Source organism: Micromonospora parva (genome assembly GCF_040649675.1).
GTDB classification, from domain to species: Bacteria; Actinomycetota; Actinomycetes; order Mycobacteriales; family Micromonosporaceae; genus Micromonospora; species Micromonospora parva.
This window is the reverse complement of record NZ_JBEZFX010000010.1, coordinates 1-57,671: the sequence shown is the minus strand read 5'-3', so window position 1 is coordinate 57,671 and position 57,671 is coordinate 1. Positions and strand designations below refer to the sequence as shown.

Here is a 57,671-nt window from a genome sequence, read left to right as displayed (position 1 = left end):
GACTGGTGAGCGGCGCGGCGCCCGGCCCACCCGGCACGTCGTGGTGATGGGCGTCTCCGGGGCCGGCAAGACCACCGTGGCACGCGGGATCAGCGCGGCGACCGGGTTGACGTTCGCCGAGGCGGACGAGTTCCACTCCCCGGAGAACGTGGCGCGGATGCGGTCCGGCGTACCGCTGGACGATGCCACCCGGGCGCCTTGGCTGCGGGACATCGCCGCGTGGATCGCCGACCGTGGCGCGGAGGGCCGTTCGACGGTGCTCGCCTGCTCGGCGTTGAAGCGGTCGTACCGCGACGTGCTCCGTCGGGGCCCGCTCCCTGTGGACTTCGTGCACCTGGACGGGCCGGCGGAGGTCATCCGGGCGCGACTGGCAAAGCGCGAGGGGCACTACATGCCGGCCAGTCTGCTGGAGTCGCAGCTGGCCACGTTGGAACCGGCCGGGCCGGACGAGTCGGTGCTCGTCCTCGATCTCTCGTCGGCCCCGGAGGTCCTGGTCGCGGCGGCCGTCAAGGGTCTCGGCCTGCCCGGTTCGGTGTCGGGTGGGTGAGCACCGGGCCCGCACCTCCGACCCCACCACTGAGATGTTAGGTTAGCCTTCCCTAATCATCAGTGGAGTCCGCCGCCGTGCCCTCATCGATTCGCACATGACAGTCGCCGAGACCACCGGCGGTGCCGTGCTGCGTCGCGCGCTGCGTCGACAGCGCGCCCGGGTGGCAGCGGGCATCGCGCTGCTCTGCACCCACCAGGCCACCGAAGCTCTCGTCCCGGTGGCCGTCGGCGTGGTCATCGACCGCGCGGTGGCCACCGGGGACGTCCGCGCCCTGCTGCTCTCGCTGGCCGGGCTGGCCGCCCTGTTCACGGTGCTCGCCTTCGCCTACCGGGCCGGCGCGCGACTGGCGTTCGCCGCCGTGGAACACGAGGCGCACACCACCCGGGTCGAGATCGTCCGCAGCGCCCTCGACCCGCGGGGACGCCGCTCGGGTCTGCGCGACGGCGAACTGCTGTCCGTGACGGCCTCCGACGCCGAGCTCTCCGCGCTCGTCGTGCGCGTCGCCGGACTCACCGCCGCCGCGCTCACCGCCATCGTGGTCGCCGCCGTCGCCCTGCTCGTCGTCGACATTCCCCTCGGGCTCGGGGTGCTCATCGGCGTACCCCTGCTTGTCGTCGCCCTGCAGCGGATGGCGCCGCTGCTCACCCGGCGCAGCACGTCGCAGCAGGAGGCGCTCGCCGCCACCACCGCCCTCGCCGTCGACCTCGTCACCGGCCTGCGCGTGCTGCGCGGCATCGGCGCACAGGACCACGCCGCCCGCCGGTACGCGGGGGCCAGCCGCCACGCGCTCGACGTCACCCTGCGCGCCGCCACCACCAAGGGCCTGCACCTCGGGCTCACCACCACCGTCAACGGCCTCTTCCTCGCGACGGTCGCCGGATTCGCCGGTTGGCTCGCGTTGCAGGGCCGACTCACCATCGGCGAGCTGGTGGCGGTGGTCGGGCTGGCCCAGTTCATCGCCGAGCCGGTGCAGACGCTCGGGTACTGCGTCCAGCTGTTCGCCATGGCCCGCGCCTCCGCGGGGCGGGTCGCCCGGGTCCTCGGTGCCGCGCCGGTCGTCCAGCCGGGTGACGCCGGGCCGCCCGCCCCGGGCCCGTCACGGCTCGCCCTCGACGGGGTCAGCTACGCGGGCCTCGACGACGTCAACCTGCGCGTCGGGGCCGGTGAGATCCTGGGCGTTCTCGCCTACGACCCGAGCGACGCCGAGGCGCTGGTCGCGTTGCTGGCCGGCCGGGTGCCCCGCGCGGAGCACCGGGGGACGCTCCGCGTCGACGGCGTACCCGCCGACGAGCTGCACATTGACGCCGCGCGCGCCACGATCCTCGTCGAGCAGCACGACGTGGCGCTGTTCGAGGGGACGCTGCGCAACAATCTGTGCGCCGGGACCTCCGTCGACGACGAGGTCCTGTGTGCCGCCGTCCGCGCCGCCGCCGCCGAGGACGTGCTCGCCGCGCACCCGCACGGACTGGACCGCCTGCTCACCGAACGCGGCGCGAACCTCTCCGGCGGGCAGCGGCAGCGGATCGGGCTGGCCCGGGCGCTCGTCGCCGACCCGCCGGTGCTGGTGCTGCACAACCCCACCACGGCGGTCGACTCGGTGACCGAAGGGCTGCTCGCCGCGCGACTGGCCACGGCTCGGGGGACGGGAACCCGGGGCACGGTGCTGATCACCACCAGTCCGGCGCTGCTGCGGATCACCGACCGGGTCGCGGTGATCGACCGGGGACGGGTCGTCGCCGAGGGCCCGCACGAGCTGTTGCTCGCCAGCGACGCCCGCTACCGCGAGGAGACCCTGCGATGACGGCCGAGCCGATCAGCCGGCACCTGCTGCCGACGGCCACCGGCCGGGAGACCTGGGCCGCCCTGCGCACCGAGCTGGCCCTCCTGCCGGGGCTCAGCGCCGTCGCCGGCACGTTGCTGGTCGCCGCGGCCGCGACCGGGCTGGTCGCTCCCTGGGTGCTCGGCCGCCTCGTCGACGACGTCATCGCCGGCACCGACACACCGACGGTGCTGGGCTGGGCCGGTGTGATCGCGGGCGCCGCCGTGCTCGCGGGGCTCCTCACCGCGGCCGGCGCCGCGGTCGCCGCGCGCCTCGGCGAGACCGTGCTGGCCCGACTCCGGGAACGGGTCCTCGACCGCGCCCTGCACCTGCCGTCGGCCACCCTGGAGCGGGCCGGCACCGGGGACCTGGTGGCCCGCGCCGGCGACGACGTGGCAGTGGTGACGAACGTGATCGCCACCAGCGGCCCCGCCTTCCTCGGCGCGCTGCTGTCCGTGGTGCTGACCGCGGCCGGGCTCTTCGCCCTCGACTGGCGGCTCGGCATCGCCGGATTGGTCGCGGCCCCGGCGTACGCGCTGGCGCTGCGCTGGTACCTCCGGCGATCCGTGCCGTACTACGCCCGGGAGCGGGTGGCGACGGGCGAGCGGGCGCAGGCGACCGCCGAGGCGCTGCGGGGCGCGGCGACAGTGCGCGCCTACCGGATGGAGGACGCCCACGTCGCCCGGATCGCGGATCGCTCCGGCGTCGCCCGCGACCTGTCCCTGGAGATCTTCGGCCTCTACACCCGCTTCGGGTTGCGCATCAACCGCTCGGAGTTCGTGGGGCTCGCCGCCGTGCTGCTCGCCGGCTTCCTGCTGGTCCGCGGCGACCTGGCCACCGTCGGTGCCGCCACCACCGCCGCGCTCTACTTCCACCGCCTCTTCAACCCCATCGGCCTGCTGCTGTTCGAGTCGGACTCGGTGTTGCAGGCCGGGGCCAGCCTGGCCCGACTCGTCGGGGTCACCACCCTGCCGGACACCGCGGCCCCCAGCGACGCCGAGCCCACCCGCCGCGATCGGGCCGAACCGGCCGCACTGGAGGTGACCGTCGCGGAGCACCGCTACGACGACGGGCCGGTCGTGCTGCGCGACATCACCCTGCGGCTCAACCCCGGGGAGCGCGTCGCTCTCGTCGGCGCGAGCGGCGCGGGCAAGAGCACCCTGGCCGGCATCATCGCCGGCATCATCGCGCCCACCCACGGTGCGGTCACCCTGCGCGGCGTGCCGCTGGCCCAGCTCGACGAGCACCGCCTCCGTCGCGAGATCGCCCTGATCAGCCAGGAGGTGCACGTCTTCGCCGGGCCGCTCGCCGACGACCTGCGCCTGGCCGCCCCGGACGCCACCGACGCCGAGATCACCACCGCCCTCGACCGGGTCGGCGCCACCGAGTGGGTGCGGGGACTGCCGGACGGCCTCAACACCCCGGTGGGGGAGGGCGGTCGGCAGCTCACCTCGGCCCAGGCCCAGCAGCTCGCGCTGGCCCGCCTCGTCCTCGCCGATCCGGCGGTGGCGGTCCTCGACGAGGCCACCGCCGAGGCGGGCAGCGCGGGCGCCCGGGACCTCGACCGCGCCGCGGTGGCCGCCACCGAGGGCCGTACGACGCTGGTCGTCGCCCACCGTCTCAGCCAGGCGGCCACCGCGGACCGCATCGTCGTCCTGGACCACGGGCGCGTCGCCGAGCACGGGACGCACGCCGAGCTGCTCAGCGCCGGGGGCGGATACAGCCAGCTGTGGCGGTGGTGGCGCATGCCCGACCTCGCGGTGCCGAGAGAACGCGAGAGCGCGGACCAACCCGTCCCGCGCTGAGCGGCCCGCTGGCGCTCGCGTCGGACATCCGCCAGACCAGTCGAAGGTGGGACGCCCGGGAACTTTTCCGGCTCCGGCGGCGACCACCAGAGTGCGCGGCCGATCGGCGGCGTTCCGACGACGGCATCTCGGCATGAAGGAGCGCCCGGTGGCACACAGGACGGTGGTCGGTGCGCAACGGTGTCGTTGACGACGACCAGGTGACCCGGTGGGCGCGGCAGGCGGGTCAGGGTGACGGGCAGGCCGCCACGGCGTTCATCCGGGCACTGCAGGACCAGGTCTGGCGGTTCCTGTCGCACCTGGCCGGGCCGGGGGAGGCCGACGACCTGACCCAGGAGACGTTCCTGCGGGCATTTCGCAACCTGCCCGGCTTCGCCGGCCGCTCGTCGGCCCGCACCTGGGTGTTCACCATCGCCCGGCGCGTCGCCGTGGATCACGTCCGGACGGCGGTGGCCCGACCGAGGACGGCGTCGGTGCCGGACTGGCAGGCGGCGGCCGAGGCCGCCGGTGCGATCACCACCGACGCCGACGAGGAAGTGACGCTGCACCAGCTGATCGCCGGCCTGACCCGGGAGCGGCGTGAGGCGTTCGTCGCCACCCAGGTGCTCGGCCTGTCCTACGCCGAGGCGGCGGACGTCTGCCAGTGCCCGGTCGGCACGATCCGCTCCCGGGTCGCCCGGGCGCGCGAGGATCTCGCTGCCGCCTGGCGCGCCGACACCGACCCGGGCCACGAGCGACGAACCGGCTGAGGGTGGATACTGCCGCAATGACTGTGCGGCGTTCCCTGTTCCTGCACTCGGAGCTGCGCCGTCGGCCGCACGACCTCCTGCGGTCGATGCTGGCCCAGGTCGACCCGGCCACGCCGCCGAACGGACCGGACGGGCCGGTGGCCGCCCTCGAACGGCGGGTGGCCTCCCTGCTCGGCACCGACGAAGCGCTGTTCTTCCCCACCGGGACGATGGCCCAGCAGGTGGCCCTGCGCATCCACGCCGACCGGCGCGGCAGGCGGGCCGCCTTCGCCGCCCACCCGCAGTGTCACCTGGAGGTCTGGGAACAGCAGGGGTACGCCGTCGTGCACGGGCTGCGCTTCCAGCCTGTCGGCGACCGCAACCGACTGATGACACTGGCCGATCTCACCGCCGTCGCCGAACCACTCGCGGCGGTGCTCTGGGAGCTGCCGCAACGCGACATCGGCGGACTGCTGCCGCAGTGGGACGACCTCGTCGCGCAGACCGAGGCGATGCGTGAGCGCGGCGCCGCCATCCACCTCGACGGCGCCCGCCTCTGGGAGGCGCAGACGTACTACCAGCGGCCGTTCGCCGAGATCGCCGCGCTGTTCGACAGCGGTTACGTCTCGTTCTACAAGGGACTGCAGGGCGTCGGCGGTGCCGCGCTCGCCGGGGACACCGCACTGGTGGCCGAGGCCCGGGTGTGGCGTCGTCGGCTCGGCGGCGACGTCTACGACGCGTGGCCGTTGGCCCTCACCGCGCTGCACGGCCTGGACACCCTGCTGCCCCGGCTACCGGCGCACCGGGAGCACGCGGTGGCGATCGCGGCGGCCATCAACGCCGACGGGGTGGCCCGCGCCTACCCGGACCCACCGCAGACGCCCCTGTTCCACGTCCACCTCCCGGTCGGCCCGGACGCCGCGACGCGGGCCGCCGACGCGCTGCTCGCCGCCGACGGGGTGGAGTTGTTCGGCCGCGTACGCTCGGCGCCGGCACCGGACCGATGCTCGTTCGAGGTCAGCGTCGGCGAGAACGCCATGGACCTCAGCCCCGACGAGGTCGTCGGGTTCCTTCACGAACTGCTGCGCCACGCCACCTGAAACGGGGCGGGCCCGGTTCCTGGTCGTCCAGGAACCGAGCCCACCCCGCCCGGTCTCGGTGGGTCACCCCAGGCGGGCCTCGATGGCCTCGATGATGCGTGGACGCAGCTCGGCGGCGCGGATGACGGCGTCCACCGAGCCGACCTCGACGGCGCGGTGGATGTTGTGCACCCGATCGAACTCGGCGGCCACCTCGCTGAGCTTCTCCGCGCGCACCGACGAACGCAGCTCGTCGAGCTCCGCCGTCAGCGCGGCGCGTTCGGTGCCGGCCGCGGCGGCGGCGCGGGCCTCCAGGTCCCGCACCCGCGGGTCGGCCGACGTACGGGCGTTGACGTCGGCGGAGAACACCACAGCGGCGGCGGGTGCGCCACCGAGCACCGAGGCGAACGAACCCTCCAGCGCCAGCACCGTCATGTTCGGGTTCAGCGCCTTCGAGAACACCACGAACGCACCGCCGTGGTAGCGCGAGATCACGCAGAAGACGATGGGACCCCGGAAGTTCACGATCGCCCGGCCGATCTCAGCGCCGTACTCCAGTTGCAGCTTGCGCATCGACTCCGGTGAGCCGTCGAAGCCGGACAGGTTCGCCAGCACCACGAGCGGCCGATTGCCGCTGGCCGCGTTGATCGCCCGCGCGGCCTTCTTCGACGAGCGGGGGAAGAGCGTGCCCGCCGTGTAGGTGTCCGGACCGTCGGTGGGCGGGAAGCCGTGCCGCGGCACCGACCGGGACTCGATGCCGAGCAGGCAGACCGGGATACCACCGAGGTGGACGTCCTGCACGACGGCGGTGTCCGCGTCCGCCATGCCGGCCCAGCGCTCCAGCACCGGGTGGTCCTGGTCGGAGAGGGCCCGCATCACCGTCCGGATGTCGAACGGCTTCTTGCGGTCCGGGTTGGACTCGGCCGAGAAGATCTCCCCGACGGTGGCGAAGGCACTGCCCGCCACGTCGTGCGGGAAGTCGGAGATGTCCCGGTCGGTCGGGTCGGCGGTGACCGCCCGTCGGGGCGCGTCCTCCCCGGGCGCGACGTACGTGTGGTCGTAGTGGGCCATCACCACGTCGCGGGCGGCGGTCAGGTTCGGCGCCCAGTACTGCGCCTGCCCGTTCGGCCCCATCACCCGGTCGTAGCCGCCGATGCCGAAGTTGTCCTCGGCCGACACGCCGCCGGAGAAGTCGAGCGACTGCTTACCGGTGAGCACCATCGCCGAGTCCGGCGTCATCACCAGGATGCCCTTGGTGTGCATGAGCATTGTCGCCTCGGCGTTCCAGTACGGCTGAGCGCCGACGTTGATGCCCGCGACCACGATGTTGATCTCACCGCCGGCCTGGGTGAACTCGACGATCCGCTTGAGCGCCGCGGCCACCCAGTCCATGTTCTCCGTGCCGGAGGTCATCGAGATCCGCGCCCCGGCGGACAGCGCCCACCACTCCAGCGGCACCTGCATCCGCTCGGCCAGGTCCAGTGCGGCGATCACGCGCCGGCACTCCGGCTCCGACAGAGCGCCCAGCGACTTCGTCGGGTCGCCCAGCAGCACCACCCGGGTGACGCCCTGCGGGTGCCGCTCGGTCGGCGTGGTGACCACCCCGGCCACGATGGCAGCGGCGTTGCGGCCCTTCGGCCGGTCCACCGGCGTCAGCACGTGGTCGTCGTCGAGGTCGTGCTCGACGAAGTCACCGAGCCGGCCGGTCAGCTCGTACGGGTACACGGTGTTGCGGCTGCTGGCCCGCAGCACCTTGAGCCTGTACTCGTCGAGTGGCTCGATCGGCTCGACCGGCGGTTCCCCGATGGTCAGGTCGGCGCCGCCCGCGGCGTCGAACGAGATCCGTACGGCGATCCTGGTCAGCTCACCGGTGCGGCGGTCGCGCTGCCGCGCGATGAACAGGATCTCCTCCAGGCCGGCGCCCGCTGTCGTCGGGCGCACCCGCCCGGCGATCATCTTCATCTCCTCGCGGGTCAGCTCGCTCGGCGGCCACACGTAGACCACGATCCGGTTGGTGTTGAAGCGCGTCTTCGACGGCCGCCGCGACTGGGCGCGGCGGATCGAGTCGAGGCAGGCGGCGATGGCGTCCTCGGTGGTCGGCAGCGCGACCAGGCGGCCGTCCTGCTCCCGCAGTTCGGTGAGGTCGCGCACCTGCGCGAACGCGACGAGGCGCTCGTCGGCCCGGTTCTCCCGGGCGACGCACTGGAAGAGGTAGACCTCCTCGTCCGACGACGGCAGCCGGGTCAGGTCGAACTTGTGCAGCCGCTCCAGCTGCATCCGCTGCGCGATGTACGGGTGCAGCCCACGGATCAGCCGGTCCTCGGTCAACTGGTCGCCCGACGGACGGAAGGTGAAGTGGTGGTGCATCACCGCACCGCCGCGACCCGCGACGGTGGTGGTCACCCGCCGGACCTCAGGTGGCAGCGGGTGCGCGGCGATGACCTCGGCCAGCGCCGCCGCCATCGCGTCGAAGTCCTCCGGCTGGTTCTCCCAGCCGAGGTAGATGTCGGCGTCCACGGCGTCCTCGCCGGCGGCCAGCTCGGCCAGCCCGCGCAGGGCGCTGCCCAGCGCGTCGAAGCGCACCGCGGCGGATACCACGCTCGAGTCGGCGCGTTCGGCGACCACGAAGGTGCAGTCCGCGACCGCGCGGGTACGCACGCTGGTGAGCGACCGGTTGCCGTAGTACCGCCGGGTCAGCACCTCCAACATGACCGCGTTGTCGAGGTGGTCCCGAACGAGCCGCTGGCCGAGCAGCCGGACCAGCGGCTCGGTGCTGCGTACCATCTCGGCGATGCGCTCGGCGCGGTCCGGCGCGTCCGGCTGCGCGTCCAGGTGCCGCAGGTGGCCACGGACCTCGGCGTAGACGCGGGCGCGGTTGCGGCGCAGCAGCGGCTGGGCGAACCAGGCGAACACCACGCCACGGGCGAGGTCCGCGACCACGGGGAAACGGACCTGCGTCGCGGCGATCAGCCGCTCCAGGGCGAGGCCGGCCGGCTCGCGCAGCGTCTCGTCCGGCGGGGTCTCCCGCAGCCAGGCGCGCAGCAGTGCCGCGATGACCTGCGCGTCCGCGGACGCGCGTTGTTGGGCGAGGAAGATCCGGAAGACGGCGGCCTCAAGGGCGGGGGTGCGGTCCAGGTCGGTGACGCCGTAGCGGCTGAGCGCCTTGCCGAGCCTGGTCTGGAAGGCGTCCGGCAGCCCGGCCCGCTCGACGTCGAGGCTCTGCAGGTAGGTGTGGAAGTACTCCCGGGCGCTGTGGACGTGCGCGGCGCCGCCGTCCTCGCCCGTCGGCCGGTTGCGGCTCAGCTCGGCGAGATCGGCGAACACCTCGATGAGGTCGAGTTCGGCGGCCAACGTGGACTGGCCGGCCTCGATGGCCGCCCGCCGCGCGGTGAGGTAGCCGTCGAGCACCCGGCTGTCGTCGTGCGGGTCGACGTCGAAGCCGAGCAGCAGACCGCGCAGGTCCTCCTGACCGCGCCTGCTGCGTTCGGACGCCGGGACGTCCGTGGCGGCGCTGGGCAGGTCCAGTTCGACGGTGTCGGCGGTCGGGTCGCCGGCGGTCTCCTCGGCGTCGTCCGCGAGCGGCTCCAGGCGCAGCAGCGGCGCGCCCGCCTCCACCTGGCTGCCCACCGAGACGGCGCACTCCTTCAGCCGCGCCTTGAACGGCGCCCGCAGCACCGTCTCCATCTTCATCGCTTCCAGCACCAGCACCGGCGCGCCCGCCTCGACCTCGGCGCCGATCTCCAGTGGCGTGGCGACGACCAGCGCGGGCATCGGAGAGCGCAGGACACCGCCCTCATCCCGGCTGACCCGGTGCGTCACGCCGTCCACCTCGACCAGGTGGGTCGGCCCGTACGTGCCGGTGAGCAGCCGGTATCGGACGCCGTTGACGACGATCTGACCGGTGTGCCGGTCGAAGCGGTCGAGTTCGACGTCGGCGGTGCGCACGACCGGACCGGTCTCGATGCCGACCCGGAAGCGGTGCGCGCCGACCCGGGCCACCCGGGTGCGGTACCCGACGCCGCGCAGCTTGAGGTCCAACGGCCGGCCGCTGGCGTGCTGCACCTGGGGGCGTCCGCCGGCTGCCGTCGACAGCAGCCGCTGCCGCTCGACGCGCTCCTCCTCCTCGTACGCCTCGATGGCGGCGGCCGCCAGGGCGACAGCGGAGTGGCGGTGCGTGACGAGCCGGCCCTCGCCGCGGACGCGGTCGATCCAGCCGGTGTCCGCGCTGGCGTCGATCACCTCGGGCTGGTCGAGCAGGTCGAGCACGAAGCTCTTGTTCGTCGCCCCACCCTCGATGATCACCGTGGTGTTCGCCATGGCCCGGCGCAGCTTGCCGAGCGCCTCGTCACGGTCGCGGCCGTACGCGATGATCTTCGCGATCATCGAGTCGAAGTCGGCCGGGATGGTGTCGCCCTCGCTGACGCCGGTGTCCACCCGGATGCCGGGACCGCTGGGCAGGTCCAACCGGGCGATGCGGCCGGGCGACGGCGCGAAGTCACGGTCGGGGTCCTCGGCGTTGAGCCGCGCCTCGATGGCGTGCCCGCGCTCGGCCGGCGGCGCACCGACGAGGCGTCCACCGGAGGCGACGTGCAGCTGTGCCTTGACCAGGTCGAACCCGGTGGTCAGCTCGGTGATCGGGTGTTCGACCTGCAGGCGGGTGTTGACCTCGAGGAACGCGAACAACCGGTCACCGGGGTGGTAGAGGAACTCGACGGTCGCCGCGCCGCGGTAACCGACCGCCACGGCCAGCCGCTCGGCCGACGTCTTCAGCTCGGCGGCCTGCGCCGGGTCGAGCACCGGCGACGCCGACTCCTCGATGACCTTCTGGTTGCGTCGCTGCACCGAGCAGTCGCGGACACCGAGCGCCCACGCGGTGCCCTGCCCGTCGGCGATCACCTGGACCTCGACGTGCCGGGCCCCGGTGACCAGGCGCTCCAGGAAGACGATGCCGCTGCCGAACGCCCGTGCCGCCTCCTGGCTGGTGCGCTCGTAGGCGTCGACCAGCTCGGCCTCGTTCCTGATCACGCGGATGCCGCGTCCGCCACCCCCGGCGGTCGCCTTCAGCATCAGCGGGTAGCCGATCTCGGCTGCCGCGGACCGGGCGGCGGCGAGGGTCTCGACAGCGCCACGGCTCCAGGGCGCGACCGGCACGCCGACCTTCTCGGCGATCAGCTTCGAGCCGATCTTGTCGCCGAGCTGGCGCATGGCGTCCGCGCTCGGCCCGACGAAGGTGACGCCGATCTTCTCGCACAGCTCGGCGAACGCCGGGTCCTCGGCGACGAAGCCCCAGCCGACCCAGGCGGCGTCGGCCCCGGTCTCGGTCAGTGCGCGCTCCAGCACCGCCAGGTTGAGGTAGGGGCGCGCCGACGCCGGGCCGAGATCGTAGGCGATGTCCGCTTCGCGGACGAATGTGGCGTTGCGGTCGACGTCGGTGTAGAGAGCCACCGTTTCGAGCTGGATGCCGGTCTCCGCGGCCAACTCGCGGACCGCGTGGATGAGCCGCATGGCGGCTTCACCACGGTTGACGATGGCGACACGGTTGAACACCCGAAAGACCCCTTAGCTAGACCTCGACCTGCATGCCGCGAGACGACGGCTCCCCGCAGTGATCACCTTTCCGCGTGGCGGCGGCCAGCGCTATGGCGCAACCACCGAACCAACAGTCGCTCAGTTGTAGGAAGTGCACAAAACTTTTTGGCGTCCCCGGGGAGGGCGTCGACCTCCACCGACCCACCCCGGCCGGGACCGCCACGGTACCCGCCACGTGCGCAGCGGCGGCCACGCGCCGGCGGCGCACCCGCAACTGTCACCCCCGGTCGGACAATCAGGTCGACCGAAGGGACCCGATGACAGTTCTCGACACCCGGGCGCTCAACCGCGCGACGCTCGCCCGGCAGCTGCTGCTCGACCGCGCCGACCTGCCCGCGCTCGACGCCGTCGCCCACCTCGGTGGCCTCCAGGCCCAGGAGCCGCAGGAGCCGTTCATCGGGCTCTGGTCGCGGCTGCGCGCGTTCGATCCGACGGTGCTGTCGACGTTGCTGATCGAGCGACACGTGGTGCGGACGCACCTCATGCGCCGCACCGTCCACCTGCTCGCCGCCGACGACGCCGTGGCCTGGCGCCCCCGCCACGACGCCATGCTGCGACAGCGGGTGCTCGGGGTCTACCGCGGCGAGCTCGACGGGGTGGATCTCGACGACCTCACCGCTGCTGCCCGGGCGTTGATGGCCGACGGCGAGCCGCGTTCGATGCCGGAGATCGGGCGGGCGCTCGGCGAGCACTGGCCGACGTCGGAGCCACGGGCGTTGGGCGAGATGGCTGTCGCACTGCTCCCGATGGCGCAGTTGCCGCCGCGCGGGGTGTGGCGGGCGAAGGCGGGCGTGCGCTACGTCCTGCTCGCCGCGTGGCTCGACCGGGAGCTCGAACCGTCGAGCGCGCAGAGCGCCGATCCGGTCGGTCAGGTGCTCGTACGCCGCTATCTGGCCGCCTTCGGCCCGGCTGCCTCGGCCGACCTGCGGGCCTGGTGCGGCCTCGCCGGGTTGCCGGCTTCGGTGACTGCGATGCGCGACGAGCTGGTCACCTTCCGCGACGAGCGCGGCCGGAAGCTGATCGACCTCCCCGACGCGCCGCGCCCCGACCCGGACACGCCCGCCCCGGTGCGGTTCCTGCCGGCGTTCGACAACGCGATCCTCGGCTACGACGACCGCAGCCGGATCATCGACGACGCGCACCGTCTCCTCTCGGTGGCCGGCGAGCGCGTGGTGCTCGTCGACGGTCGGGTCGCGGCGACCTGGACCGTCGAGTCGGGCACGGTGACCGTCAGCCCACTGCGAGGGCTCTCCCGGGCCGAACGGGAGGCCGTGGGGGAGCAGGGGCAGGCACTCGCGTCCTTCCTCTCCGACCACGAGAGCGACCGGGTGCGGGTCGACCCGTCTCCCTGACGACGGACGATGGGATCGTGTTGTATCGATTCCTGTCGACTGCCATGCTGTGGTTCGGTAGTGCGCGGGGAGCCAGCGCGCACCAGTTCTCCTCCGGTCCACAGGGCGCACGAGGTGGCCACGTCACCCGTGCCGGGCAGCCTCGTCGGCGACCGGAAACCGAGCGCGGCACCGGCCACCCCCTCGGTCATCGGTGCCCGGCAACCACGGAGGTACCGATGCTTCGCATGTTCCTCGCTGTCACGACCATGGCGCTGGCCGCCTGGGCCGGGACGACCACCGCCGCCGAGGCGACGCCCACGCCGTCTTCCACCCCGACACCGACGCCGACACCGACGCCGACCTGCCCGCCGGCGTTGCCGATCAGCGCGAGCGTGGCCGGGGCCACCACCACGAGCCTGACCATCTCGTACTCCATCTTCTTCCGCCCGCCCTGCGGCTACGACCCGCCGATGACCGTCAGCCTCTTCACCAGCCGCGAGGACGCCCAACAGTGGCGGGCCGTCGTCGCCGAGGGTGTCTCCGGGCCGGAGCGCAACGGCTCGGTGACCATCGACCGGCTGACGCCCGGCACCGAGTACTGGTACCGGTTCACCGACGTGGAGGGCCGGCGGGACCCGTACGTGATCGCCTCGGGGCGCACCGCCCCGCTGACCTCGTGCCGTGCGACGGCCACGATCGACACCCACTGGGGCGGCGGCTTCGTCGCGACGGTCACCGTCCGCAACACCGGGACGCTGCCGCTGGACCGGTGGCGCGTCTCCTGGCGGTGGTCCGGTGACGAGCGGGTCCAGGCGGCCTGGGGCGGGGTGGCCGAGACGACCGGCACCGACGTCACGGTGCGCAACGCGTCGTACAACGGGGCGCTGGCGCTGGACACGGCGACGACCTTCGGTCTGCTCGTGGCGACCAGTGCGGTGCCCGACGGCCTGACCCTGACGTGTGAGCGGTGAACGACGTCCGCCCCGCTCCGGCGCGACGGCGGGAGCGGGGCGGACGTCGTGCCGGTCAGGGCTTGCGGGCCACCGCGCCGTAGGCGTCGATCCCCACGGCGTCGGGAGTCTCCGGTCGCCACAGCGGGATCGGCACCAGGCCCGGCTCCACCATCATCAACCCGTCGAAGCAGCTTTCGAGCTCCTCCGGGCTGCGCAGGATGTACGGGACGCCGCCGCTCTGCGCCAGCCGCTCGGCTCCGGAGACCACCGCCGGGCTGGTGTTGGTGCCGTCCCAGAGCACCAGGTGCGACCCGGACGGCACCGCGTCCATCGTCCGCCCGACGATCGAGCGCACCACGTCCAGGTCGGGCTCGTAGCCCATCACGCCCATGTACATCACGGCGATGGGCTGGTCGAAGTCGAGCGTCTGCGCCGCCTCGGCGAGGATCTTCTCCGGGTCGTGGTAGTCGGCCGGGACGTAGGTGGTGACCCCTTCCGAGGTCGTGCTGGCCAGCAGCGCCCGCGCGTGCACCAGCACCATCGGGTCGTTGTCCACGTAGACGATGCGCGAGTCGGGCGCGACGGCCTGGGCGACCGCGTGCGTGTTCTGCATGGTGGGCAGGCCGGTGCCGATGTCCAGGAACTGCCGGATGCCCGCCTCGGCCGCGAGGTGGTGGACCGCCCGCACCAGGAACACGCGGGACTGCTGTGCCATGAGGACGATCTCCGGGTAGACCTCGGCGACGGCGTCGCCGGCTGCCCGGTCGGACTGGAAGTTGTCCTTGCCACCCATCCAGTAGTTCCAGATCCGTGCCGCGTGCGGCACGTCGGGCTGAAGTTTCGCGGCGAGTTCGGGGTCCGGGCCGGCCATGCCTGGCTCCTATCGAGGGGTCGTCAGCTGGAGGTCACCACGGCGGTACGACCGGGATCGTACTCCGCGGGTGTCCACACTCGACCGGGGGAGGACGCGCCGTCGGCCTGCGGATCGGCCGCTGTCACCGGTGGGCAACCCCGTTCTGGTACGCCCACACGACGGTCTGCAGCCGGTCCCGGGCGCCGATCTTCGCCATCGCCCGCCCGAGGTGCGACTTGACCGTGCTGGTCTCGATGAAGAGCTGCTCGGCGATCTCGACGTTCGACAGGCCCTGGGCGAGCAACTCCACGATCTCGGTCTCCCGCGCGGTCAACTGGTGCGCCGCCGCGGCGTCCGATCGGGGAGCGGGCGTACGCCTGGCGAACTCCGAGATCACCCGGCGGGTGACGGCCTGGTCGACGAGCCCGTAGCCGCTGGCCAGGCGACGGATCGCCTCGATCAGGTCCTCGGGCTCACAGTCCTTGAGGATGAACCCGCTGGCACCGGACTCCAACGCGCCGAAGACGTACTCGTCGAGGTCGAAGGTCGTCACGACGAGTACCGCCGGTGGCGTCCCGGTCGCCTCGGCGACGATCCGCCGGGTAGCGGTGAGCCCGTCGCCGTGCGGCATCCGGACGTCCATGCAGATGACGTCCGGTTGCAGCCGGCGGGCCAGTTCCACAGCTGCGGACCCGCTCGACGCCTCCGCCACGACCTCGATCTCACCGTCCTGTTCCAGGATGACGCGGAAGCCGGCGCGGACCACGGCCTGGTCGTCGACGAGCATCACTCTGATCATGCTGGGGCCTCTTCCTTCGGCCGTGAGGTGGCGGGACCGTTCGTCGGAAGTGTCGCGGTGACCGACCAGCCACCGGCAGCCGTCGGCCCGGCGGCGAACGTCGCCCCGATCAGCTGGGCGCGCTCGCGCATGCCCACCAGGCCGACACCACCGGTTCGCGCCGCCGGCACGCGCCGCGGCGCGGCCGGGTCGTTCACCACCTCCAGCGACACCGAGCGGGGCGCGAAGCGGAGCACCACCCGTGCCGCGGCGCCCGGGGCGTGCTGGCGGGCGTTGCTGAGCGACTCCTGCGCGATCCGGTAGAGCGCGACGTCGGCGATCGGCGGCACCTCGCGTTGTTCGCCCTCCCGGACGAACTCCACCGGGCCGGCGAGGCTGCCCGCGGTGCGCACCAGGTCGTCGAGCATGCCCAGACCCGGGACCGGGGCGGCACCGTCGCCGCCCTCGTGCCCCGGTCTGCCGCGCAGCACACCGACGACCAGCCGCAGGTTGTCCAGGGTCTCCTTGCCCTGACTGCGGATCCAGGCCACGCCGGCCTTCGCGGCCGCCGGGTCCCGGTCGATCAGCCGCTCGACCGCGGCGGCCTGCACGACCATGCCGGAGAGGTGGTGGGCCGCCACGTCGTGCAACTCGCGGGCCATCCGGGATCGCTCCGCACCGATCGCCGCCTGGACCTTCGTGTGCTGCTCCCGGATCGCCTCGTCCGCGCGGACCCGGACCAACTCGACGTAGCGGCGGTGGGTGGCCACGTAACCGCCGACGAAGGTCGCGCTGGCGTAGGTCAGGGCGCTCGCCGAGACGTACGCGAGTGCCGCCAGCACGTCCGGGATCACCACGACGGCCACCCCGATCGACTCGACCGCCACGGCCACCCCGACGGCCAGCAGCGCACGCCGAACCGGCAGCAACGACCCGACGGTGTACGCCGCGATGAACGGGGCGATGCCCCGGATCGTCGCCTCCTCGGGCAGGGAGACGCCGATGATGGGCAGCTGAAGGCCGACGATGAGCGCGAGGCAGAGCAGTGGCCGGACCCGACGCAGGCACAGCAGCATCGCCTGCGCGCTGCACACGGCGATGAGCAGCCCGGCCCGCGCCGGGTCGAACGTCACCCCCTCCGCCGGTGCCACGAACCGGAACAGCACCGTCAGCAGGACGAACGTCGAGACGGTCAGCGTCGCAGCCAGCAGGCAGTCGCGGGGGAACACTCCGGTCAACCCGAGCCGGGTGAGCCGTCCGTCGAGCCACTTCGTCAGTCGGTGGGTGCCGGGTTCGGTGTCGGTGTGATCCCTCATGCGGTGCGCATCCTTGCTCCGGATCGTCCCGGGTCGGGCGGGTCAGTAGGAGATGCTAGGCGCGAGCAGCTGGAACTCCACGGCGAACCAGCCCGCGGCGGCGAGCGCGAGCACTGTCAGCCCGCTGCCGGCGATCCGCCGCCAGCCGACGTGGCGTCGCACGTCGTCGACCAGCCGGACCGTGGCGGGCAGCACCCCGAGCAGGCCGATCAGCTGCAGCACCTGGATGGTGCGCAGGGCGCCATCGGGAACGTCCTGCAGGCTCATGATGCTGATGATGCTCAGCACCCAACCGGCGAACGCGAGCAGCGTGCCGGCGACGGCGAGGCGGCTCAGGATCCGCGCGGTACGCCCCGCCCGGTCCCGGGGCGCGCGACGCAGTCGACGGCGGACGATCGCGCCGACCGGCCAGGACAGCACGGTGAGCAGCAGCACGACTGTCGACACGGCCAGCACCGGGACAGCCAACGCGGAGGCGCGGGCGGGCTCGACGGGCAGCAACGTGAACGCGGAGTCGAAACTGATCGCCTCGACCCGGTCGTCGCCCGCCCGCATGGCGATCGTGCGCTGCCCGCCGACCTCACGCCAGACCCAGGGCGCCACCTCCTCGTAGCGGGCGGGGGAGTCGGAGAGCGGACCCGGCACCATCAGCAACCGGTTACCGTCGGTGACGCTGACGGTGGTCCGACCGACCAGGCCGATCGCCGTCAGGAAGTTGCTCCGGATCGCGCGTGAGGACTCGTACGTGCCGGCCGCCAGCGCGGCGTGCGTGGCGGTGGTCTCCGGGTCCACAGTGGTTCCCGGCTGGTCGTCACCGGCGGGGAAGTAGCGGTCGGCGAAGCCGTTCACGATCGACTCGCGAAGCTCCTGGCTGTCGAGCGCGCCGGAGCCGTTGCTGTTGAGGGAGAGGAAGATGCCGGCCCGGTCGTCGGGGTAGATCTGCAGGTGGGAGTGGAAGTACTTGGTGTCGCCGCCGTGGCCGAGGATCCGGTGGCCGTTACGGTCCTCGGTGAAGAAGCCGAGGGTCATCCGGGGTCCGTCGGCCAGCGTGCCCAGCGCCGTCGAGTCGAGCGCCGGCCGCTGCATCAGGTCGCGGGTGGGTTTGTCCAGCAGGGGCGCGAAGCCCACCGGCTCGCCGAGCTGGGCGATCATGAATCGCGCCATGTCCGTCGCCGGGGCGCTCAACGCACCGGGCGGGGGCGTGCCGACGATCTCGAACGGCGCGGCGGGCCCGGCGGAGGTGTCGTACCCGTTGGACATCCGGTCGCGCAGCGCCGCCGGGAGGGGCTGCTCGAAGGTCGACGACGGCATGCCCGCGCGGTCCAGGATGTTGCGCTGGACGTACTCCTCGAAGCGCGTCCCGCTGACCCGTTCGACGATGTACCCGGCGAGGGCGTTGCTGTAGTTGGAGTAGGCGGGGACGGTGCCAGGCTCGTAGATCTGCTCGGGCGGGTCGGTCGCCAGGGCCTTGCGCAGGTCGACGGTGCCGCCCTCGGTGCCGATGAGGCCGGCGATCCGCTCCTCGAAGCCGGCGGTGTGCGTCAGCAGGTGCCGCAGGGTGACGGCCCGCTCGTAGTGGCGCGGCAGGTCGAAATCGAGGTACGTCTCGACGTCGGCGTCGAGGTCGAGCTTCCCGCTCTGTACGAGTTGCAGCACGGCGGTGGCGGTGACCAGCTTCGACACCGATCCCATCCGGAACAGGTGCCGGTCCGGGTCGACCGGCACGGCCGGGTCACCGTCGGCACCGGTGTCGGCGTACCCGTACCCCCGGGTTGTGACGATCTTGCCGTCGTGCACGACGGCGATCGTGGCGCCGGCGATGCCGGTGCGGTCCAGCGCCGCCGGCAGCAGGCCGTCGAGCCAGGCGTTGACGTCGGTGTCGGTCAGAGCCGAACCCGCCCCGCCGCTGGCCGCGGGTGCCGCCGGAGCGGCGATGGGCGGTGCGGGATTGTGCTGCGGTGCGCCGCAGCCGGCGACGCTCACGGCGATGACGACGGTGGCCGCCACCACCGCGCCGAGCCGGACGAAAGGTCGCCCCGACCGGGGTGAGCCGGGGGCGGGAAGAGGACGTGATCGCATCGTCTGCCAGTGCCTTTCCTGGCTAACGGGTGTCCGGAGCAGGTCCGTACGGCGTCACCCGAAGCCATGGAACAAGCCTGTTCGAGGGATCGGCCCCAACCATCTGGCGCAGGACGGCACTGCGCCTACGACCTGAGGAGGAGGGGCGGCTGCGCCGATGGTGGGGCGGCACCGCCCTCGTTGCCGCTCCGGTCGCCCCGATCTGCGGGTTTGCCCTCGATCGAGAGACATCGTTTGACTTGGGCGCCAAGCACATCTTTGATAGTCAATGTGTCTGTTCGGCGTGGTCGGGCGCCTGGTCGCCTGGGTGGGCCGGTCGATGCCCTGACCCTGGAGGCCTGATGCGAGTCATCGCGTGGAGAACCCCGAGCCGCCCACGACGGCGGCTGTTGCCGGTGGCGATGGCGGCGGTAACGCTGCTGAACCTGGCCGTTGGTGTGCCGGCGGCCGCCGCGGCGCCGTCGACCGTCGTCGGTGTGGCCAGCGGTCGGTGCCTGGACGTGGTCGGCAACGTCAGAACAGCCGGGGCCGGCATCAACATCTACGACTGCAATGGTCAGGCCAACCAGGCGTGGACCTTCACCTCAAGCGGCGAGCTGCGGGTCTACGACGAGACGATGTGCCTGGACGTCGTCGGCCAGGACACCACCGCACCGGCCGCGCTGCAGATCAACAGCTGCACCGGAGGGGCCAACCAACGCTGGCGGATCAACACCTCCGGGACCATCGTCGGCGTCCAGTCCGGCCTGTGCCTGGACGTGACCGGCGCGGGCACCGCCAACAGCACCACCGTCGGCCTCTGGACCTGCAACGGCCAGTCCAACCAGCGGTGGACGACGTCTCTCGGCAGCGCCGACGCCCAGCCGCCGACGGCGCCAGGCAGCCCACGGGTGAGCGGCCTGACCTGCAACTCGGTGACGTTCGCCTGGAACGCCTCGACGGACAACGTCGCGGTGGCCTTCTACGACGTCTACCACGACGGCCAGCTGATGACGTCGGTGAGTGGCACGACGCTCTCCACCAATCTGACGGTGGTCGCCGGGGCGACCTGGGGCCTGTACGTCAACGCCCGCGATGCCGCCGGCAACGTGTCGCAGGCCAGTGCCACGGTGTCGATCACTCCGCCGCCCTGTCAGGCCGACAGCCAGCCGCCGACGGCGCCGCAACAGCTCACCGGCACCGCGTCGGGCACCACGGTGACGCTGCGCTGGACAGCGTCGACCGACAACATCGGGGTTCGGGCGTACGACATCTACCGGGCTGGCGTGAAGGTGGGAACGGTCACCGGCACGCCGCCGGCGACCACGTTCACCGACAGTGGTCTGACGGCGAACACCTCCTACCAGTACTACGTGGTGGCTCGGGACGCACAGGACAACGCCTCGTCGCGTAGCGGCACCGCTACGGTGACCACCGGTGCGGCGTGCGCCAACCCGGTGTGCGGGGTGCGGCAGGTCAGCACCGACACCGACATCCCGTGGGGTCTGGTGACGTTGCCGGACGGCAGCGTCCTCTACAACCGGCGCGACGCGCACGACATCATCCAGCTCAACCCGACCACCGGGGCCAAGACCAACCTGGGCACGGTGCCGAACGTGCAGAGCACCGACGGTGAGGGTGGCCTGCTAGGGCTCGCCATCTCGGCCAGCTACTCCAGCGACCGTTGGCTGTACATCATGCACACCTCGCCGAGCGACAACCGCATCGTCCGGATCAGGTTGGAGAACGGGCGCCTCAACACCGCGAGCGAGCAGGTGCTCCTCACCGGTATTCGGCGTAACAAGTACCACAACGGTGGTCGGCTGCGGTTCGGCCCGGACGGCAAGCTGTACGCCAGCACCGGCGACGCACAGAACGGCAACTACGCCCAGGACCGGTCCAGCCTCGAAGGCAAGATCCTGCGGCTCAACCCGGACGGCACCGTTCCCTCGGACAACCCGTTCGGCAACTATGTGTGGAGCTACGGCCACCGCAACCCCCAGGGGCTGGCGTTCGACTCGCAGGGCCGGCTGTGGGAGCAGGAGTTCGGCAACTCGATCATGGACGAGACCAACCTGATCACCAAGGGCGGGAACTACGGCTGGCCGGCGTGTGAGGGCACCAGTGGCTCCTGCGGTACGGCCGGGTTCATCGCACCGGCGCGCACCTACCCGACTGCCGAAGGGTCCTGCTCCGGCATCACGATCGTGCGCGACGCGCTCTACGTGGCCTGTGCCCGAGGTGCTCGGATGTACCGCGCGGTGATCAGCGGCAGCAACCTGACGAACGTGCAGACGTACTTCAGCGGTACCTACGGTCGGTTGCGGACGGTGGAGCCGGCCCCCGACGGGGGACTGTGGCTGACCACCACCAACGTCGGTGACAAGGACAGCACCCCGAACAACAGCAACGAGAAGATCATGCACGTCACGCTGGGCGGCTAGGTTCGACGGCTCCGCAGACGCGATCGTGGTGCACCGAGCGACATCGGTCAGGTGATGTGGCGGAAGAGCGCCATACCACTGAGGCATGCATATGCCTCAGTGGTATGGCCGCCGTAACCGAAACTGCCCCGGACGCCCCCCGAAAACCGCGCTGGCCGGCTGCCCTCAGCCGCTGCTCAGGAGCACGAGTTGCTGCGTGGCCCGGGTCATCGCGACGTACCTGTCGACGGCCCCTTCGATGCCGGCGCCGAACGTCTCCGGGTCGATGAGAACGACCAGGTCGAACTCCAGCCCCTTGGCCTGCTCCGGGCTCAGTGACCGGACCCGGTCCGTGGGCGGGAAGGTCGGGTCACCGATGACGCAGGCGATCCCCTCGGCGTGCGCGGCGAGCCAGCTGTCGAGGATCGACAGCAGGTCGGCGACGGACCCGTGGACGACGGGCAGCCCGTTGCCCCGGATGGAGGTCGGCACGTTCGCGTCCGGGAGCACGGCCCGGATGACCGGCTCGGCCTGCGCCATGACCTCCGCCGGGGTGCGGTAGTTGACGTTCAGCGAGGTCACCGTGATCCGGTCGAACCCGACCCGCTTGAGGCGTTCCTGCCACGACTCGGTGAACCCGTGCCGGGCCTGGGCGCGGTCGCCCACGATGGTGAAGCTGCGCGACGGGCACCGCGCCAGCAGCATCTGCCACTGGGCGTCGGTCAGCTCCTGTGCCTCGTCGACGACGATGTGCGCGAACGGGCCGGCCAGCAGGTCCGGTTCAGCGTCCGGCAGGCCGGAGTCGTCGACCAGGACCTCGCGCAGGTCGGGTTGGCGCAGCATCGTCAGCAGGCCCTCGCCGTCGTCGTAGGTGTCGGCGGCGAGCAGTTCGTCGACGACCCGGGCCATGTGGTCGCGTTCGACGGCTGCCGCCGGGTCGTGCCGACGGGTGCGCCCCGACCTCTCCGCGTCACCGAGCCGCTGCCGTGCCGCGTCCAGCAGCGGCAGGTCGGACACGGTCCACGCCCGGGGTTCGTCGCGTTGCAGCTTGCGGACCTCCGCCGGGCTGAGCCACGGCGCGCATGTGCGCAGGTACGCGGGAACCGACCACAGATCACTCACGAGATCGGCCGCGTGGAGCAGCGGCCAGGCGCGGTTGACGGTCGCCCGCAGGTCCCGGTTGCGCAGCAGCGAGTCGCGCAGCACGTCGTCCGGTTCGTCGCCGTCGTACCTGTCGGTGAGGATGGCGAGCAGTTCCTCCCAGATCTCTTCGCGCGCCTCGTTGTGCGGGGTGCCCAGGCCCGGCGCCCGGAACGCGTCGGCCCAGTCGTCGGCGCTCAGCCGGAGGTCGGAGTCGCCGACAGTGATCGTCATCGGGGTGACCGGCGGGTCCTCGTAGAACCGGACGGCCGCGTCGATCGCCCGGACCAGCTCGGCCGAGGACTTCAGCCGGGCCACCTCCGGGTCGGCCTCGACGGTTGCCGTCGCCCCCTCGGGGACCAGGTCGCGCAGCGTGCAGGTCTGCACGTCCTCCTCACCCAGGCTGGGCAGAACGTCGCCGACGTACGCCAGGTAGGGCTGGTGCGGCCCGACGAAGAGCACCCCACCCCGGCGCTGACCGAGGCGCGGGTCGGAGTAGAGCAGGTACGCGGTCCGGTGCAGGGCCACGACGGTCTTCCCGGTGCCCGGACCGCCGTCGACCACGAGGGCCCCGGCCGACCCGGCCCGGATGATGGCGTCCTGGTCGGCCTGGATCGTGCTGAGCACGTCACGCATCCGGGCCGATCGGGCGCTGCCCAGGCTCGCGATGAACGCGGACTGGTCGTCGAGCGCGGCGGCGTGGCCCACCAACCCGTCCGGGGTGAACACCTCGTCCCAGTAGTCGCTGATCCGGCCGCGGGTCCAGCGGTACCGGCGGCGGCTCGCCAGGCCCATCGGGTTGGCGTGGGTCGCGCCGAAGAACGGCTCGGCGGCGGGTGAGCGCCAGTCGAGCAGCAGCCGTCGACCGGTGCTGTCGGTGAGGCCGCGACGTCCGACATAGACCGGCTCGGGACTGTCCGCCTCGACCAGGTGACCGAGGCACAGGTCCAGCCCGTAGCGGCTCAGTGAGCGCAGACGGGCGGTCAGCCGACGAACCTCCTCGTCCCGGTCGACGGCCTGGCGGCCCTTGCCGCCGGGTGCCCGGCGCGCGGCGTCCAGGCGGTCGGACAGCTCGGCGGTCAGCTGCGCGAGGTTGCGCGCCATGGCCGCGAAGTGCCGCTCGTCCTGGGCGATGAGCGCCGGGTCGGCCTTGGGGGCGAGGTGACCGGGTAGTGCGAACACGGAGGTAGGCAAGGAATTCATGTCATGACGTCCATTTCGGCAGATTCAAGCCTCGGCCGACGATTCTGCGTCATAAACGGGGTCTTGCCGCAAGCCCCCCAGTGCGCTATAAGTTAGAAGTGGCGGGAGACCCGGGGTCTCCCGTTTTTCGTTGCCGACCGACGCGCAGTGCCGTCACGGGGCGTCGACGACCTCGCGGCCGAGCGGCCAGAACGCGGCCGGAACGAGCTTGAAGTTGGCGATGCCGAACGGAATCCCGATGATCGTGACGCAGAGGGCGATGCCGGCGAGGATGTGGGAGAGCGCGAGCCACCACCCGGCCAGCACCACCCACAGGATGTTCGCCAGGCCGGAGCCGACGCCCGCGCCCGGCTTGGGCACCAGGGTGCGTCCGAAGGGCCACAGCGAGTAGACCGCGAGGCGCAGCGACGCGACGCCGAACGGGATGGTGATGACCAGGACGAAGCAGATCAGCGCGGCGATGCCGTAGCCGGCCGCCAGCACGATGCCACCGCCGAAGACGAGCCACAGCACATTCAGTACGAATCGAATCACCACTCCAGCATGAAGCATGCTCACCACCCGGGCGCCCGGTAAGGTACCCGCAACCCCTGCACGGCGTGCGGTAGCCCGGTTCTGCGAAGCTCAGGAGGATCGTGTGTCGCCCGATGACGGTTGGCTGCTCGACACCCCGATCGCACACCGCGGGCTGACCGGCCACAATCGACCGGCGAACTCCCTCGCGGCGTTCGAGGCGGCCGCCGACGCCGGCTACGCCTGCGAACTGGACGTGCAGCTCACCCGCGCGGGCGAACTCGTCGTCGTCCACGACTACGACCTGGCGGCGCTCACCGGTGCGGAGATCGCCACCGCCGAGTTGACCCCGGCCGACCGGCAGCGACTCCGGTTGCAGGGCACGGACCAGCGCATCCCCACGCTGTCGGAGGTGCTGGAACGGGTCGCCGGACGGGTGCCCCTGCTGATCGAGCTGAAACGGCCGGCGCTCACCCTCAACTTCGATCTCGTCGAGGAGGTGCTGCGGCAGACGACCGACTATCCCGGACGGTACGCTGTCGAATCCTTCGATCCGCTGCTCGTGGCGGCGCTGCGGGTCGCGGTGCGCAAACTGCCGCCGCGCCAGCGGGTGCCGGTGGGGCGCATCGGCGGGCTACTGCGTACCGCCGGGCCACTGACCCGGATGGTGGGTCGCAGCATGGTCAGCAATCTGGTCACCCGACCCGATTTCCTGGCCTACGAGGTGGACGCATTTCCGTCCGGTCTGACGGCGTGGTGGCGTCGACGTGGTGTTCCGGTGATTGCCTGGCCGGTCGCATCACCGGAACGGGAGATGTTTGCCCGTCAATACTCCGACAACATCGTATTCTCGGGCTATAGACCGTCGCATGGCCAGCGTCTAGCATCGTGACGTGTCTGTTGACCAAGGACAGAGCGGGTTGCTCGCCAAGTCGCAGAACGGGGCCCCCGGCGATCCGTTGCAGGTCTACCGCGCGTTGGCGGAAGACAGCATCAACAAGCTCAGGGACCAATACGACTGGCGGGCCAAATGGCACCGGCGACTGTTCCGATTCACCGGCATCCTGGTCATCGTCATCAGTGCGTCGCTGCCACTGCTCGCCGGCTTCAGCTACCCCGGTAAGAACCTGGTAATTGCGGTGTCGGGTGTGGTCATCGCGGTGGCCACCGCGTTACGCACCTTTTATCAGTGGGATCAGATGTGGGCGCTGCTGCGACGTACCCATTTCGCGCTCATCGAGGCGAGCAACCACTGGCGGCTCGCGTTCGGTCGCGCCGAGGCGACAGCTGATCCGGCCGAGCGGGAGCAGCGCGCCTACGCGGCGACAGAGGAACTGCTGGCGAAGATCGAAAGCATTCGCGGTGCCGAGACGGAGAAGTTCTTCAGCTCGTTGGCCTTCCCGGATGAATCCGCGCTGACGGGCAAGCCGTTCGGCCCCTGACCACGGCTCGGTGAAACACCTGATACGACATCCAGGGCCAACCGGGGGACGTACCCGGAGGTCGCCAGGCGTCGGCGGTCACATGATGGCTGGCATGAAACGCGCAGCGCTCTTCGTGATCGCCGGACCGGTCGGCATCGCCACCTACGGCCTGGTTCGTCTGTGGGGAAGATCCGACGGGGTGTACGGCCCCGGGTTCGACTGGCAGGCCGCCCACCTGGTCGCCCTCGCCGGCATGGTGTGCTTCGTTCCGGGTGTGCTCGCGCTGTCGCACCTGCTGCCCCGCTCCGCGTGGCGCACCGGGGTGGTGGCCGGCACACTGGTCGGCCTCGTCGCGACGATGGTGCAGTTCGGCGCGGACATCGTGGAGGGGTTGCTGGCCGACGACCGGGCGGAGATGTCCCGGCTCGGCGCGAGCTTCAAGGACATCCCCGGCGTGGAGGTGGCCTTCTACGACGTCGTACCCCAGCTCTTCTTCCTCGGCCTGCTCGTTCTCGTGGGCATGCTCGCCGCCCGACGCCGGCTGCCGTGGTGGAGCGTGCCGGTGCTGCTCGTCGGCATCGTCCTACCGGCGGTCAATCTCGACCTGCTTCCCATCGGCGGCCTGTGCATGGCGCTGGCGTTGGCGCCGGCGCTGCCGCTTCTCCGGCAGCGGGGCGAGCGGGCCGAGTCGCCCGTCGCCGTCCGCTGAGGACGCCGGGTGGCGCTGGCCTCGGACCAGCGCCACCCGGCGAACCGTCACTTCAGGGCGAGGGTGCGGGCGTCGGCGGCGATGACGCTGGCGGTCTCGGCCGGCACCTGCTTGCCGGCCTGCCGGTCGACGTAGCTGGCCAGCTGGGCGTACTGGGCGTGGGCCAGCTTGGTGGTCATCGCGGTGACGGCGGCCGGATCGGCGCCCGAGGTGAGGATCAGGTAGCCGAGGCCGGCCTGGCTCACCGTCACGGTGAAGGTGCTGGTCGCGGTGGCGGTGCCGGCGGGCCCGGTGGCCTCGGTGGTGAGGGTGTGCCGGCCGGCGGTCAGCCTGGCCAGGTCGAGGGCGCGCCCGGCGGCCGACGTCTTACCGTCCAGCTTGACCGTGACGGTTTCCGCGTTGGTCGCGGCGACGGCGATCACCGGGGACTGCGCCCGGTCCAGCCGGGCCCCGTTGGCCGGCGAGGTGATCTGCACTGTCGGGTCGGCGGAGGGCCGCTGGAGGAAGGCCGCGTTCCAGCCGACCAGCTCGGCCGTGCGGTTGGTGATGACCGCGTCGGTGCCGATGCGCTCCAGCCGCTGCCACAGCGCGGCCGAGTCCATCGTCCAGGCCATCACGGCGACCCCGGCGGTGTGCAGCGCGGCGACGACCTCCGGCTTGGCCAGCAGCGCGTTGCCGTCCGGGTTGTACGCGGTCAGGTGCAGCTCCTTCGCGATCGCCACCGGGTCGGCGTCGAGGGTGCTGCGGAGCAGACCGAGTGGTAGCTCGGGGGCGATCTCGTAGGTGTACCTCAGGGCGTCGACCTCGAAGCTCTGAATGAAGACCCGGCCCATCATCTGCTCGTCGCGGATCACCTGGATGATCGTGGCGACCTCGTCGCGGGTGTGCTTGCCCTTGATCTCCACGAGCAGGTTGCCGCCCCGGGTCCGCAGGTCGGCGAGCTGCTCGGCGAGGGTGGGCACCCGCTCGCCGACGTACTGCGGGCCGAACCAGGAACCGGCGTCGAGTGCCTTGATCTGCGCGGCGGTCAGGTCCCGGATGTTGCCGGTGCCGTCGGTGGTCCGGTCGACGGTGCCGTCGTGCAGGATGAACGGGATGCCGTCCTTGCTCGGCTGGACGTCGTTCTCGATCCAGTCGGCGCCACCCTTGCGGGCGATCTCCTGGGAGACGAGGGTGTTCTCCGGTGCGGCGGCGGACGCGCCCCGGTGGGCGATCACGGTGAGCGGGCTGCCCTCGGGGCGGAGGTAGCCGTTCGGCGCCAGCTCGGTGACGGTGACGTCGTCGTACGACACGGTCGCGCCGTTCACGAAGAGCCCCTGGACGCCGTCGGCGGAGCGCTGGAGGCTGCTCGTGCGCATCGCCTCCCGCCCGTCGAAGATCCAGCGGGCCTGGTTGCCGTGCACCTCGACGGCGACGCGGACGTCCCGGCCGGTGCCGGCGGCGGACGGGGCGGAGGCGGTGTTCGTCACCACCCAGGCGTCGGCAGTGGTCCGCTGGGCGAATTCCAGCCCGTTGGCGGCGGTGGTGCCGCTGCGCATGGTGGCGATCCACCAGGGGGTGGCGCCGTTGGCGGGGACGTCGATGCCGAGCGAGGCCCAGCGGGTGGCGGCCGAGACCGACTCGAAGCGCATGGTCGCCTCGAGGCGGAAGTCGTTCAGGTGCCGACCAAACGTGATCTTGTTGTTCGCGCTGGCGCTGGCCGAGGTTCCGTACAGTCGGCCGTTCTCGACCTTCCAGGTGCCGTCGACCGCGTTCCAACCGGCGGGCAGTGACCCGGTCGAGAAGTTCTCCGAGACGACCACGTGGCCGGGCTCGGCGGTGGCGGGCGACGAGGTCGCGACGGCGACCCCGACGGTCGCGCCGGTGACGGCGAGGGCGGCGACGCCGGCAGCGACCCGGGTACGCAGCGCACCGAGGCGCGACCCGGCGCGGCGAAGCGACGGTGATGCGGGTAGGACAGTCATGGTCGGGACGGTACGAAGCGTGCCCGAACTAATGATCAATCAAGCGTGGCTGCCGCCGGAACGTCGGGTGTACCACGCTCGATCGGGACGTCACTGACACGTTCAGTCGGACAGGCCGGCGCAGGCGACCCCGTCGATGGTGCACGCCTCGGGGGCGGAACCCGTCAACGAACCATTGACCCGGAACGTCACCTGGATCGAGGCGCTCCCGGGCACCGGAGCGGTGTCGCTGTCCGGCACGAACGTCCACACGGCACCGTCGTGGCTGGCCTGTGCGCCCTCGACCGCGCTGATCCTCAGCGACTCGCGGGGCAGGGTGACCACCAGCGTCCACTGCGGCGCCGCGACCGTGCCCGGATTGCTGATCGTCACCGTCGCGCCATAGCTGAGCAGGGCGTTGTCAGTGATGGCGAAGTCGGCGCTCAGGGCCGCCGCGGTGGGTTCGGCGCTCGCGCCGGTCGGGGTGGGCCGGGTCGACGCCTCGGTCGGTGGGGCCGAGGAGGCCGAGGTGGGCGGGGGAGTGGGCACCGTCGGGCTGGTGAGCGCCGGTCGCGCCTGCGCCCGGGGCGTATCGGACGGCGTGGCGCCCACCTGCTGCACGGACGGCGGCGGGTCGAGGGTCACCGGCGTCAACTTCTCCGGCGTACGCAGCACCCCGACCACTGACACTGCCGTCGCGACCAGCACCCCGAGCGCCGCGATGACGGCCAACCAGGTGGCCCGCGAGACGTCCTCCCGACCGGTGAGCACCCGCCGTGCGGCAGTGACGAGGGCCACGACCTTGTCCAGCAGGATGATCGCCACGGTACGGCGTGGTTGGGGTGGTGTTGCCGGCACTGCCTGTCTCTCCTTCAGTTCGTCGCCGGGTACGGGCCCACGATCCGCCCCGGTACCGGGCGGCATCCGCCCGGTCACAGCGCGCGAAGCCCGACGAGGATCGCCTCAAGCAGATCCTCGGTCGGCAGTTCCGACAGCATCGGCGGTTCGTGCGTCTCGATCAGCCCGGCCCCGAGCAGGTCACCGAGCAGCACCCGGACGGTCCCCAGCGGAAGGTCCAACTCGGCACCGACCTCGGCCACCGACACTGGATGGTGACACAACTCGACGATCCGCGCCTGTTCGGGGAAGAGCGGGGCGGGGGGTGTGACCCCCGGCCGGGCGACCACCAGCGAGATCAGGTCGAACTGGCCGCGTGCGGGCGCGGTGCGCCCCCCGGTCATCGTGTACGGCCGGGCGACCGGGCCCGCGTCGTCGTCGTACCACGCCTCGTCAGTGCCGCCGCTGGTGTGCACCAGTGTCCCCGATCGTCACCGAGGAGGCCGGCCCCAGAGTGATCGGCAGGTGCCGTTCGGCCTGCCCCACGAAGAGCGCCACCTCGTACGCCATGTCGCCGACCTCGACGTCGTCACCGGCGATCCGCACGGTGAGGATGGTCCCGTTCGGGATGGTGGCGATGAACAGGAACGCCCGCGACATCTGCACCACGACCTGGCGCAGCCGACCCGCGTCGCAGGTGCGGGTGGCGGCCAGCCCCAACGCGATCAGGCCGGCGACCACGCCGGAGATCTGTTCGGCCAGTTTGTCCCCCACCCGCCGCGAGCCGCCGAGCGGCAGCCCGTCCGGCGAGAGCACCACGGCGAACTCCGCGCCGTGCACCCGGTCGACCAGGCTGTTCAGGGCGTCGGTCAGGCCGTCCTCGGTGACCACTGCAGACGTCATTGATGTCTCCTTGCTGTTCTCGCGACTGGCATCTCGACAGTGTCGAGGCTGGTCCTGCCGTGTTCCGGGCCGATCGGCCCGGGTTGGCGGACCCGCGTCGGCAACGCCCCGTCGCCGCTCGGGCCGGGCAGGTCGGTGTCGGTGCGGGCTGGTGGGTACGGGGTGTCAGGTGGTGCGCCGGCCGGTGCGCGGCCGGTGTCGGTGACCGTGACCAGCCGGGCGGGTAGGAGCACGATCGCGGCCGTTCCGCCGCGCCGGCTGGGGCGCAGCGAGACGTGGGCGCCGCAGCGGCCGGCCAGGACGGCGGCGGCGTACCAACCGGTGAGGCCGGCGGGCGGGCCGTCGGGTGGCGGGTTGCCGAACAGGTGGTTCGCCTCGGCCAGCGTGGCGGCGTCCAGGCCAGGCCCGTCGTCGACGACGACGACCGCGCACCCCTGCGGTCGGTGCTCGCCGCTGACCCGGACGGTGGTGTCCGCCCCGGAGAAGACCAACGCGTTCTCGATCAGCTCCGCCAGCAGGTGGATGACGTCCGTGACGGCCGGCCCCGCGAGCGACCACGGCCAGTGCGGCGCGATCAGGACGCGGTGGTAGTCCGGCACCTCGGCGACCGCGCCGCGCGCCACGTCGAGCAGTGGCACCGGGCGTCGCCAGCGGCGGGCGGGTGTCGCGCCGGCCAGCGTGATCAGTTTCTCCACGTTGCGGCGGACCCGGGTGGTGAGGTGGTCGAGTTGGAACAGCTCGCCGGTCTCCTCGGTGGACCGCTCCCGACGTTGCATCAGGTCCAGCAGGCTGAGCTGGTCGCGCAGCAGGACCTGGTTGCGTCGGGTCAGCCCCAGGAACAGCTCCCGCTCGGCGGCACCCCCCGACGGCGCGGCGCCCGGCGGCGCAGGCGGATCCTGGGGGGCCGGGGCGGCGGCCTTCGGCCCGGTCAGCTCCTCAGTCAGGCGCCGGATGGTGCCCGCCCAGCTCAGCAGGAGCACGAGCACGACGATCAGGCCGAGCCCCACCACGGCTCCGGTCCGCGCGATCAGCACCGCGGCACCGGGTGTGGCCCGCTCGACGCTGCTACGGGCGGTGCCCGTCACCAGGGTCTGCAGCGCACCCAGGGTGGTGTCCGCCGCGGCCCGCCAATCCCCGACGGTGACGCCGGCCAGGGCGTTGCCGGTGCCGGACTGGAGCAGCAGCCGGTCCTCCAGGGCGAGCAGAGCGGTGAACGCCGGGCTGGTCGCGAGGCGCTGCTGCTCGGCCCGACCGTCGGACGGCAGACCGGCGGCGGCCTCGGCGTTCGCGTACCGCTGGACGCCGACCAGGGCGGTCAGCCGACGCCGCTCGTCGGCGCCGAGTCGCGCGCCGGTCAGGGCGGCGCTGACCACTGTGTCCTCCCGGGCCAGCAACTCCCGGGCGCGGGCCAGCGCGATCACCGCGCGGGTGTCGGCGGCCAACCCGCTCTCGTACGCGCCCCACTCCGGGCCGTACACCCGGAAGGCGACGTCGACGACCTCGTCGTACCCGTCGATCGCCGCGGCCAGGCCGAGTCGCCCGGTGTCCATCCGGGACCGGGTGGTGCCGAGGCCGTCGAGCCGTCGGACCAGCTCACCGGCCCGGTCGCGGACCGCGCCGGCAGTGAGCAGCCGAAGGTCGCGCCCCTTGGTGAACTCGCGGATCTCGGCGGCGGCCCGGTCGGTGGCGTCGCGGGCCCCGACCAGCTCCGGCGTCGTCCCACCCGCCCCGGCGATCGTCTCGGCGGTGATCCGGCGTTCCGTCTGCAGGCTCAGGATCAGACGGTCGATGGGCTGTCCGAGCGTGTCCGCCAGCGCCCGGACGCGCAGCAGGTCGACGGCGTCCTGGCTGGACACGTAGGCCGCGTACGACCAGAGCGTGATCAGCACGGCGGCCAGCACGGCCAGCCTGGTCCGGATCAGCCGGACATCGCTGTGGGTCATCGGCCCGCCCGCTGCGGCCACGGCTGTCCGGCGGTGTCGCTGGCCCGGTCGGCGACCAGGGTACGCAGCAGGGCCAGCAGTTCGGTGCGGTTGGCGCAGTTCAACCGGTTACGCATCCGCGCCACGTGGTGTTCGACGGTCTTGGCCGAGATGAAGAGCCGGTCACCGATCTCCCGGTAGGTCAACCCGGCCAGCACCAGCTCGGCGACCTCGTACTCGCGGTCGCTGAGCCCGTGCTGGGTGGGCCCGGTGACCCGTGTCGTGCTCGCACCGGCCGGCGGTGGCTGCCCGGCCGGCCCACCGGAGGGCCGCCCCTGCAACGCTCGGGCGCACTCCAGCAGGGTGGTCATCGCCCGCCGGTCGGCGGTACGGATGGCGGCCTGCCCGGCGAGGCGGGCGCCGTCCCAACACAGCCCGGTGTCGTGCAGCCCGCGCGCGGCGGCCTCCACCCGGGTCGGGTCGACGACTCCCCGGAGCACCTCCACCCAGCTCTCCGCGGCGGCGGCGACCACTGCCGCGTACCGGCTGTGGCCGGCGGCGGCGAGCAGCGCCGCGACGTGGTCGTCGGCGACCGTCGGCTCACCGGTCAGGATGGCGGCGTGCAGGCCGCTCCAGTGCAACGGCACACTCCACAGTGGTGGGTCGCCGAGGCCCGCGAGCAGTGAACGCCCCTGCTGCAGGTACGGCTCCAGCCGGGCCAGGTCACCCAGCCGCGCGCCCGCGATGGCCAGCTCACCCAGCGGCAGCAGGGTGAACAGGTCGACGGGGTGGCGCACCACGGCCTCCAGCGCCTGCCCCCAACCCCGTTTGAGCGCCCCGAGGTCACTGTTGCGCCGGCCGATGCCCATCCGGATGGCGGCGGCGAAGAGCTGGTCGCGCGACTCCAGGTGCCGCCCGTCGAGGGTCACCGTGGCGAGGCGCTCGCCGGCCGCGTGGATCTCGCCACGGACCATCAGGATCCAGGCCTGCAACAGCCGGTGCCGGCGGGCCATCAGCGGGCCGCCGACACCAGCGGCCAGGGCGCGGTGCAGCACCCGCTCGGCGATCTCCAGCTCGCCGCAGTGCATCGCGGTCAACGCGGCGAGGGCGGCCGGGCTGTCCGGCAGGAGCACCGCCCGGCCGTCCGGCTCCAGCAGCGCGGCGGCCTGCACGAGCGCGGAGAGCGCGGCGGTCGGTGGGCCGGTCACGCTCTCCCGTACGCCGTCGGCCATCAGTCGGGCGGCGCTGGCGTGCAGAGTGGGTGGTTCGCCAGCCGGGTCACCCGCCGGTGACTCGGTGCCGGCGGCCGGGTCGCCGGTGGCGATCCCGCCGACGATGGCGAACGCCCTCGCCGAGGCGGTGCCCGACCACCGGAACAGTTCGACGCTGCGACCGACGTGCCCACGGTGGGCCAGTGCGGTGGCGGCGACCATGGCCGCCTCGGAGCGGTCCGGGGGAGCGGTCGTGGCCAGCAGCCGGTCCGCCAGCCGAAGCGCGTCGTCGAGGTCACCGGCGAGCGCGGCGGCGAGCGCCTGCTGGGCGTTGGGCGGTCGTCCGGCGGCGGTGGCCGCCGCGTACAGCTCGGCGGCGAACGCCGGTTCGTCGGCCAGCGCCTCGCCGGCGGCGGCGGCCAGCGTCGCGGCCGGGCAGTCGCCGAGCGCGCCGACCGCGAGCAGGGAGCGGACCAGTGGCAGCACGGCGCCGCCCCGGGCGAGCTGCAACTCGGTGAGCCGACGCCAGACGGCGGTGCGCTCGGTGGTGGGGCTGAGCGTGGCGACGGCCCGCCGAACGATCGGCGCGAGCCGGCCGTCCGCGCCGAGCAGCCCGGCCGCCCTGGTGGTGGCGATCAGCTCGTCGACCCCGGCCGGGTCCCGGCCGAGCAGCGCGCCGAGCATGCTGACCGGCAGCGTGCCGCCGGCGGCCACGGCGAGCAGCAGTCGTCGTACCTCGGTGGGCTGGACGTCCAGGTCCGGGGCGAATTCGAGGACGACGGACCGGGGTGGGTCGACCATCGCGCCGGTCCGAATCTCCGCGCCGGCCAGACCTCGGGCCAGCCGCTCGACGTCCCTTGGGACTCCGGCGGTCTGCGTGTGGACGAAGTCGACCAGGTCGGCGGGGCGACCCAGCTCGGGTGTGGCGGCGAGGTGGGCGGCGGTCTGCTCCCGGGTGAACGGCGTGAGCAGAACGGCCTGCCCGTCGCGTCGCAGGGCGTCGACCAGCTCGCTGAACGCCGCCGACCGCGGCCACGGGCGGTGGGCGACCACCAGCCGGTGTCGACGGCCGGCGACCAGACGCAGCAGCGCCCCGATCCGGGCGTCGTCGAGCAGGTGCGCGTCGTCGACCAGCAGCACCGTGTCGGGGTCGACCGGCGCGCCCGGCTCCGGTGCGGCCGTCTGGACGGCGATGCCGGCGCGCCGGTGAACGCGCTCCAGCTCGGCGAGGAGCGCTGTCTTACCGTGGCCCGCCGGGCCGGCGATGCCGACGGCGAGCGGGCCGACCGGATTCTGGGCGACGGTGTCCAACAGGGCCTGCAACCCCTTGTCCACTGTCAGTCCTGGTACGGCGAGGTCATTCATGATCATCGGGGTCATCCTTCGCGCCCCCGGGCGCGGGCCAGCGCCAGGCGGGACGGCTTCGGCAGTTCCAGTGGGAGGAGTCGGACCGGGGGCCGCGGTGGCGGATCGCCCGGAACGGTGTGCTGGGGGCGGCGTTGTGCCGGGATGGTGGCCCGCCCGGCACCGCTGACCGGGGCCGGGACGCGGGCCGGCGCCGGCTGGCGGGGGCGTGGCGACACCACCTGACAGGCGGCCATCGCGGCGCCGGTGGCGGCGGTCAACTGTGCGTCCGGCTCCACCTCGACCGGCACCGGCAGGGCCGCGCCGATCAGCTCGGTCACCAGCGGGACCCGGGTCGAGCCGCCGGCCAGCAGGACGCCGTCGAGCTGCGCCGCAGTCAGGTCGGCGCTGCGCACGGCCCGCAGCAGCAGGTCGACGGTGGCCTGCACCGTCGGGCGGATCATGGCCTCGAACTGCGCCCGGGTCACCGGCACCCGGACCGGGCCGTTGGGCAGGGTCAGCACCACGTCGGCCGTGAGGTCGACGGTCAGCACCCGCTTGACCCGGTCGCACTCCGCGCGCAGCCCGCGCAGCGCGGCCTGGGCCCCGCGACGTCCGGTCGCTGCCAACTCCCGGGCCAGCACGGTACGAGCGTGCTCGGCCAGCGCCTCGTCGAAGTCGGCGCCACCGATCGAGTCGAGACCCTGCGGGGTGCCGAACGTCTCGTACGTGCCGCGCGGGGTGCGGCGCACCAGGGCCGCCTCGAAGCTGTTGCCGCCCAGGGCGTAGACCACAGCCGTGCTGCCCGCGAACCCGCGAGCGGCGTGGCTCTCGGCCACCGTGACGGTGCGGGGCAGCAGTGTCACGTGCCGCAGGCCGAGGTCCGACAACGCCCGGTGCAGCACCTCCCGCCGGTAGGGGCGCCAGCCGGCCGGGTGGCTGAGCACGATCGCCTCGGCCGCCCCGCCCTCCAGGGCGTGCACCCGCTCCACCACCCACGCCGCCAACTCGGCGGTCAGCGTCTGCGGCGCGCACGGCTCGCCGCCGAGCAGCACCGGCACGTCGTCGCCGATCCGGTGGACGAAGTCCCGGGTGGTGCGGCTGCCGTCGTCGGTCGCCGGCTCACCGACCCGCAGCGAACCGTCCTCCGCCAGGCACAGCACCGAGGGCATGAGAGGTGAGCCGGCACTGAGCGGGACTGCCTCGGGGCGGGTCCAGGTCGCGCCGCGTCGTCGTGCGACGGCCGCGGCGGTGTTGCTGCTTCCGATGTCTATCCCCAGGACGTACGGCATCGTCTCTGTCTCTCCCCGTGAGTCGGCCGGTCGGTGGCGATGGCGCCGGCTGCCCGACGACGCACCCCCGGCGAACCCCGCGGGCTCCTACGTTCGTACCAGAGATCAGTCCCTGGTCGGGACCCTAATCTCGTCGGGACGGTTTCCCCCTGTCCCCCTAACGTACGAGGTGGCGGAGCCCCTAGTTCAACCGGCCCGGATGCGGGCTGAGCCCCGATGCCCGGGGGCCACCCCCGGCAATAGCGTCGTCACTGTCGACGTACGACACCCCGCCCAACGCCAGATCCGAGGAGAACCGGCACATGGACTCGCAGCAGACGCTCCACGACTTCGTGCTCGACCTACTGACGAACCCGGACGCGCGGTCGGCCTTCGACCTCGACCCGGAGGGTGCGTTGCGGGGCGCCGGGCTCACCGACATCACCGCTGCTGACGTGCAGGACGTCGTACCGCTGGTCGTCGACTACGCGCCGGGGGCGGGCCTCGCGCCGCTGGCTTCGCCGGTGGGGCAGCTCGGGCTGGACCCGCTGCTCACCGACACCACCGACGTGGTGGGTCAGTTGCAGAGCGTGGCGCAGCAGATCAGCGTCACCAGCTCGCCCAGTGGCGTGGACGTCAAGGCCGGCGTGCTCGGCGCCATCGCTGTCGACCCGTCGACCGCCGCCGCCGGGGTCACCGTGCTGCCCGGCATCGGTCTGGGCGTCGGTCCGTCCGGCCTGGACACCGACCTGGCGGGTGTCTCCGACGTGGCGCACACGCTCGACGCGGACGTGGTGCAGCCGGTGGACGCCATCGCGGACCCGGTGCTCGGGGACGTCACCAGCACCGTCGGTGACCCGACCGGTCTGCTCGACGTCACCGACTCGAACCTGATCGGCGGCGACCTGACCGGTGGTGCCCTCTCCGGCACCCACGGTCAGCTCGGCGGGGTCGTCAGCTCGCTGGGTGTCGACGACACCCTCAACGGGCTGGGCCTCGGGCACGGCGACGGTGTCGTCGGCGGGGTCCCGCCGCTTGACGTGCCGTCGACGGTGGGCGGCGTGACGCACCAGGTGGACAGCCTCCTCCCCGGTGTCACCGACACGGTCGGTGACGTGACCGGTGGGGTCACCGATGGTGTGCTCGGCGGCGACTCGCACGCCTCGTCCGATCACGGGCTGCTGGGTATCACCGGCGGTCTGCTCTGACCCGGATCTCCGGGCGGAGCGAGGGGCCGGATCGTCTCGGGCGATCCGGCCCCTTCCGGTTCCACATCCGGTCCCTCTTGATAATTGAGCCGAAATCCGCACACTTGGTGCGGTGATGGCCGGGATCTGGTTGGACGTGCTGGACGAGATCGCCCGCACGTGCACTGCACACGGTCGCGGTGACCTGCTCCAGACGGTGCGGCAGAAGCGTGCGCAACTGCTGGATCCGACACTGCGTGTCCTGGTCATCGGCGAGCCGAACCAGGGTAAGAGTCAGCTGATCAACGCGATCATCAACGCTCCGGCCTGCCCGGTCGGCGACGGCCGGACCACCGTCCTGCCGACAGTGGTGCGGCACGCCGAGGCCCCCGCCGCGGCGGTGGCCCAGGCGCCGCCACCGACCCCGGGCCAGGCCACCGGCGCCGCCACGGTCACCATCGAGCGGACCCCGGTGGCGCTCAACCAGGTCGCGGCGAGCGTGGCCGGCCTGGTTGGGCGTCGGCCCGGCGGCGGCCCGGCGTACGTCGAGATCGGGCTGCCGCGAGCCCTGCTCGGGGCCGGGGTGGTGCTGGTGGACACTCCCGGCACCGACGAGGTCGCCGGTCTCGGCGCCGCCGCCCCGGTCGCCGCGTTCAACCGCGCGGACACCGTGCTGCTGGTGTCCGACTCGACCCGGGAATTGTCAGTCGCCGAGCTGAACATGCTGCTGCACATCATGCGGTCCCATCCGAACGTGGTGGTGGTGCAGAGCAAGACCGACCTGGTGGCGGACTGGCGTACGGTCGCTGAGCGCAACCGGCAGCACCTGGCCGAGGCGGGGGTGCCGGCAACGCTGATCCCGGTGTCCGCGGCGCTGCGACTGCGCGCCGCCGCGGCCGAGGACCACGCGCTCAACGCCGAGTCCGGTTTCCCGGCGCTGATCGCCCGCCTGCAACGCGACCGGGCCGGCAAGGCCGACCACCTGGCCCGAGCGGCGGTGCAGACGGTGGCCCGCACGGTGGTGGAACAGTTGGCCGCGCCGCTGCGCGCCGAGTTGGCGACCCAGGAGGAAGAGGAGCAGTCCGGGCCGATCGCCCGGCTGCACGCGGCGCAGCGCGAGGTCGACGAACTGCGCCGGTGCTCCACCCGGTGGCAGAACACACTGACCGACGAGATCACCGACCTGCTCGCCGACCTCGAGTACGACCTGCGCGACCGGACCCGTCAGATCCTGCGCGCGGTGGACGAGGCGTTCGACACCGCGGACCCGTTGGTCGCCTGGGACACGTTCCAGGAGTGGCTGGAGCGAAGTCTGGTGGAGGCGGCGGAGACGAACCACGAGTGGCTGATCCAGCGCTGCGACTGGATCGCCCGGCGGGTGGCCGCCAACTTCGACAGGTACGGCTACGACGTGCTGCCGCCCTGGTCGATGACGATGCCGGAGGACATGGGCGAGCGACTGCCCGAGCTGCAACGGCCGATGATCGACCGGTTCACCACCGGCCAGAAGCTGTTCACCGGCATGAAGGGCTCGTACGGCGGCATGCTGATGTTCGGGCTGGCGACCACCCTGGCCGGGATGCCGATGATCAACCCGGTCTCGGTCGGCATCGGGGCGCTCTTCGGTGGCAAGAGCATCCGCGACGAGAGCAAGCAGTTGCTGCGTCGGCGGCAGGCCACCGTCAAGACGGCCATCCAGCGGCATGTCGACGACTTCTTCGTCCGGATCGTCCGGGACTGCCGTGACGCCGCGCGGCAGGTGCAGCGGATGTTGCGGGATCACTTCACGGGGCTGACCGAGGAACTCCAGGAGGCCATCGTGCAGTCGTTCCGCAGCGCGAAGCAGGAGGCCGACACCGATGCCTCAGTGCGCGAGCAGCGGCAACGCGAGATCCGGCTGAAGATGACCCGGTTGGCCGCGCTCTACGAGCAGGCCCAGCAGTTGACCGGCGCCCGCTCGGCCCCGCTGCTGCTGGAGCCGCAGGCATGACGGTGGGGGTGCGCCTGGACGAGGCGGCGTGGGGGTTGCTGCACCAGGCCATCGAGCTGTACCAGGACAATCCCCGGGCCGTGGCGGAGCTTCGGCATCAGGTGGCCCGGTTGGAGCAACCGCTGCGGATCGCCGTCGTCGGCCCGTGGCGATCGGGCAAGTCGACGGTGCTGAACGCGTTGATGGGCGAGGAGGTCGCGCCGGTCGAGCGGGCGGACGGCGCCTTCACCTGGTACGAGGACGGCGAAGCGCCGCGGGCGATCGCGTACCCGGTCGGGCAACCACCGCAGGAGTTGGCGGTGGTGAAGTCGGCGACCGGGCTGCGGGTGGATCTGGGCTGGGGTACGGGCGAGGTCCGGGACATCGTGGTGCGGTGGCCGACGCGGGCGCTGCGACAGATCACGCTGATCGACACCCCGGCGGTCAGCAGCGGCGCCGAGCAGGACCGGTCGCCGGTGTTGGAGCGGGTGCTGCGCGATTCGGACGCGGTGTTGTACCTGACCCGCGACTGTCGCGACAGCGATCTGCGGGTGCTGGAGTCCGCACGCGACAGTGCTGTCGGTCAGTCCGCCCCGGTCAACGTGATCATGGTGTTGTCCCGGGCCGACGAGACCGGCGGGGGCCGCATCGACGGCCTGCTCACGGCCCGGCAGCTGGCCCGGCGGCACCACCGTGACCCGAGGGTCAACGCGCTCAGCGTCAACGTCGTGGCGTGCAGCGCGATGATCGGCCTGGCGGGCCGGATGCTCGGTGAGTCGGACTTCGCCGCGCTCGCGACAGTGGCCCAGGTGCCCCGGGCGGAGTTGGACGTCCACCTCATCTCCGCCGACCGCTTCCTCCACGGCGAGCTGCCGGTACGGCTGGACACCGAGGTGCGCGCCGCGCTGCTGGGCCGGTTCGGGGTCTTCGGGGTCCGGCTGGCGGCCACGTTGGTGCGCAGCGGGTTCGACAGCCGGGTCAAGCTGTCCGCCGAACTGATTCGGCGTAGTGGTCTGACCGAGCTGCGCGAGTCGGTGACCCGGTGTTTCATCGATCGCCGCGACGCGCTGAAGGCCCGGTCCGCGCTGGCCGCGGTGGAGGCGCTGCTGCGGTCCGAGCCCACCCGGGGATCCGCCGAGCTGGTCGGCGCGGTGGAGCAGATCCTCGCCGGTGCGCACGAGTTCCGGGAGCTGCGCCTGCTGGTGGCGTTGCGCAACACCCGGCTGGGGTTCGACGCGGAACTGGCCGCCGAGGCGCAGCGGCTGGTCGGCGGGGACGGGGTGGGCCTCGCGGCCCGGCTCGGTGTCGAGCATGAGGCCGATGTGCGCCGGCTCTGGGAGGCCGCTTCGGAGGCACAGTGGCGGTGGCGGGACCGCGCGGAGGATCCGCTGCTCCCGCTGGCGCAGCGGCGCGGGGCTCAGGTCGTCGTCCGCAGTTGCGAGGGGATGATCGCCGAGCTGGTGGCGGGCGGCCGCTGAGTCTCGCCGGCCGCCCCCGCCCGCGGTGGTGGTCGTCTCAGCGCGGTTGGTACGTCTGACAGTCCGCGATGTCCTGGCCCGGGCCCACCCGGATGGACGGTGCGTGGCACTCCAGCTCGGCGTTGTGCTGGCAGTCGGCCCGCTTGCAGGCGCCGACCTGGGCGATGATGCGGTCCAGCCCGCCCTTGGCCGAGGTGTCGATGAAGGTGGCGCAACTGGCGTTCTGCTGCCCGATGGTGATGGCGAACGCGTGGCAGCCGTCGTGGTTGTAACCGCAGTCGGTGACCGTGCACTCGTGTACCCGCGGCATCTCCAGCATGTCGGTCATGGCGGTGTCCCTTTCGTCGGTGGTCACCCCCATACCCGGCCTCGACGTGACAACTCCCTGTCAGCTGTCCCTTTTCGGGATGTTCTGGATAGGCCAGCCTTGCCTAAACCGCGTGACCACAGCGCTGTTGCGGCCTCCATCGCGACCGTCGCCGACGAGCCGGGGCGCGGTTCGCGGCCGGAAAACCGTTATTCGATCTCACTCCGTACGGTCGCGGCTGACCTGCGGAGATAACGCTCTCACGGATGCTGCTGAAGTGCTTGACGCGCCACTGATCCGAACGCAACGATGCATTCGCATGTCTCGTCCCACCACCGCCAGGCGTGATCGGCGCACGCCGTCCCCGCACCGCGAAAGGACCCCACTGTGCGCAGATCCCTGAGATCGTGGCTCGGCCTCGCGCTGAGCGCGATCCTCGTGGCGGGCGGCATCGTCGCCGCGCCACCCACGGCCAGCGCCGCGCCCTTCACCGTGCTGGTCTTCAGCAAGACCGCCGGCTTCCGGCACGGATCCATCACCCCCGGCATCGCGGCGCTCCAGCAACTCGGCGCCGCCAACGGCTTCACCGTCGAGGCCACCGAGGACGCCGGTCAGTTCACCGACGCCAACCTGGACCGGTTCGCCGCGGTGATCTGGCTCTCCACCACCGGCGACGTGCTCAACGCCGCCCAGCAGGCCGCGTTCGAGCGATACATCACCGGCGGCGGCGGGTACGTGGGCGTGCACTCCGCCGCCGACACCGAGTACGACTGGCAGTGGTACGGGGGGCTGGTCGGGGCGTACTTCGCCTCGCACCCGGCCGAGCAGACCGTCACCGTCAAGGTCGCCGACCAGGTGCACCCGTCGACCGCCACGCTGCCGCAGCGGTGGAGCCGGTTCGACGAGCTGTACAACTACCGCACCAACCCCCGGGGCAACGCGCACGTGCTGGCCACCCTGGACGAGAGCACCTACTCGGGCGGGAGCATGGGCGCCGACCACCCGATCTCCTGGTGCCAGAACTACTCCGGCGGTCGGGCCTGGTACACCGGCCTGGGGCACACCGACGCGTCGTACACCGAGGCGGCCTTCCGTCAGCACCTGCTCGGCGGCATCCGGACCGCCGCCGGCGCTGTCGACGCCGACTGCGGCCCCACCGTCACCAGCAGCTTCCAGCAGGTGGAGCTGGCCAAGGGGGCGGCCGAGACCGGTGAGCCGATGAGTCTCACCGTCCTACCGGACCGGGGCGTGCTGCACACCAGCCGCAACGGCGTGATCCGGCACACCGACGCCGCCGGCAACACCAAGATCGCCGCCACCCTGCCGGTCTACACCGGGGACGAGGAGGGCCTGCAGGGCATCAAGGCCGACCCCAACTTCGCCACCAACCGCTGGGTGTACGCCTACTTCGCGCCACCACTGAGCACCCCCGGCGGCGGCGCGCCCGCCGAGGGCACCCCGGCCCAGTTCGCCGCCTGGGACGGCGTCAACCGGTTGGCCCGGTTCACCGTGAACGCCGACAACACCATCAACCTGGCCAGCGAGACGCTGATCCTCAACGTGCCGACCAGCCGGGGGATGTGCTGCCACGTCGGCGGTGACATGGACTTCGACGCGGCCGGCAACCTCTACCTGTCCACTGGAGACGACACCAACCCGTTCGACTCGGCCGGCTTCACCCCGATCGACGAGCGGGCTGGGCGCAACCCGGCCTTCGACGCGCAGCGCACCTCGGCCAACAGCAACGACCTGCGTGGCAAGGTCCTCCGGATCAAGCCGAGCGCGGCCGGCGGGTACACCATCCCGGCCGGCAACATGTTCGCCCCGGGCACCGCGCGGACCCGCCCGGAGATCTACGCGATGGGCTTCCGCAACCCGTTCCGGATGAGCGTGGACAAGGCCACCGGGATCGTCTACCTCGGTGACTACGGCCCCGACGCGGGCACCGCCGACCCCAACCGGGGACCGGCCGGCAACGTCGAGTTCGCCCGCATCGACCGACCCGGCTTCTACGGCTGGCCGTACTGCACCGCCCGCAACGACGCCTACAACGACTACACCTTCCCGTCCGGGCCGTCCGGGCCGAAGTTCGACTGCGCCGGCGGGCCGGTGAACAACTCACCCAACAACACCGGCATCACCCAGCTGCCGCCGGCCATCCCGGCCTGGCTGCCGTACGGCGGCTCCGGGTCGCCGCCGGAGTTCACCGGCGGTGGCCTGTCGCCGATGGGCGGGCCGGTCTACCGGTACGACCCGAACAACACCTCGCCCGTGGCGTTCCCGCAGTACTACGACGGGACCTACTTCGCCGGTGAGTTCGGCCGGCGCTGGATCAAGAACATCAAGCTCGACGCGTCCGGCCAACCGCTGAAGATCAATCCGTTCCCGTGGACCGGCACGCAGGTCATGGACATGGAGTTCGGCCCGGACGGCGCGCTCTACGTGCTCGACTACGGCACCGGCTGGTTCAACGGCGACGCCAACTCGGCGCTCTACCGCATCGAGTACGCCCGTGAGGGCAGAGCGCCCGTCGCGAAGGTGTCCGCGACCCCGACCAGCGGCACCGCGCCGCTGACGGTGGCGTTCTCCTCGGCCGGCACCCTCGACCCGGACGGCGACCCGTTCACCTACGCCTGGGACTTCGACAACAACGGCACCACCGACTCGACCGCCGCGAACCCGAGCTTCACGTACACCACCAACGGGACCCGCAGCCCGACGCTGACGGTCCGGGACACCACCGGCAAGACGGCCACCGCGAGCGTGGTCGTCACGGTCGGCAACAGCGCCCCGGTGGTCACCGTGAACACCCCGTTGAACGGGCAGACCTTCACCTTCGGCGACGCGGTGCCGTTCTCCGTCACCGTCACCGACGCCCAGGACGGCGCGGTCAACTGCGCCCGGGTGAAGGTGAACTACGTGCTCGGCCACGACTCGCACGGCCACCAACTGGGCAGTGTGCAGGGCTGCACCGGGGTCATCCAGACCTCGGCCGACGGCGAGCACGACACGGCGGCGAACATCTTCGGCATCATCGACGCCGAATACACCGACCTGGGCGGGGGCGGCCAGCCGGCGCTGACCACGCACACCCAGGCGGTGCTGCAACCCCGGGTCCGCCAGGCGGAACACTTCGGTGACTCGTCCGGCGTCCAGATCGTCGCCGGGGCGGCCGGGCACGGCGGGGCGGCGGTCGGCTACGTCGACAACAACGACTGGATCTCGTTCCGCCCGTACAACCTGACCGGCGTCCAGTCGTTCAGCGCCCGGGTCGGCGCACCGGCCGGCGGTGGCGGCACGTTGGAGTTGCGGGTCGACTCGCCCACCGGCCCGCTGGTCGGTTCGGCCACCGTCACACCCACCGGCGGGTACGCCACCTTCGCCACTGTCACCGGTGGGATCACTGCCGTGACCGGCACCCGGACCCTGTTCCTGGTCTTCAAGGGCACCGGCCCGTACTTCGACATCGACGAGTTCACCCTGTCCACCAGCCCCGGCGGTCCCGGGCCGGACCCGGACCCCGACCCGGATCCGGACCCTGAGCCGGGCACCAACCTGGCCCGGGGCAAGCCGGCGCGAGCGTCCAGCTTCGAGGGCGCGTTCGTCGCGGGCAACGCGTTCGACGGCGTGGCCGGCACCCGGTGGGGCAGCGCCTTCGGCGACCCGCAGTGGATCGACGTGGACCTCGGTGCCACGTACGCCATCAACCGGGTCAAGCTGACCTGGGAGGCGGCGTACGGCAGCGGATACCAGATCCAGACCTCGCCGGACGGTGTCACCTTCACCACGATCCGTACGGTGACCGGTGGCGACGGCGGGGTGGACGACCTGACCGGGCTCAGCGGGTCCGGCCGGTACATCCGGCTTCTCGGCACCACGAGAGGCACCGCCTGGGGCTACTCGCTGTTCGAGTTCGAGGTGTACGGCGGCACCGGCAGCCCGACCGGGGGCAACCTGCTGCGCAACAAGCCGACGACGACGTCCAGCAACGAGGGGGCCGACGTCTCCGGCGCCCAGGCCGTCGACGGCAGCCTCAGCACCCGCTGGTCGAGCACGTTCTCCGACCCGCAGTGGATCCGGGTGGACCTCGGCAGCGCCACCGCGATCGGCCGGGTCAAGCTGAGCTGGGAGGCGGCGTACAGCAGCGCGTACCAGATCCAGACCTCGAACGACGGCACCACCTGGACCACTGTGAAGACGGTGACCGGGGCCGACGGCGGGGTGGACGAGCACGCGGGTCTCGGTGCCAACGGCCGCTACCTGCGGATCTACGGCACCGCCCGGGGCACCGGATACGGCCACTCGCTCTGGGAGGTGGAGGCGTACACCAGCTGAACCACCATCGGTGACGTGGCCGGCACGGTGATCCGTGCCGGCCGCGTGCTTCCGTATATACCGGCAACCTGTATATGCTCCCTGGCATGGCTGAGGCTCCACTTCGGGAACCGACGTTCCTGGTGCTCACCGCGCTGGCGGAGGCGCCCCTGCACGGGTACGCCGTCATCGAGGATGTGCTGCGCATCTCCGACGGCCGGGTGCGGCTGCGCGCCGGCACCCTCTACGCCGTCCTCGACCGGCTCCGCGCCGACGGTCTCATCGAGGTCGAGCGCGAAGAGGTGGTCCAGTCACGACTGCGCCGCTACTACCGCCTCACCGCGCTGGGCGCGCGGCGGCTCACCGAAGAGGCGGCCCGGCTGCGACACAACGCGGACGCCGCCCGGGTGCGGCTGCGCCGTGGTGGCCTGCTCGCCGACGGGGGTGCGGCGTGAGCGGCGACGATCTGGAGCGCCGCTACCGGCGGCTGCTGGCCGTCTACCCATGGGAACACCGCCGGGTGTACGAGGACGAGATGCTGGCCGTGCTCCTCGCCGGTGCGCGGCCGGGCCAGCGGCGACCCGCCGCCGTCGACGTGCGGAATCTGGTCGGGGCAGGGTTGCGGGCGCGGCTGCGGGTGGGCGCACGGGGGTTCACCGAGCCGAGCTGGGCGGACGCGGCGACGGTGACCGGCCTGCTGGTCGGGGTCGTGCTGCTGGCCGTCGCCGGAAAGGCGCTGCTCGACCAGCTCGCCCTCACCCGGAGCCTGCCGCCCGGGTTCGGGTCGGCACGCCCGGATCTCGTCGACTGGCTGCGCGTCGCTGGCTGGGCGGGCGTCTGCGCGGCGGTGCTGATCGGGTGGCGCTGGGTCGCCGCCGGTCTGGCCTGGGCCGGCGTGGTCGGCTGGGGCGCGCTCGTCGCCCCGCAGACGGCTGACAACCCGACGTACGTGGTGGACACGCTGCCGCAGTTCGCCCTCGCCGTGGTGGCTGCCGCAGCGCTCACCGTCCCGGTGCCGCGTCGCCGGGCGATCGCGGTGCTGGGCGTGCGCCGACTGCTGGCGCTGCTGCTCGCGCCAGTCGCGGTGGTCGCCCTGTTGGTGACGAACCGGGTGACCAGTCCCGCGTTCAGCGTCGTCGGCGGGGTGTCCTACCAGGTCTTCTACGACCTCGAGTCGAGCAGTGAGCTGGTGCTCTGGCTCTACGTCGCGGGCCTGGCGCTCGCCGCGTTGGCCATGGTGGTCGCGGTGGCCACGCTCAGCCCGGGGGTGCGCCGGCGGATCGTCGTCATGCTCCTGCCGGTGGCGGCCCTCGCCCTGGTGATCGACAGCACCCTCGCCGGTTGGGTCACCTCGACCATGCACATGGGACATGCCATCCCCCTGGTGCCGGCGCAGTGGGCGATGCTGGTGCTGGTCGGGCCGGTGACCTTCCTGGCCGGGGTGCTGCTCGTGCGTCGCCGAGAGGAGACCCTGCGCATGGTCGCCCTCGGCCGAGACGCCGACCGCGAGCAGCCAACGGGTCAGTGAGGCGACGGGCAGCTCATCCGAGCGTGGTGCTCCCGGCGCCGTCGCGGAAGACCGCACGACTCAGATAGTGCCGGGACCGCCGATCGAAGCGCCCGAGCAGGTCGCGGGCGGCTGGCGGGACGACGGACGTTGACGGATCGCCACCAGTGAAGGCTGACACCGCAGCGAAGTCGGTAAATGTCATGGCGGTGAGGAACTCGCTGCCCGTGGCGGGGTCCAGCTCCTGCGGCGAGCGACGCAGAACCCGAAGCTCCCGAAGCCCGTCCACGCCCCGGGCGAGGATCGCGGGCGCGATGTCCTGTGTCAGCAACCGCTCGTAGGCGTCGGCGTGAGCGGGCTCGGTCCATCCGCTCCACAGTCGAAGAATCATGACAGCATGCTGTCATTCGGGTAGTAGGCTGTCAATGTTTGGTACCATGCCGTCCGTGACGGATCGGGAACGGGTCGACGCGTACCGGCTGCTGATGGCGGACGTGTACGAACTGGCGGGCGAGTCTCGGCGCTCAAGCGAGCAGCTTGCCCGAGCAGAGGGGCAAACTGCCGCGCGATGGCACGTGATGAGCGTGCTCTCCGACGGCTCCCGCACCGTCGCCAGCGCGGCGCGCAGACTTGGCCTGGCCCGACAGAGCGTGCAGCGGGTGGTCGACGACCTGGCCCGTGCCGCAATGGTGGAGTTGCACGACAACCCGGATCACCGCCGAGCGCCACTCGTGACACTCACGGAAGCGGGCCGGGCCACGCTCACCGGCCTACTGGAACGCTCGGACGCTGACCGCCGGGACGCCGTGGACCGGGCCGGCCTCAGCCTCAGTGATCTCGAGGACGCCCGCGCGACCCTCCGACGGTTGGTGGACGCCCTGCAACGCCGGTGAGCCCGCCGCGCCCGCACCATGACTGCTCGCCGGTCGTCAGTCGTCGGCGACAGCCACCGGTTCCGAGCCGATGCAGCGCACCTTCAACTCGTACTCCCGGGCCGCCCCCTGGAACGTGACCTCGACGTCGTCGTCCGGGCCCCGGTCCACGTCGCGGACCCGGTAACCCTGAGCGGGCGCCCAGGAGACGAGGCGTACGCCGCCGGGGCCGCACTCGGCCACGGCCGTGCCCCCGTCGGTGGCGAACCCCCGACGGGCCCCGGAGTTGGCGCTGGGCGTGGGGCCTGTCGTGCCTGGCGCGGCCGAGGCGCTGCCCGTCGCGCCGGTGGGCGCCGGCTCTGGTGAGGCGAGCGCCCGTTCGATCTCCGCCGCGCTGCGCACCCCACCCGGGGTGCCGGTGATGCTCTCACCCACCAACCGGATCGCGCCCAACCCGATCACTGTGGCCACGGCGGCGGTGGCCACCCACCCGGTGGCGATGAGGATCGAACGACGGCCCATTGCCTGACTATCCCCGATCCGGCCTTGTGGTTGGCACATCCGAACGCTAAGGCACGGTTAACGTGCGCCTCGCTGCCACTGACAGCGGTTAGCCTGCCAGCTGTGGCCCGCCTGTTGCTCATCGAGGACGACCTGACGATCCGTACCCCGCTGATCCGGGCCCTGCGCGAACGCGGCCACGCGGTGGCCGCGGCCTCGACCGCGATGGCCGGGCTCCGCGACGCGCTGGAGGACCGACCCGACCTCGTCGTCCTCGACCTGGGCCTGCCCGACCTGGACGGCCGCGAGTTGCTGCGGATGCTGCGCGCGGTCAGCTCGGTGCCGGTCATCGTGGCCACCGCCCGCGACGACGAGGCCGAGATCGTCCGGGTGCTCGACGCCGGCGCCGACGACTACGTGGTCAAGCCGTTCACCGCGGCGCAGCTCGACGCCCGCGCCCGCGCGGTGCTGCGCCGGGGCCCCTCCGGCGCCGACGGGCAGGACCCGACGCTGGTCGTCGGCGGGCTCCGCGTCGACCCCCGCGCCCGCCAGGTCACACTGGACGGGACCGCTGTCGAGCTGACGCCCCGCGAGTTCGACCTGTTGCACCACCTCGCCGGCCGACCCGGCCAGGTGGTCACCAAACGCGAACTGCTCACCGAGGTCTGGCAGATCCCGTACGGCGGCGCCGACAAGACCGTCGACGTGCACCTGTCCTGGTTGCGTCGCAAGTTGGGGGAGAACGCCCAGCAGCCTCGCTACCTGCACACCGTGCGGGGTGTCGGGGTGCGTCTGGAAGCCCCGGCGGCGCAGCCGTGAGGGCCCGCCTCGCGCTGCTGGTCGCCGCGGTCAGCGTCCTCACCCTCATCGCGTTCCTGGTGCCGTTGGCGCTGCTGGTCCGCACCGTCGCCGAGGACCGGGCCACCGTTCGGGCCACCGCCGACGCGCAGAGCCTGGTGCCGGTGGTCGGCACCGCCGACGCGGCGACCATCCGGCTCACCGTCGAGCAGCTCGCCGCCGAGTCCGGGCGACCGGTGAGCGTCTTCCTGCCCGACGGCACGGTGCTCGGCGCCCAGACACCGCGTACCCCGGCGGTGGCCCTCGCCGCGCGCGGACAGAGCCTCACCGGGGAGTCGGCGGCCGGCCGGGAGGTGGTCATCGCCGTGCAGGGGCGGGCGGACGGCACCGGGGTGATCCGGATCGCGGTACCGCAGCACGAGCTGACCGCCGGAGTGACCCGGGCCTGGTTGGTGCTGGCGCTGCTCGGCGTGATCCTCGTGCTGATCGGGTTGGCGGTCGCCGACCGGCTGGCGCGTACCCTGGTCCGGCCGATCAGCGACCTCTCGGCCGTCTCCCACCGGCTCGCCAACGCCGAGTTGGACGCCCGGGTCACGCCGGCCGGTCCCCCCGAACTGCGCGAGGTGGCCGGCGCGCTCAACCATCTCGCCAGCCGGATCCAGGTACTCCTGGTGCAGGAACGCGAACAGGTCGCCGACCTGTCGCACCAGCTGCGGACGCCGCTGACGGCGTTGCGCCTGGAGGCGGAGTCGTTGCGTGACCCGGACGACGCCGCCCGGATCACCGCCGCCGCCGACGGGCTCGAACGCGCGGTGACCGGGCTGATCCGGCAGGCCCGGTGGCGGCACAACCCGGCGGCGCAGCCGGCCGCCTCGGACGCGGCGGCGATCGTCGCCGACCGGGTCGCGTTCTGGTCGGTGCTGGCCGAGGACACCGGCCGGGCCGTCACCCTCGACCTGACCCCCGGCCCGCTTCCCGTCGGTGTGGCCGCCGACAACCTGACGGCGGCCGTGGACGCCCTGCTCGGCAACGTCTTTGCGCACACCCCCGACGGCACGCCGTTCGCCGTCCGGCTCGCGCGCGAGGCGGGCGAGGTGGTGCTCACCGTCGCCGACGAGGGCCCAGGCATGCCCGCCGGGGCGATCCGGCGGGGCGCGAGCGCCGCCGGGTCCACCGGCCTCGGCCTGGACATCGCCCGGCGTGCCGCGCAGGCCGCCGGCGGTCGGCTGGAGGTGCGCACCGGACCGACGGGCGGCGCCCAGGTGCTGCTCCGGCTCGGGCCTCCGGCGTCGCCGCGGGACGCATAGCCGGTGCGACGCCGGGTAGCTGCCAGTCATGGCGCGGTACACGAAACCCGAGCTCCGGGAGCAGATCAAAGAAGAGGTCAAGGCCTCCGACAAGGGCGGCCGGCCGGGGCAGTGGTCGGCGCGCAAGTCACAGCTGGTCACTCAGGAGTACAAGAAGCGCGGCGGCGGATTCCTGGGCGAAAAGGACGAGCGGCAGAAGTCGCTCCAGCGCTGGGGCAACGAGAAATGGCAGACGAAGGAGGGCGGCACCCGGGCGCGCAAGGACGGCACGACGAGTCGCTACCTGCCCAAGAAGGCCTGGGAGGAGATGTCGGAGAGCCAGCGACGCGCGACCGACACGAAGAAGCGCGAGGCGTCCCGATCCGGCAGGCAGTACGTCGCCAACACCGGGCCGGCCAAACGCGCCCGTCGGGACGCCACGACGGCCGGCCGGATGTCGGAGATGTCGGTCGCGGAAGCGGCCAAGCTGGTCCGGGGCCTCGACACGCGACAGCTGAAGACCGCGCTGCGTAACGAGCGCGCCAGCAAGGACCGCAAGACGCTCGTCCAGCGACTGGAGGCGGAGCTCAACCGGCGAGGGTAGCCGGGTACGGGCGGATCCGCCCCTGCCGTGCCGTCGACGCTGCTCTTGTGCCGTCGAGGTCAGGGCACCTGCCCTACGGCCCCGAAGCTCGTCGAAGTGATCCGGTCGTCATCCCGGCGGCGCAGGATCCGCATCTCCGTGGTGGCCCCGGTGCCGGTCAACGGCAGTACCGCCACCGGCGGGGGCACCACTGCGGAGATGCTCGCCGGCGCGATCGTGACCCCGAGGCCGGCTGCGACCAGGTGCGCCAGAGTGTTCCAACTGCTGGCGACCTGGACGACGCGCGGTGTGTAGCCGGCGTCCAGGCACGGTCGAAGGTTGCGCTGGTAGGCCCGCTCGCCGGCCACCCGGGGGAAGAAGACGAACAGATCGTCGCGCAGCAGCGCGGCGTCGATGCTGGGGTCTTTCGCGCGCGGGTGGTCGGCCGGCAGGACGGCGACGAAGGTCTCGGTGGCGAATGTGGTGCCGACCAGGTCGTCGTGGTCGTCCGCGTCCCGGACCACGCCGACATCGACCTCGCCGGTCAACAGCCGGTCGACGATCTGCGCCGTGAACGCCTCGTGCAGACGCAGGTGAACGGCCGGATGGTGTTCCCGGAACCGACGGATCGGCCCGGCCAGTCCGAGCTGGATCGCCGAACTGACGAAGCCGATGTCGAAGCGTCCCTGCTCGCCACGGCCGATGCGGCCCGCCTCGTGCACATCGTCGGCGACGGCGGCCAGCACCCGCCGGCACCGGATCAGGTACGCCTCACCCGCCGGCGTCAGCGTCACCGACCGGGAGGTACGAGCGAACAGCGGCGTACCGATCATCGCCTCCAGCTGGCGGATCTGCTGCGACAGCGGCGGTTGGGCCATCCGCAGCCGTGCCGCGGCCCGACCGAAGTGCAGCTCCTCGGCGACCGCGACGAAGTACCGCAGATGGCGCAGTTCAGGATCCATATGCCAAGGATATAGATTGTTCGGAACAAGATATTGGACGTTCGGATAGCGGGCTCAGAGAATCGAACCATGAATCCGAGCACGCTGACCGTCACGTCCATGACGACCGCCGAGGAGGCCGCGGCCTTCCGGACGTTGAACGAAGAATGGATCTCCCACTTCTTCGCCGCCCTTGAGGAGTCTGACCGCAAGACGCTCGACGACCCGTTCTCGGCCATCGTCGACCCGGGTGGTGACGTGCTGATCGTCCGGGACGGCCGGGAGATCGTCGGCTGTGTCGCACTGATCCGCAGCTCGGCGGAGGTCTTCGAACTGTCGAAGATGGCGGTGGCCCCGGCGGCCCGCGGCCGGGGCATCGGCCGTCAGCTCATCGAGCTGGCGATCGCGCGCGCCCGCCAGCTCGGCGCGGCCACCCTGTTCCTGGGCAGCAACACCAAGCTTGCGAACGCCGTGCACCTCTACGAAAGTGTCGGCTTCCAGCACGTCGATCCGGAACAGATCCCGCTGCCGCCGTACGCCCGCGCCGACGTTTTCATGCGGATGGCGCTCTGACCGCTCGAAGCCGACGCGCAGTCCCGAGAGGGCGGTACGGGATCCTCGGCTTAACCCGGCCTTAGCGTCCGGACAGCGCGGTGCTATCCCAACCTGACCGATCCTCGGAGTCGACAACCGAGGAAAGGTGGACACCACGATGAAGCGCACCAATCTGCTTCTGGCGTCGGTCGGCGGGTCGGCGGTGCTGGCGGTGGCCGGGGTCGCGCTCGGCGTCACCGCCGCGAACGACTCGCGGACCGGCGGCACGGCGCTCGCCGCGGCAACCGTCGCGCCGCCGGCCACCGACACGCCGTCGGCCCCATCGGGTACGCCGTCGAGCGGCACGCCGTCGTCCGGTACCCCATCCGGTACGCCGTCGGCCGGTACGCCGTCGGCCGGTACGCCGTCGACCGGTAGCGCGCCGGCGGGCAGCGCGGTCGACGAGACGCGTGCCGGTGAGATCGCGCTCGCCAAGGCCGGCGGCGGCCAGATCGTCGAGGTCGAAGCCGAGCAGGAGAACGGCCGGCCGGTGTGGAGCGTCGAGATCGTCGCGGGCGACACCGAGCACGAGGTGGACGTCGACCGGGACAACGGGTCGGTGATCAAGGCCGAGCAGGAGCCGGTCGACGACGACGCCGACGACGACAACGACGACGACGCCGACGAGGCTGACGACGACAACGACGACGACAACGACAACGACTGAGACGACTATTGATCGGCAGCGCCGCCCGACCCAGAGTGCCTTCTGGGTCGGGCGGCGCTGCCGACTCACCCGGTGCCTCGTGACCCAGGCGTTCCGGCCTGTCCTTGACGGATGGCCGGCCGTCGCGGCTGTTTCGGACCGTCCTTGAGGGGCGGTCCGCCGCTGTTTCGGACCGTCCCTGACGGGCGGTCCGCCGAGGCTGTTTCAGGTGGGCGAGGGCCGTCAGAGCCCGACGCGCTGCTCCTGGACCGTCGGTTGGTTCGGGGCCGTCGGTTGCTCCAGGGCCGGCGTTTCCTGGGCCGGGGGGTGCTCCGAGGCCGGCGGGTCCTCCGGGGCCGTCGTTTGGTCCGCGAACTGGGTGCGGTACAACTCGTGGTAGCGGCCACCAGCCGCGAGCAGATCGTTGTGTCGCCCGCGTTCGACGATGCGCCCGGCTTCCACGACGAGGATCTGATCGGCTGCCCGGATGGTGGAGAGCCGGTGCGCGATGACCACGCTGGTCCGGCCGGTCAGGGCCTCGGCGAGGGCTTCCTGAACCGCCGCCTCCGAGGTGGAGTCGAGGTGCGCGGTGGCTTCGTCGAGGATGACCACGCGCGGACGGGCCAGCAGCAGTCGCGCGATGGTGAGCCGTTGCCGTTCCCCGCCGGACAGCCGGTATCCGCGCTCGCCGACAACGGTGTCCAGCCCGTCGGGAAGGGAGCGGATCAGGTCGTCGAGTCGGGCGCGCCGGAGCACCTCCCACATCTCGTCCTCGGTCGCGTCCGGCCGGGCGAACGCCAGGTTGGCGCGGATGCTCTCGTGGAAGAGGTGCCCGTCCTGGGTCACCACGCCCAGTGCCGTCCGGATCGACTCGGCCGACAGTTCGCGTACGTCGACGTCGGCGAGCTTCACCGCACCGTCCTCGACGTCGTACAGGCGGGGCACGAGTTGCGCGATCGTCGACTTGCCCGCCCCGGAGGAGCCGACGAGCGCCACCATCTGCCCCGCTTCGGCGCGGAACGACACCCCGTGCAGCACCTCCTCACCGCCGCGCGTGTCCAGCTTCGCCACGTCCTCCAGGGACGCGAGCGACACCTTGTCCGCTGCGGGGTAGCCGAACCGGACGTCGTCGAACTCGACAGCGACCGGCCCTTCCGGGAGGGGTTGGGCATGGGGCCTGTCGAGGATCAGCGGCTTGAGGTCGAGCACCTCGAACACCCGCTCGAAGCTCACCAGCGCGCTCATCACCTCGACGCGGGCACTGGCCAGCGAGGTCAGCGGGGCGTACAGGCGGGACAGCAGCAGCGCGAGGGCGACCACCGTTCCGGCGTCGAGGCTGCCCCGTAACGCGTACAGACCGCCCAACCCGTAGACCAGGGCCAGCGCCAGCGAGCCGACGACGGTGAGGGCGGTGATGAAGACCCACTGCAGCATCGCGGCGCGGATGCCGATGTCCCGGACCCGACGTGCTCGCGCCGCGAACTCCGCGGACTCCTCGGCCGGCCGCCCGTACAGCTTGACCAGGGTGGCCCCGGGTGCGGAGAAGCGTTCCGTCATCCGGGTGCTCATCGCCGCGTTGTGCTCGGCGGCCTCCCGCTGCAACCGGGCGAGCCGCGAACCCATCCGGCGGGCCGGGAGAACGAAGATGGGCAGCAGGACCAGCGCCAGCAACGTGATCTGCCAGGAGAAGGTGAGCATCACGCCCAACGTCAGCATCAGCGTGACCGCGTTGCCGACCACACTCGACAGGGTGTCGCTGAAGGCCCGCTGCGCACCGATCACGTCGTTGTTCAAGCGGCTGACCAGCGCACCCGTACGGGTCCGCGTGAAGAACGCCACCGGCATGCGCTGAACGTGGTCGAAGACAGCCGTCCGCAGTTGGACGATCAACCCCTCACCGATGCTGGCGGAGAGGAACCGCGTCACCAGACCCAGCCCGGCCTCGGCGAGGGCGATCACCGCGATCAGTACCGCCAACCGGATCACGACGCCACTCTCGGCGCCGTCGACGATCGCGTCGACCACCCGACCCGCGAGAACCGGCGCCGCCACGGTGAGAACCGCCGTCACCACACTCAGCAGCAGGAACCTGATGATCAGAGCGCGGTGTGGCCGCGCGAACTCCGCGATCCGTTTCAAGGTCGCGCGGGACAGCGGTCGCTCATCCTGCGCGTTCATCGCGTGGTGCAGAGACATCCACGCGGTAACTTCCATGCTCATGCATTACCTCCGATACCGGAGGCTAGGACCTCACCCAAGCTTGAGGTCAACTGGATTACCGACAGTGGCCGTCATGTCAGGTACGCATCGGTGCCGTCGATGACCTCCGGCACCGCGTCCAACCGCCACGCCCTCGCGTTAGCGTTCGCGGAGGACTGGTGCATGGAGGTCCGCCCGCGAGCCGGTCGCGCACCGGCACGGCAAGCCTTCGTGAGTCACCACCGGCAGCTCTTTGTTCGGCCCGGTCGATAGGCGTACAGGCGGGTGTCGCTCGGCGCTTCGGTCTTTCCGCCCCTCGTGAGTCACCACCGGCAGCGCTCTGTTCGACCCGGTCGGCAGGCGTACAGGCGGGTGTCGCTCGGCGCTTCGGTCTTTCCGCTCGCTTCTGGCGTGCCGACCTGGCAGGCGGTGATCGTTCTCGGTTGGCTGCTCTTATGTTCGTCGGTGGTAGTGGTTGCGGCGGGGGAGTTGTTCGGGGTCGAGCCAGGCCGGTGGGGTGAATTCGGGGTGGCCGTCGGCGGCGAGTCGTACGGTCCAGTCGCTGTGGTGTATGTGGCGGTGGTGGTGGCCGCAGAGCAGGACGGCGTTGTCGAGGCTGGTGGTGCCGCCGTTGGCCCAGTGGTGGATGTGGTGGGCGTCGCACCAACGCGGTGGTCGATCGCAGCCGGGGAAGGCGCAGCCCCGGTCCCGCAGCACCAGGGCGCGTCGGAGGGGCCCGGTGATGAGACGACGTTGTCGGCCGAGGTCGAGGACTTGGCCGGCGCCGTTGAGGACGGCGGGGAGGATGGCGGCGTCGCAGGCGAGGCGGCGCACGGCCTCAGGGGTCAAGCGCAGGCCGGTGTCGAGGGTTCCGCCGCCCAGTTGCCCGGTCAAGCCGTCGTAGCTGGTGGTGACGACGATCTGGGCCGGATCGCCGCCGTTTTCGGGCAACTCGCCGGTGCGCAGGGCGAGGCGGCACACGTCGCGGAGGGCGTCGTGCCGGCGTTGCCCGGGAGAGCGCTCGTCGTCAGGGCCCGAGGGTGCGCTGAGGGGGTCGATGGTGGCACGGAGCAGCCCGGCGGTCTCGGTGTCGAGGGTGGCGGTGAGTCGTAGGCGGCCGTCGGCGAGGGTGGAGAGGGTGAGGTGGCGGTCGCGGGTGGCGCGGCGGGCTTCGGCGTCCAGGGCGGCTTCGGCTGCGGCGTCGGCGATGTCGGGGGCGACGTGGTCGAGGATGCGGGTGCTGAGTTTGCGCAACAGGGTCGGGTCGAATTGCCCGGCCCACTCGACCAGCACTCCGAGAGACTTGTCAGCGGCCTCGGGGCCCGCGACGGTGTGCGCGGTGTCGATCGTGTCGGCGATGACCCGGGCCTGGTCCACGGTGATGTGGCCGTCGGCCAACGCGTGGCGTACGCCAGGGTTGCCGGTGTCCAGGACGGCGGCGAGGTCGACGAGGCGGCGAGCGGCCGCGATGGTGAGGCGTAACCGTTCGCGCAGCCAGACCACGGTGGAGGATGCCCTGTGGGCGGTTGCGGTGCCGCGGCCGTCGAGCTCACGGATCACTGCCAGCTTCACCGCGGCGAGACGTTGCTCCAAGCGGTGTGCGGCGTCGAGCGCGGCGATCAAATCCTGCTCGGAAAGGGCCCAGGCGGCGGCGTCGACACACGCGGCGACCGCGGCGTCTGCCTGCGCCAACTCCTCGACCATGACCCGAGACTAGAACGTACGTACGACAATTCCAGGCATCATGATCGATTGATCGAGGCGGTGGGGCTCACCCCCCGTTGGGGACCACCCCGCCGGACGCCGAGCAGGTCGCCGCCGTCCGTCGGTGCCATAGTGGGCGTATGCGTTTGATCAAATACGGCCACGCATGTGTGCGCCTGGAGGCGGACGACCGGGTGCTGGTGATCGACCCGGGGACGTTCTCGGAGGCTGAAGCGCTCGACGGGGTCGACGAGGTGCTGGTGACGCACGAGCATCCCGACCATCTCGACATCGACAAGCTCGTGGCGGCGAGTCAGCGCAACTCCGCGTTCCGGGTGTACCTGCCGTCGGCAGCGATCGCGTCGGCCCCCGAGCTGGGCGGCGCGGCGGTCGCCGTCGACGCGGGACAGCGGTTCACGGCTGCCGGGTTCGCCGTCGACGTGGTGGGTGGGGCGCACGCCGAGATCTACGACGGTCTGCCGGGCTGCGCCAACGTCGGGTTCGTCGTCGACGGCACTGTCTACCACCCGGGCGACTCGCTGTTCGTCCCGCCGTCGCCGGTGGCGACGCTGCTCGTGCCGGCTGCCGCACCCTGGCTCAAGCTCAGTGAGGCGTTGGACTTCGTGCGGGCGGTACGGCCGGAGCGGGCGTTCCCGATCCACGACGCCACGCTCAACGAACTCGGCCAGGAGTACTTCGACGGCTGGTTGGACTTCAAGGGCGGCACCGAGTACGCGCGTATCCCGGTCGGGGAGTCGGTGACGATCCGCTAGGAGCGGGTTTCCAGAAACCGGCAGTCCGCGGGTGTCTCGTGATCGCTCCTGAGGGGGTGCGCGTACGGCAGCGGTGGGCAAGAAGTTCCGGGCGTTCGACCCGGGCCGGCTCGACCACCGGCACCGTCACACACTGCCGGACGGACAGCCGGCAACCGGCGATCACATCCACCCGGCCGGATACCCATTACCGGCCCTCGCTCCTAGGGCCTGTTCCATAAGGACTGGCCAGCCTGCGGCGGGCCCGGACGACGACCGGCGGCGTTGGGGGGGGGGGCGCGGGGCCCACCCCCAGAACGGCGGGCAC

45 protein-coding genes (2 of these 45 only partly in view) are annotated in these 57,671 nt (G+C 72.0%); 25 read left to right on the top strand and 20 right to left on the bottom strand.

The features are described 5' to 3' along the window. Positions 1 to 9, top strand: the end of a protein-coding gene (gene manD / locus AB0C03_RS24340) for a D-mannonate dehydratase ManD (RefSeq protein ID WP_030330497.1). 1,221 nt of this gene lie to the left of the window's left edge; the window shows 9 of its 1,230 coding nt (coding positions 1,222–1,230); its start codon lies off the left edge, out of view; its stop codon occupies positions 7 to 9. Next, on the top strand, positions 1 to 547 hold the 3' portion of the coding sequence (locus tag AB0C03_RS24335) for a gluconokinase (RefSeq protein ID WP_357638982.1). The gene continues 2 nt to the left of window position 1, outside the view; 547 of the gene's 549 nt are visible here — the last part of the coding sequence; only part of the start codon is in view: it crosses the left edge, with 1 base visible at position 1; its stop codon occupies positions 545 to 547. Before manD ends, AB0C03_RS24335 begins: the two co-directional genes overlap by 11 nt. Positions 548 to 644: 97 nt before the next feature. Next, positions 645 to 2,351, top strand: a complete 1,707-nt coding sequence (locus AB0C03_RS24330) for an ABC transporter transmembrane domain-containing protein (RefSeq protein ID WP_357638980.1) — start codon at positions 645 to 647, stop codon at positions 2,349 to 2,351. Beyond that, complete coding sequence (locus tag AB0C03_RS24325; RefSeq protein ID WP_357638978.1) at positions 2,348 to 4,174, top strand: ABC transporter ATP-binding protein; 1,827 nt, start codon at positions 2,348 to 2,350, stop codon at positions 4,172 to 4,174. Before AB0C03_RS24330 ends, AB0C03_RS24325 begins: the two co-directional genes overlap by 4 nt. Before the next feature lie 170 nt (positions 4,175 to 4,344). After that, a complete protein-coding gene (locus AB0C03_RS24320) occupies positions 4,345 to 4,923 on the top strand; it encodes a sigma-70 family RNA polymerase sigma factor (RefSeq protein ID WP_210864449.1) in 579 nt (192 codons plus the stop codon). Between the two features lie 17 nt (positions 4,924 to 4,940). Continuing rightward, positions 4,941 to 6,002 (top strand): threonine aldolase family protein, encoded by a 1,062-nt coding sequence (locus AB0C03_RS24315; RefSeq protein ID WP_357638976.1) that lies wholly within the window; start codon positions 4,941 to 4,943, stop codon positions 6,000 to 6,002. 63 nt (positions 6,003 to 6,065) lie between these two features. On the opposite strand, the gene AB0C03_RS24310 is transcribed toward AB0C03_RS24315, so the two are convergent. Further along, positions 6,066 to 11,528: an ATP-binding protein gene (locus AB0C03_RS24310; RefSeq protein ID WP_030330491.1), complete on the bottom strand. Its 5,463-nt coding sequence runs from the start codon at positions 11,526 to 11,528 to the stop codon at positions 6,066 to 6,068. A 299-nt stretch (positions 11,529 to 11,827) separates the two neighbouring features. Here AB0C03_RS24310 and AB0C03_RS24305 point away from each other — a divergent pair, with 299 nt between their 5' ends. Beyond that, positions 11,828 to 12,922, top strand: a complete 1,095-nt coding sequence (locus tag AB0C03_RS24305) for a winged helix DNA-binding domain-containing protein (RefSeq protein ID WP_357638974.1) — start codon at positions 11,828 to 11,830, stop codon at positions 12,920 to 12,922. A 218-nt stretch (positions 12,923 to 13,140) separates the two neighbouring features. Next, positions 13,141 to 13,875, top strand: coding sequence for a cellulose binding domain-containing protein (locus AB0C03_RS24300; RefSeq protein ID WP_210862201.1), 735 nt, complete (start codon positions 13,141 to 13,143; stop codon positions 13,873 to 13,875). A gap of 55 nt (positions 13,876 to 13,930) precedes the next feature. Here AB0C03_RS24300 and AB0C03_RS24295 read toward each other — a convergent pair whose 3' ends face one another. From AB0C03_RS24295 to AB0C03_RS24280, 4 genes are all read right to left on the bottom strand, one after another. After that, positions 13,931 to 14,728 (bottom strand): SAM-dependent methyltransferase, encoded by a 798-nt coding sequence (locus AB0C03_RS24295; RefSeq protein WP_210864446.1) that lies wholly within the window; start codon positions 14,726 to 14,728, stop codon positions 13,931 to 13,933. Positions 14,729 to 14,852: 124 nt separating this feature from the next. Next, on the bottom strand, positions 14,853 to 15,509 hold the full coding sequence (locus AB0C03_RS24290; protein WP_030330483.1) for a response regulator: 657 nt from the start codon (positions 15,507 to 15,509) through the stop codon (positions 14,853 to 14,855). Then, complete coding sequence (locus tag AB0C03_RS24285) at positions 15,506 to 16,804, bottom strand: sensor histidine kinase (protein WP_357638971.1); 1,299 nt, start codon at positions 16,802 to 16,804, stop codon at positions 15,506 to 15,508. Before AB0C03_RS24285 ends, AB0C03_RS24290 begins: the two co-directional genes overlap by 4 nt. A gap of 42 nt (positions 16,805 to 16,846) precedes the next feature. After that, the gene (locus AB0C03_RS24280; RefSeq protein WP_357638969.1) at positions 16,847 to 18,883 is read right to left on the bottom strand and encodes a serine hydrolase domain-containing protein; all 2,037 of its coding nucleotides are present in this window, start codon (positions 18,881 to 18,883) and stop codon (positions 16,847 to 16,849) included. A gap of 341 nt (positions 18,884 to 19,224) precedes the next feature. Between AB0C03_RS24280 and AB0C03_RS24275 the strand changes: the two genes are divergently transcribed. After that, a complete protein-coding gene (locus tag AB0C03_RS24275; RefSeq protein WP_210860409.1) occupies positions 19,225 to 21,306 on the top strand; it encodes a PQQ-dependent sugar dehydrogenase in 2,082 nt (693 codons plus the stop codon). 165 nt (positions 21,307 to 21,471) lie between these two features. On the opposite strand, the gene helR is transcribed toward AB0C03_RS24275, so the two are convergent. Then, positions 21,472 to 23,628, bottom strand: a complete 2,157-nt coding sequence (gene helR / locus AB0C03_RS24270; RefSeq protein ID WP_357638967.1) for an RNA polymerase recycling motor ATPase HelR — start codon at positions 23,626 to 23,628, stop codon at positions 21,472 to 21,474. Positions 23,629 to 23,781: 153 nt separating this feature from the next. After that, the gene (locus AB0C03_RS24265) at positions 23,782 to 24,162 is read right to left on the bottom strand and encodes a YccF domain-containing protein (RefSeq protein ID WP_208648924.1); all 381 of its coding nucleotides are present in this window, start codon (positions 24,160 to 24,162) and stop codon (positions 23,782 to 23,784) included. A gap of 16 nt (positions 24,163 to 24,178) precedes the next feature. Here AB0C03_RS24265 and AB0C03_RS24260 point away from each other — a divergent pair, with 16 nt between their 5' ends. The 3 genes from AB0C03_RS24260 to AB0C03_RS24250 all read left to right on the top strand — a co-directional run bounded on the left by AB0C03_RS24260 (position 24,179) and on the right by AB0C03_RS24250 (position 26,274). Beyond that, positions 24,179 to 25,033 carry a glycerophosphodiester phosphodiesterase family protein gene (locus AB0C03_RS24260; protein ID WP_357638965.1) on the top strand — a complete coding sequence of 285 codons (855 nt, stop codon included), beginning with the start codon at positions 24,179 to 24,181 and terminating at the stop codon, positions 25,031 to 25,033. A 1-nt stretch (position 25,034) separates the two neighbouring features. Then, positions 25,035 to 25,583 carry a DUF4231 domain-containing protein gene (locus AB0C03_RS24255; RefSeq protein WP_357638963.1) on the top strand — a complete coding sequence of 183 codons (549 nt, stop codon included), beginning with the start codon at positions 25,035 to 25,037 and terminating at the stop codon, positions 25,581 to 25,583. Between the two features lie 94 nt (positions 25,584 to 25,677). Continuing rightward, entirely contained in the window at positions 25,678 to 26,274 is a 597-nt protein-coding gene (locus AB0C03_RS24250; RefSeq protein WP_051708284.1) for a hypothetical protein, read from the top strand. A gap of 47 nt (positions 26,275 to 26,321) precedes the next feature. Here AB0C03_RS24250 and AB0C03_RS24245 read toward each other — a convergent pair whose 3' ends face one another. From AB0C03_RS24245 to AB0C03_RS24215, 7 genes are all read right to left on the bottom strand, one after another. Next, positions 26,322 to 28,238 (bottom strand): glycerophosphodiester phosphodiesterase family protein, encoded by a 1,917-nt coding sequence (locus AB0C03_RS24245; RefSeq protein WP_030330463.1) that lies wholly within the window; start codon positions 28,236 to 28,238, stop codon positions 26,322 to 26,324. Positions 28,239 to 28,340: 102 nt separating this feature from the next. Continuing rightward, positions 28,341 to 29,075 carry a cellulose binding domain-containing protein gene (locus AB0C03_RS24240; RefSeq protein WP_357638960.1) on the bottom strand — a complete coding sequence of 245 codons (735 nt, stop codon included), beginning with the start codon at positions 29,073 to 29,075 and terminating at the stop codon, positions 28,341 to 28,343. 74 nt (positions 29,076 to 29,149) lie between these two features. After that, positions 29,150 to 29,530: a DUF742 domain-containing protein gene (locus AB0C03_RS24235; protein ID WP_030330459.1), complete on the bottom strand. Its 381-nt coding sequence runs from the start codon at positions 29,528 to 29,530 to the stop codon at positions 29,150 to 29,152. Continuing rightward, positions 29,508 to 29,957 (bottom strand): roadblock/LC7 domain-containing protein, encoded by a 450-nt coding sequence (locus tag AB0C03_RS24230; protein WP_030330457.1) that lies wholly within the window; start codon positions 29,955 to 29,957, stop codon positions 29,508 to 29,510. The genes AB0C03_RS24235 and AB0C03_RS24230 overlap by 23 nt, the downstream gene beginning before the upstream one ends. After that, positions 29,954 to 31,900, bottom strand: a complete 1,947-nt coding sequence (locus tag AB0C03_RS24225; protein ID WP_357638958.1) for a sensor histidine kinase — start codon at positions 31,898 to 31,900, stop codon at positions 29,954 to 29,956. The genes AB0C03_RS24230 and AB0C03_RS24225 overlap by 4 nt, the downstream gene beginning before the upstream one ends. Continuing rightward, positions 31,897 to 34,461 carry a LuxR C-terminal-related transcriptional regulator gene (locus AB0C03_RS24220; RefSeq protein ID WP_357638956.1) on the bottom strand — a complete coding sequence of 855 codons (2,565 nt, stop codon included), beginning with the start codon at positions 34,459 to 34,461 and terminating at the stop codon, positions 31,897 to 31,899. Before AB0C03_RS24220 ends, AB0C03_RS24225 begins: the two co-directional genes overlap by 4 nt. A gap of 5 nt (positions 34,462 to 34,466) precedes the next feature. Beyond that, a complete protein-coding gene (locus AB0C03_RS24215; RefSeq protein ID WP_081883769.1) occupies positions 34,467 to 35,726 on the bottom strand; it encodes an Hsp70 family protein in 1,260 nt (419 codons plus the stop codon). A 302-nt stretch (positions 35,727 to 36,028) separates the two neighbouring features. On the opposite strand from AB0C03_RS24215, the gene AB0C03_RS24210 reads away from it, so the two are divergent. The 3 genes from AB0C03_RS24210 (at position 36,029) to AB0C03_RS24200 (ending at position 40,339) form a co-directional block, all read left to right on the top strand. Then, on the top strand, positions 36,029 to 36,913 hold the full coding sequence (locus tag AB0C03_RS24210; protein ID WP_030330448.1) for an IniB N-terminal domain-containing protein: 885 nt from the start codon (positions 36,029 to 36,031) through the stop codon (positions 36,911 to 36,913). A 115-nt stretch (positions 36,914 to 37,028) separates the two neighbouring features. Next, a complete protein-coding gene (locus tag AB0C03_RS24205) occupies positions 37,029 to 38,882 on the top strand; it encodes a dynamin family protein (RefSeq protein WP_030330447.1) in 1,854 nt (617 codons plus the stop codon). Beyond that, positions 38,879 to 40,339, top strand: coding sequence for a hypothetical protein (locus AB0C03_RS24200; RefSeq protein ID WP_357638953.1), 1,461 nt, complete (start codon positions 38,879 to 38,881; stop codon positions 40,337 to 40,339). Before AB0C03_RS24205 ends, AB0C03_RS24200 begins: the two co-directional genes overlap by 4 nt. Before the next feature lie 37 nt (positions 40,340 to 40,376). Here AB0C03_RS24200 and AB0C03_RS24195 read toward each other — a convergent pair whose 3' ends face one another. Beyond that, a complete protein-coding gene (locus AB0C03_RS24195) occupies positions 40,377 to 40,667 on the bottom strand; it encodes a DUF1540 domain-containing protein (RefSeq protein WP_357638951.1) in 291 nt (96 codons plus the stop codon). Between the two features lie 366 nt (positions 40,668 to 41,033). Between AB0C03_RS24195 and AB0C03_RS24190 the strand changes: the two genes are divergently transcribed. From AB0C03_RS24190 to AB0C03_RS24180, 3 genes are all read left to right on the top strand, one after another. Beyond that, positions 41,034 to 44,981, top strand: a complete 3,948-nt coding sequence (locus AB0C03_RS24190) for a ThuA domain-containing protein (protein WP_357638949.1) — start codon at positions 41,034 to 41,036, stop codon at positions 44,979 to 44,981. Positions 44,982 to 45,067: 86 nt separating this feature from the next. Beyond that, positions 45,068 to 45,415, top strand: coding sequence for a PadR family transcriptional regulator (locus AB0C03_RS24185; protein ID WP_210864435.1), 348 nt, complete (start codon positions 45,068 to 45,070; stop codon positions 45,413 to 45,415). Continuing rightward, complete coding sequence (locus AB0C03_RS24180; protein ID WP_210864434.1) at positions 45,412 to 46,488, top strand: hypothetical protein; 1,077 nt, start codon at positions 45,412 to 45,414, stop codon at positions 46,486 to 46,488. The genes AB0C03_RS24185 and AB0C03_RS24180 overlap by 4 nt, the downstream gene beginning before the upstream one ends. A 13-nt stretch (positions 46,489 to 46,501) precedes the next feature. On the opposite strand, the gene AB0C03_RS24175 is transcribed toward AB0C03_RS24180, so the two are convergent. Next, the gene (locus AB0C03_RS24175) at positions 46,502 to 46,858 is read right to left on the bottom strand and encodes a hypothetical protein (RefSeq protein ID WP_210859304.1); all 357 of its coding nucleotides are present in this window, start codon (positions 46,856 to 46,858) and stop codon (positions 46,502 to 46,504) included. Positions 46,859 to 46,913: 55 nt separating this feature from the next. Here AB0C03_RS24175 and AB0C03_RS24170 point away from each other — a divergent pair, with 55 nt between their 5' ends. Continuing rightward, the gene (locus AB0C03_RS24170; protein WP_209444520.1) at positions 46,914 to 47,360 is read left to right on the top strand and encodes a MarR family winged helix-turn-helix transcriptional regulator; all 447 of its coding nucleotides are present in this window, start codon (positions 46,914 to 46,916) and stop codon (positions 47,358 to 47,360) included. Between the two features lie 36 nt (positions 47,361 to 47,396). Here AB0C03_RS24170 and AB0C03_RS24165 read toward each other — a convergent pair whose 3' ends face one another. Further along, positions 47,397 to 47,861, bottom strand: coding sequence for a septum formation initiator (locus AB0C03_RS24165; protein ID WP_210864433.1), 465 nt, complete (start codon positions 47,859 to 47,861; stop codon positions 47,397 to 47,399). Between the two features lie 102 nt (positions 47,862 to 47,963). Here AB0C03_RS24165 and AB0C03_RS24160 point away from each other — a divergent pair, with 102 nt between their 5' ends. From AB0C03_RS24160 to AB0C03_RS24150, 3 genes are read left to right on the top strand one after another with little or no spacing between them, the layout of a single operon-like run. After that, a complete protein-coding gene (locus tag AB0C03_RS24160; protein ID WP_030330438.1) occupies positions 47,964 to 48,659 on the top strand; it encodes a response regulator transcription factor in 696 nt (231 codons plus the stop codon). Then, positions 48,656 to 49,945 carry a sensor histidine kinase gene (locus tag AB0C03_RS24155; protein ID WP_210864432.1) on the top strand — a complete coding sequence of 430 codons (1,290 nt, stop codon included), beginning with the start codon at positions 48,656 to 48,658 and terminating at the stop codon, positions 49,943 to 49,945. Before AB0C03_RS24160 ends, AB0C03_RS24155 begins: the two co-directional genes overlap by 4 nt. A 28-nt stretch (positions 49,946 to 49,973) precedes the next feature. Beyond that, complete coding sequence (locus AB0C03_RS24150) at positions 49,974 to 50,528, top strand: DUF5872 domain-containing protein (protein ID WP_357638945.1); 555 nt, start codon at positions 49,974 to 49,976, stop codon at positions 50,526 to 50,528. Positions 50,529 to 50,587: 59 nt separating this feature from the next. Here AB0C03_RS24150 and AB0C03_RS24145 read toward each other — a convergent pair whose 3' ends face one another. Beyond that, positions 50,588 to 51,469, bottom strand: coding sequence for a LysR substrate-binding domain-containing protein (locus AB0C03_RS24145; RefSeq protein WP_357638943.1), 882 nt, complete (start codon positions 51,467 to 51,469; stop codon positions 50,588 to 50,590). Between the two features lie 69 nt (positions 51,470 to 51,538). Here AB0C03_RS24145 and AB0C03_RS24140 point away from each other — a divergent pair, with 69 nt between their 5' ends. Together AB0C03_RS24140 and AB0C03_RS24135 are read left to right on the top strand one after the other, a co-directional pair. Continuing rightward, positions 51,539 to 52,021 (top strand): GNAT family N-acetyltransferase, encoded by a 483-nt coding sequence (locus AB0C03_RS24140; RefSeq protein WP_210859312.1) that lies wholly within the window; start codon positions 51,539 to 51,541, stop codon positions 52,019 to 52,021. Between the two features lie 139 nt (positions 52,022 to 52,160). Continuing rightward, the gene (locus AB0C03_RS24135; protein ID WP_357638941.1) at positions 52,161 to 52,709 is read left to right on the top strand and encodes a PepSY domain-containing protein; all 549 of its coding nucleotides are present in this window, start codon (positions 52,161 to 52,163) and stop codon (positions 52,707 to 52,709) included. Positions 52,710 to 52,931: 222 nt separating this feature from the next. Here the strand turns inward: AB0C03_RS24135 and AB0C03_RS24130 are convergent, their stop codons facing one another. Together AB0C03_RS24130 and AB0C03_RS24125 are read right to left on the bottom strand one after the other, a co-directional pair. Beyond that, a complete protein-coding gene (locus tag AB0C03_RS24130) occupies positions 52,932 to 54,908 on the bottom strand; it encodes an ABC transporter ATP-binding protein (protein ID WP_435823381.1) in 1,977 nt (658 codons plus the stop codon). Between the two features lie 432 nt (positions 54,909 to 55,340). Further along, the gene (locus tag AB0C03_RS24125; protein ID WP_357638940.1) at positions 55,341 to 56,591 is read right to left on the bottom strand and encodes an HNH endonuclease signature motif containing protein; all 1,251 of its coding nucleotides are present in this window, start codon (positions 56,589 to 56,591) and stop codon (positions 55,341 to 55,343) included. Positions 56,592 to 56,731: 140 nt separating this feature from the next. Between AB0C03_RS24125 and AB0C03_RS24120 the strand changes: the two genes are divergently transcribed. Then, a complete protein-coding gene (locus tag AB0C03_RS24120; protein WP_030337937.1) occupies positions 56,732 to 57,364 on the top strand; it encodes an MBL fold metallo-hydrolase in 633 nt (210 codons plus the stop codon). The last annotated feature ends 307 nt before the right edge of the window (positions 57,365 to 57,671 follow it).

Excerpts from the sequence above, each read along its gene's own strand:
- AB0C03_RS24205 (WP_030330447.1), top strand. The coding sequence starts at position 37,029 with ATGGCCGGGATCTGGTTGGACGTGCTGGACGAGATCGCCCGCACGTGC.
- AB0C03_RS24300 (WP_210862201.1), top strand. The coding sequence starts at position 13,141 with ATGCTTCGCATGTTCCTCGCTGTCACGACCATGGCGCTGGCCGCCTGG.
- AB0C03_RS24165 (WP_210864433.1), bottom strand. The coding sequence starts at position 47,861 with ATGGGCCGTCGTTCGATCCTCATCGCCACCGGGTGGGTGGCCACCGCC.
- AB0C03_RS24305 (WP_357638974.1), top strand. The coding sequence starts at position 11,828 with ATGACAGTTCTCGACACCCGGGCGCTCAACCGCGCGACGCTCGCCCGG.
- AB0C03_RS24220 (WP_357638956.1), bottom strand. The coding sequence starts at position 34,461 with ATGATCATGAATGACCTCGCCGTACCAGGACTGACAGTGGACAAGGGG.
- AB0C03_RS24210 (WP_030330448.1), top strand. The coding sequence starts at position 36,029 with ATGGACTCGCAGCAGACGCTCCACGACTTCGTGCTCGACCTACTGACG.
- AB0C03_RS24325 (WP_357638978.1), top strand. The coding sequence starts at position 2,348 with ATGACGGCCGAGCCGATCAGCCGGCACCTGCTGCCGACGGCCACCGGC.
- AB0C03_RS24175 (WP_210859304.1), bottom strand. The coding sequence starts at position 46,858 with ATGATTCTTCGACTGTGGAGCGGATGGACCGAGCCCGCTCACGCCGAC.
- AB0C03_RS24145 (WP_357638943.1), bottom strand. The coding sequence starts at position 51,469 with ATGGATCCTGAACTGCGCCATCTGCGGTACTTCGTCGCGGTCGCCGAG.
- AB0C03_RS24295 (WP_210864446.1), bottom strand. The coding sequence starts at position 14,728 with ATGGCCGGCCCGGACCCCGAACTCGCCGCGAAACTTCAGCCCGACGTG.
- AB0C03_RS24215 (WP_081883769.1), bottom strand. The coding sequence starts at position 35,726 with ATGCCGTACGTCCTGGGGATAGACATCGGAAGCAGCAACACCGCCGCG.
- AB0C03_RS24135 (WP_357638941.1), top strand. The coding sequence starts at position 52,161 with ATGAAGCGCACCAATCTGCTTCTGGCGTCGGTCGGCGGGTCGGCGGTG.
- AB0C03_RS24150 (WP_357638945.1), top strand. The coding sequence starts at position 49,974 with ATGGCGCGGTACACGAAACCCGAGCTCCGGGAGCAGATCAAAGAAGAG.
- helR (WP_357638967.1), bottom strand. The coding sequence starts at position 23,628 with ATGAATTCCTTGCCTACCTCCGTGTTCGCACTACCCGGTCACCTCGCC.
- AB0C03_RS24290 (WP_030330483.1), bottom strand. The coding sequence starts at position 15,509 with ATGATCAGAGTGATGCTCGTCGACGACCAGGCCGTGGTCCGCGCCGGC.
- AB0C03_RS24315 (WP_357638976.1), top strand. The coding sequence starts at position 4,941 with ATGACTGTGCGGCGTTCCCTGTTCCTGCACTCGGAGCTGCGCCGTCGG.
- AB0C03_RS24245 (WP_030330463.1), bottom strand. The coding sequence starts at position 28,238 with ATGACTGTCCTACCCGCATCACCGTCGCTTCGCCGCGCCGGGTCGCGC.
- AB0C03_RS24125 (WP_357638940.1), bottom strand. The coding sequence starts at position 56,591 with ATGGTCGAGGAGTTGGCGCAGGCAGACGCCGCGGTCGCCGCGTGTGTC.
- AB0C03_RS24230 (WP_030330457.1), bottom strand. The coding sequence starts at position 29,957 with ATGACGTCTGCAGTGGTCACCGAGGACGGCCTGACCGACGCCCTGAAC.
- AB0C03_RS24200 (WP_357638953.1), top strand. The coding sequence starts at position 38,879 with ATGACGGTGGGGGTGCGCCTGGACGAGGCGGCGTGGGGGTTGCTGCAC.
- AB0C03_RS24285 (WP_357638971.1), bottom strand. The coding sequence starts at position 16,804 with ATGAGGGATCACACCGACACCGAACCCGGCACCCACCGACTGACGAAG.
- AB0C03_RS24140 (WP_210859312.1), top strand. The coding sequence starts at position 51,539 with ATGAATCCGAGCACGCTGACCGTCACGTCCATGACGACCGCCGAGGAG.
- AB0C03_RS24275 (WP_210860409.1), top strand. The coding sequence starts at position 19,225 with ATGCGAGTCATCGCGTGGAGAACCCCGAGCCGCCCACGACGGCGGCTG.
- AB0C03_RS24225 (WP_357638958.1), bottom strand. The coding sequence starts at position 31,900 with ATGACCCACAGCGATGTCCGGCTGATCCGGACCAGGCTGGCCGTGCTG.
- AB0C03_RS24130 (WP_435823381.1), bottom strand. The coding sequence starts at position 54,908 with ATGAGCATGGAAGTTACCGCGTGGATGTCTCTGCACCACGCGATGAAC.
- AB0C03_RS24185 (WP_210864435.1), top strand. The coding sequence starts at position 45,068 with ATGGCTGAGGCTCCACTTCGGGAACCGACGTTCCTGGTGCTCACCGCG.
- AB0C03_RS24330 (WP_357638980.1), top strand. The coding sequence starts at position 645 with ATGACAGTCGCCGAGACCACCGGCGGTGCCGTGCTGCGTCGCGCGCTG.
- AB0C03_RS24280 (WP_357638969.1), bottom strand. The coding sequence starts at position 18,883 with ATGCGATCACGTCCTCTTCCCGCCCCCGGCTCACCCCGGTCGGGGCGA.
- AB0C03_RS24195 (WP_357638951.1), bottom strand. The coding sequence starts at position 40,667 with ATGACCGACATGCTGGAGATGCCGCGGGTACACGAGTGCACGGTCACC.
- AB0C03_RS24250 (WP_051708284.1), top strand. The coding sequence starts at position 25,678 with ATGAAACGCGCAGCGCTCTTCGTGATCGCCGGACCGGTCGGCATCGCC.
- AB0C03_RS24260 (WP_357638965.1), top strand. The coding sequence starts at position 24,179 with ATGCTCACCACCCGGGCGCCCGGTAAGGTACCCGCAACCCCTGCACGG.
- AB0C03_RS24120 (WP_030337937.1), top strand. The coding sequence starts at position 56,732 with ATGCGTTTGATCAAATACGGCCACGCATGTGTGCGCCTGGAGGCGGAC.